The sequence below is a fragment of the Streptacidiphilus sp. EB129 genome (assembly GCF_041262645.1).
In the GTDB taxonomy this organism is placed as follows: Bacteria; Actinomycetota; Actinomycetes; order Streptomycetales; family Streptomycetaceae; genus Streptacidiphilus.
Genome location: NZ_JBGCCS010000028.1, coordinates 1 through 57,127 on the forward strand (window position 1 = coordinate 1; position 57,127 = coordinate 57,127).

48 protein-coding genes, 1 pseudogene and 2 riboswitches (1 of these 51 cut by a window edge) are annotated in these 57,127 nt (G+C 71.3%); of the genes and pseudogenes, 26 read left to right on the top strand and 23 right to left on the bottom strand.

All coding sequences use genetic code 11. The features are described 5' to 3' along the window. Nucleotides 1–130: 130 nt before the first annotated feature. The gene (locus ABH925_RS27580) at nt 131–1,810 is read right to left on the bottom strand and encodes a glycoside hydrolase family 13 protein (protein ID WP_370151930.1); all 1,680 of its coding nucleotides are present in this window, start codon (nt 1,808–1,810) and stop codon (nt 131–133) included. Between the two features lie 182 nt (nt 1,811–1,992). Then, a complete protein-coding gene (locus ABH925_RS27585; protein ID WP_370151932.1) occupies nt 1,993–3,306 on the bottom strand; it encodes an ABC transporter substrate-binding protein in 1,314 nt (437 codons plus the stop codon). 130 nt (nt 3,307–3,436) lie between these two features. Between ABH925_RS27585 and ABH925_RS27590 the strand changes: the two genes are divergently transcribed. Genes ABH925_RS27590 through ABH925_RS27600 form a run of 3 tightly spaced genes read left to right on the top strand, consistent with a single transcriptional unit; the run spans nt 3,437 to nt 7,076 of the window. Next, complete coding sequence (locus ABH925_RS27590; RefSeq protein ID WP_370151934.1) at nt 3,437–3,940, top strand: PadR family transcriptional regulator; 504 nt, start codon at nt 3,437–3,439, stop codon at nt 3,938–3,940. Continuing rightward, entirely contained in the window at nt 3,937–4,695 is a 759-nt protein-coding gene (locus ABH925_RS27595; protein WP_370151935.1) for an ABC transporter ATP-binding protein, read from the top strand. Before ABH925_RS27590 ends, ABH925_RS27595 begins: the two co-directional genes overlap by 4 nt. Before the next feature lie 5 nt (nt 4,696–4,700). Continuing rightward, nucleotides 4,701–7,076 (top strand): FtsX-like permease family protein, encoded by a 2,376-nt coding sequence (locus tag ABH925_RS27600; protein WP_370151937.1) that lies wholly within the window; start codon nt 4,701–4,703, stop codon nt 7,074–7,076. Nucleotides 7,077–7,140: 64 nt separating this feature from the next. Here the strand turns inward: ABH925_RS27600 and ABH925_RS27605 are convergent, their stop codons facing one another. The 4 genes from ABH925_RS27605 to ABH925_RS27620 form a co-directional block, all read right to left on the bottom strand. After that, entirely contained in the window at nt 7,141–7,908 is a 768-nt protein-coding gene (locus ABH925_RS27605; protein WP_370151938.1) for a maleylpyruvate isomerase family mycothiol-dependent enzyme, read from the bottom strand. Between the two features lie 288 nt (nt 7,909–8,196). Then, nucleotides 8,197–8,997, bottom strand: a complete 801-nt coding sequence (locus tag ABH925_RS27610) for an FkbM family methyltransferase (RefSeq protein ID WP_370151939.1) — start codon at nt 8,995–8,997, stop codon at nt 8,197–8,199. Nucleotides 8,998–9,177: 180 nt separating this feature from the next. After that, a complete protein-coding gene (locus ABH925_RS27615; RefSeq protein ID WP_370151941.1) occupies nt 9,178–9,375 on the bottom strand; it encodes a helix-turn-helix domain-containing protein in 198 nt (65 codons plus the stop codon). Then, a complete protein-coding gene (locus ABH925_RS27620) occupies nt 9,372–9,950 on the bottom strand; it encodes a Uma2 family endonuclease (protein WP_370151943.1) in 579 nt (192 codons plus the stop codon). Before ABH925_RS27620 ends, ABH925_RS27615 begins: the two co-directional genes overlap by 4 nt. A gap of 610 nt (nt 9,951–10,560) precedes the next feature. On the opposite strand from ABH925_RS27620, the gene ABH925_RS27625 reads away from it, so the two are divergent. Continuing rightward, complete coding sequence (locus tag ABH925_RS27625; RefSeq protein WP_370151945.1) at nt 10,561–11,706, top strand: oxygenase MpaB family protein; 1,146 nt, start codon at nt 10,561–10,563, stop codon at nt 11,704–11,706. Nucleotides 11,707–12,438: 732 nt separating this feature from the next. On the opposite strand, the gene ABH925_RS27630 is transcribed toward ABH925_RS27625, so the two are convergent. The 3 genes from ABH925_RS27630 to ABH925_RS27640 are packed head-to-tail and all read right to left on the bottom strand — an operon-like array spanning nt 12,439 to nt 15,367. Then, the gene (locus ABH925_RS27630) at nt 12,439–13,467 is read right to left on the bottom strand and encodes an ABC transporter substrate-binding protein (protein ID WP_370151947.1); all 1,029 of its coding nucleotides are present in this window, start codon (nt 13,465–13,467) and stop codon (nt 12,439–12,441) included. A 56-nt stretch (nt 13,468–13,523) separates the two neighbouring features. Beyond that, nucleotides 13,524–14,342, bottom strand: coding sequence for an amino acid ABC transporter ATP-binding protein (locus ABH925_RS27635; RefSeq protein ID WP_370151949.1), 819 nt, complete (start codon nt 14,340–14,342; stop codon nt 13,524–13,526). Further along, a complete protein-coding gene (locus ABH925_RS27640) occupies nt 14,339–15,367 on the bottom strand; it encodes an amino acid ABC transporter permease (RefSeq protein WP_370151950.1) in 1,029 nt (342 codons plus the stop codon). The genes ABH925_RS27635 and ABH925_RS27640 overlap by 4 nt, the downstream gene beginning before the upstream one ends. Nucleotides 15,368–15,689: 322 nt before the next feature. Beyond that, nucleotides 15,690–15,798: riboswitch (SAM riboswitch) on the bottom strand. Nucleotides 15,799–15,971: 173 nt separating this feature from the next. Continuing rightward, nucleotides 15,972–16,084, top strand: a riboswitch (SAM riboswitch). Between the two features lie 39 nt (nt 16,085–16,123). Here ABH925_RS27640 and ABH925_RS27645 point away from each other — a divergent pair. From ABH925_RS27645 to ABH925_RS27670, 6 genes and pseudogenes are all read left to right on the top strand, one after another. Continuing rightward, nucleotides 16,124–16,246, top strand: coding sequence for a putative leader peptide (locus ABH925_RS27645; RefSeq protein WP_370151951.1), 123 nt, complete (start codon nt 16,124–16,126; stop codon nt 16,244–16,246). 170 nt (nt 16,247–16,416) lie between these two features. Continuing rightward, entirely contained in the window at nt 16,417–17,640 is a 1,224-nt protein-coding gene (locus tag ABH925_RS27650) for an LLM class flavin-dependent oxidoreductase (RefSeq protein WP_370151952.1), read from the top strand. Between the two features lie 21 nt (nt 17,641–17,661). After that, nucleotides 17,662–19,038, top strand: a complete 1,377-nt coding sequence (locus tag ABH925_RS27655) for an NtaA/DmoA family FMN-dependent monooxygenase (protein WP_370151953.1) — start codon at nt 17,662–17,664, stop codon at nt 19,036–19,038. Nucleotides 19,039–19,115: 77 nt separating this feature from the next. Further along, a pseudogene (locus ABH925_RS27660) lies at nt 19,116–19,316 on the top strand (LLM class flavin-dependent oxidoreductase); the annotation flags it as partial. 73 nt (nt 19,317–19,389) lie between these two features. Beyond that, entirely contained in the window at nt 19,390–20,520 is a 1,131-nt protein-coding gene (locus ABH925_RS27665; protein WP_370151955.1) for an LLM class flavin-dependent oxidoreductase, read from the top strand. Between the two features lie 124 nt (nt 20,521–20,644). Beyond that, nucleotides 20,645–20,923, top strand: a complete 279-nt coding sequence (locus tag ABH925_RS27670; protein ID WP_370151956.1) for a hypothetical protein — start codon at nt 20,645–20,647, stop codon at nt 20,921–20,923. 92 nt (nt 20,924–21,015) lie between these two features. Here ABH925_RS27670 and ABH925_RS27675 read toward each other — a convergent pair whose 3' ends face one another. The 4 genes from ABH925_RS27675 to ABH925_RS27690 form a co-directional block, all read right to left on the bottom strand. Further along, nucleotides 21,016–21,327, bottom strand: a complete 312-nt coding sequence (locus ABH925_RS27675; RefSeq protein WP_370151957.1) for a hypothetical protein — start codon at nt 21,325–21,327, stop codon at nt 21,016–21,018. Between the two features lie 30 nt (nt 21,328–21,357). Continuing rightward, nucleotides 21,358–21,789: a CBS domain-containing protein gene (locus tag ABH925_RS27680; RefSeq protein ID WP_370151959.1), complete on the bottom strand. Its 432-nt coding sequence runs from the start codon at nt 21,787–21,789 to the stop codon at nt 21,358–21,360. A 53-nt stretch (nt 21,790–21,842) separates the two neighbouring features. Continuing rightward, complete coding sequence (locus tag ABH925_RS27685) at nt 21,843–23,102, bottom strand: SPFH domain-containing protein (RefSeq protein WP_370151961.1); 1,260 nt, start codon at nt 23,100–23,102, stop codon at nt 21,843–21,845. Nucleotides 23,103–23,169: 67 nt separating this feature from the next. Next, entirely contained in the window at nt 23,170–23,574 is a 405-nt protein-coding gene (locus ABH925_RS27690; RefSeq protein WP_370151962.1) for a hypothetical protein, read from the bottom strand. 372 nt (nt 23,575–23,946) lie between these two features. Here ABH925_RS27690 and ABH925_RS27695 point away from each other — a divergent pair, with 372 nt between their 5' ends. Further along, nucleotides 23,947–25,710, top strand: a complete 1,764-nt coding sequence (locus ABH925_RS27695; protein WP_370151964.1) for a GAF domain-containing protein — start codon at nt 23,947–23,949, stop codon at nt 25,708–25,710. A 34-nt stretch (nt 25,711–25,744) separates the two neighbouring features. On the opposite strand, the gene ABH925_RS27700 is transcribed toward ABH925_RS27695, so the two are convergent. Both ABH925_RS27700 and ABH925_RS27705 read right to left on the bottom strand, forming a co-directional pair. Further along, entirely contained in the window at nt 25,745–26,512 is a 768-nt protein-coding gene (locus ABH925_RS27700) for a response regulator (protein ID WP_370151966.1), read from the bottom strand. A 166-nt stretch (nt 26,513–26,678) separates the two neighbouring features. Continuing rightward, the gene (locus tag ABH925_RS27705) at nt 26,679–27,416 is read right to left on the bottom strand and encodes a beta-phosphoglucomutase family hydrolase (protein ID WP_370151967.1); all 738 of its coding nucleotides are present in this window, start codon (nt 27,414–27,416) and stop codon (nt 26,679–26,681) included. Nucleotides 27,417–27,503: 87 nt separating this feature from the next. Between ABH925_RS27705 and ABH925_RS27710 the strand changes: the two genes are divergently transcribed. Continuing rightward, entirely contained in the window at nt 27,504–27,902 is a 399-nt protein-coding gene (locus ABH925_RS27710) for a hypothetical protein (protein ID WP_370151969.1), read from the top strand. A gap of 32 nt (nt 27,903–27,934) precedes the next feature. On the opposite strand, the gene ABH925_RS27715 is transcribed toward ABH925_RS27710, so the two are convergent. Both ABH925_RS27715 and ABH925_RS27720 read right to left on the bottom strand, forming a co-directional pair. Beyond that, entirely contained in the window at nt 27,935–30,301 is a 2,367-nt protein-coding gene (locus ABH925_RS27715; protein ID WP_370151971.1) for a glycoside hydrolase family 65 protein, read from the bottom strand. Between the two features lie 129 nt (nt 30,302–30,430). After that, complete coding sequence (locus ABH925_RS27720; RefSeq protein WP_370151973.1) at nt 30,431–31,471, bottom strand: nitroreductase family protein; 1,041 nt, start codon at nt 31,469–31,471, stop codon at nt 30,431–30,433. Between the two features lie 585 nt (nt 31,472–32,056). On the opposite strand from ABH925_RS27720, the gene ABH925_RS27725 reads away from it, so the two are divergent. The 3 genes from ABH925_RS27725 (at nt 32,057) to ABH925_RS27735 (ending at nt 34,105) form a co-directional block, all read left to right on the top strand. Beyond that, nucleotides 32,057–33,493 (top strand): ATP-binding protein, encoded by a 1,437-nt coding sequence (locus tag ABH925_RS27725; RefSeq protein ID WP_370151975.1) that lies wholly within the window; start codon nt 32,057–32,059, stop codon nt 33,491–33,493. Between the two features lie 121 nt (nt 33,494–33,614). Beyond that, the gene (locus ABH925_RS27730) at nt 33,615–33,767 is read left to right on the top strand and encodes a hypothetical protein (protein WP_370151977.1); all 153 of its coding nucleotides are present in this window, start codon (nt 33,615–33,617) and stop codon (nt 33,765–33,767) included. 2 nt (nt 33,768–33,769) lie between these two features. Further along, the gene (locus tag ABH925_RS27735; RefSeq protein ID WP_370151978.1) at nt 33,770–34,105 is read left to right on the top strand and encodes a helix-turn-helix domain-containing protein; all 336 of its coding nucleotides are present in this window, start codon (nt 33,770–33,772) and stop codon (nt 34,103–34,105) included. Between the two features lie 281 nt (nt 34,106–34,386). Here the strand turns inward: ABH925_RS27735 and ABH925_RS27740 are convergent, their stop codons facing one another. After that, complete coding sequence (locus tag ABH925_RS27740; protein WP_370151980.1) at nt 34,387–35,286, bottom strand: LysR family transcriptional regulator; 900 nt, start codon at nt 35,284–35,286, stop codon at nt 34,387–34,389. Between the two features lie 100 nt (nt 35,287–35,386). Here ABH925_RS27740 and ABH925_RS27745 point away from each other — a divergent pair, with 100 nt between their 5' ends. Continuing rightward, nucleotides 35,387–36,427, top strand: coding sequence for an NADP-dependent oxidoreductase (locus tag ABH925_RS27745; RefSeq protein ID WP_370151982.1), 1,041 nt, complete (start codon nt 35,387–35,389; stop codon nt 36,425–36,427). Here ABH925_RS27745 and ABH925_RS27750 read toward each other — a convergent pair. Both ABH925_RS27750 and ABH925_RS27755 read right to left on the bottom strand, forming a co-directional pair. Continuing rightward, on the bottom strand, nt 36,369–37,928 hold the full coding sequence (locus ABH925_RS27750; protein ID WP_370151983.1) for an FMN-binding glutamate synthase family protein: 1,560 nt from the start codon (nt 37,926–37,928) through the stop codon (nt 36,369–36,371). The genes ABH925_RS27745 and ABH925_RS27750 overlap by 59 nt on opposite strands. Before the next feature lie 166 nt (nt 37,929–38,094). Then, complete coding sequence (locus ABH925_RS27755; RefSeq protein WP_370151984.1) at nt 38,095–39,399, bottom strand: hypothetical protein; 1,305 nt, start codon at nt 39,397–39,399, stop codon at nt 38,095–38,097. Nucleotides 39,400–39,620: 221 nt separating this feature from the next. Between ABH925_RS27755 and ABH925_RS27760 the strand changes: the two genes are divergently transcribed. The 4 genes from ABH925_RS27760 (at nt 39,621) to ABH925_RS27775 (ending at nt 44,883) form a co-directional block, all read left to right on the top strand. Beyond that, nucleotides 39,621–41,897: a hypothetical protein gene (locus tag ABH925_RS27760; protein ID WP_370151986.1), complete on the top strand. Its 2,277-nt coding sequence runs from the start codon at nt 39,621–39,623 to the stop codon at nt 41,895–41,897. A gap of 2 nt (nt 41,898–41,899) precedes the next feature. Beyond that, on the top strand, nt 41,900–43,150 hold the full coding sequence (locus ABH925_RS27765) for a S8 family serine peptidase (protein WP_370151987.1): 1,251 nt from the start codon (nt 41,900–41,902) through the stop codon (nt 43,148–43,150). A gap of 164 nt (nt 43,151–43,314) precedes the next feature. Further along, nucleotides 43,315–43,869, top strand: coding sequence for a SigE family RNA polymerase sigma factor (locus tag ABH925_RS27770; protein WP_370151988.1), 555 nt, complete (start codon nt 43,315–43,317; stop codon nt 43,867–43,869). A 51-nt stretch (nt 43,870–43,920) separates the two neighbouring features. Continuing rightward, on the top strand, nt 43,921–44,883 hold the full coding sequence (locus tag ABH925_RS27775) for a hypothetical protein (protein WP_370151990.1): 963 nt from the start codon (nt 43,921–43,923) through the stop codon (nt 44,881–44,883). Nucleotides 44,884–44,996: 113 nt separating this feature from the next. Here ABH925_RS27775 and ABH925_RS27780 read toward each other — a convergent pair whose 3' ends face one another. Continuing rightward, nucleotides 44,997–46,286, bottom strand: a complete 1,290-nt coding sequence (locus tag ABH925_RS27780; protein ID WP_370151991.1) for an MFS transporter — start codon at nt 46,284–46,286, stop codon at nt 44,997–44,999. Nucleotides 46,287–46,398: 112 nt separating this feature from the next. Here ABH925_RS27780 and ABH925_RS27785 point away from each other — a divergent pair, with 112 nt between their 5' ends. The 3 genes from ABH925_RS27785 to ABH925_RS27795 all read left to right on the top strand — a co-directional run bounded on the left by ABH925_RS27785 (nt 46,399) and on the right by ABH925_RS27795 (nt 50,917). Further along, nucleotides 46,399–47,316, top strand: a complete 918-nt coding sequence (locus tag ABH925_RS27785; protein WP_370151993.1) for a LysR family transcriptional regulator — start codon at nt 46,399–46,401, stop codon at nt 47,314–47,316. Between the two features lie 90 nt (nt 47,317–47,406). Next, the gene (locus tag ABH925_RS27790) at nt 47,407–49,389 is read left to right on the top strand and encodes a potassium transporter Kup (RefSeq protein ID WP_370151996.1); all 1,983 of its coding nucleotides are present in this window, start codon (nt 47,407–47,409) and stop codon (nt 49,387–49,389) included. A 238-nt stretch (nt 49,390–49,627) separates the two neighbouring features. Then, on the top strand, nt 49,628–50,917 hold the full coding sequence (locus tag ABH925_RS27795) for a YhgE/Pip domain-containing protein (RefSeq protein ID WP_370151997.1): 1,290 nt from the start codon (nt 49,628–49,630) through the stop codon (nt 50,915–50,917). A 17-nt stretch (nt 50,918–50,934) separates the two neighbouring features. On the opposite strand, the gene ABH925_RS27800 is transcribed toward ABH925_RS27795, so the two are convergent. Together ABH925_RS27800 and ABH925_RS27805 are read right to left on the bottom strand one after the other, a co-directional pair. Beyond that, the gene (locus ABH925_RS27800) at nt 50,935–52,344 is read right to left on the bottom strand and encodes a ricin-type beta-trefoil lectin domain protein (protein WP_370152000.1); all 1,410 of its coding nucleotides are present in this window, start codon (nt 52,342–52,344) and stop codon (nt 50,935–50,937) included. A gap of 167 nt (nt 52,345–52,511) precedes the next feature. After that, a complete protein-coding gene (locus ABH925_RS27805) occupies nt 52,512–52,634 on the bottom strand; it encodes a hypothetical protein (RefSeq protein WP_370152002.1) in 123 nt (40 codons plus the stop codon). Between the two features lie 289 nt (nt 52,635–52,923). On the opposite strand from ABH925_RS27805, the gene ABH925_RS27810 reads away from it, so the two are divergent. The 3 genes from ABH925_RS27810 to ABH925_RS27820 form a co-directional block, all read left to right on the top strand. Further along, nucleotides 52,924–53,790: an ABC transporter ATP-binding protein gene (locus tag ABH925_RS27810; protein ID WP_370152004.1), complete on the top strand. Its 867-nt coding sequence runs from the start codon at nt 52,924–52,926 to the stop codon at nt 53,788–53,790. Continuing rightward, nucleotides 53,787–56,435, top strand: coding sequence for an FtsX-like permease family protein (locus ABH925_RS27815; RefSeq protein ID WP_370152006.1), 2,649 nt, complete (start codon nt 53,787–53,789; stop codon nt 56,433–56,435). Before ABH925_RS27810 ends, ABH925_RS27815 begins: the two co-directional genes overlap by 4 nt. A gap of 166 nt (nt 56,436–56,601) precedes the next feature. Then, on the top strand, nt 56,602–57,127 hold the 5' portion of the coding sequence (locus ABH925_RS27820; protein WP_370152009.1) for a trans-aconitate 2-methyltransferase. Its footprint extends 275 nt past the window's final position; only the first 526 of its 801 coding nucleotides appear in the window; its start codon is at nt 56,602–56,604; the stop codon falls past the right edge of the window.

The following is a 57,127-nucleotide window of genomic DNA, read 5'->3' on the forward strand; positions in this document are numbered from 1 at the left end:
GTTCGGTGGGCGGTGAAGTCGTTCGGTGGGCGGTGAAGTCGTTCGGTGGGCGGTGAAGTCGTTCGGTGGGCGGTGAAGTCGTTCGGTGGGCGGTGAAGTCGTTCGGTGGGCGGTGGTGCCGCCCGGTGGGTCACCCGGGGTCAGGGCCGGTGACCCACCAGGCGGCGGTCTCGGCGGGCAGGGTGCCGGGCGGGCAGGGCCCACTGGCCAGCAGCGGGGTGCCGGCGACCGGCGCGGGGACCGGTCCGTCGGCGAAGTTCACCGCGCAGACGAAGCGCTCTCCGCGCTCGAAGGCGAGCACCCCGTCCGGCGCCTCCAGCCAGCGCAGCGTCCCCTCGCCCAACTGCGGCAGGCCGCGCCGCAGTTGGAGGGCCTCCCGGTAGAGGTGCCAGACCGATCCGGGGTCCGCGAGGGCCCGTTCCGCGGTGTGCGCGGCGAAGTAGGCCGGCTGCGGCAGCCAGGGCGCACCCGCGGCGTCCGTCGGGCTGAAGCCGAACGGGCTCTCGCCGCCGGACCAGGGCAGTGGGATCCGGCAGCCGTCGCGCACCCGGGCCCGGCTGCCGGTTCGCCGGAAGATCGGGTCGGTGATCTGCTCGTCGGTCAGGTCGAGCACCTCGGGCAGCCCCAACTCCTCCCCCTGGTACAGGTACGCGGCACCGGGCAGGGCCAGCATCAGCAGCGCGGCGGCCCCGGCCCTGGCCGCGCCGGCCAGCGGGTCCGGCCCGGCGAACCGGGTCGGGGTGCGCACCTGGTCGTGGTTGTTGAGCACCCAGGTGACGGTCGATCCGGAGCCGGCCAGGTCGCGCAGCGCCTCCTGGACCACCTGCCGGATCCGCCCCGGTTCCCAGGGTGCGGTCAGCAGGTGGAAGAAGAACGCCTGGTGCAGTTCGTCCGGGCGCAGATAGGCGGCCTGCTCCGCCGCGGTGGGCACCGAGACCTCACCAACCAGCAGCCGCTCCCGGCCGTCCCGCGCGGCATAGGAGTCGCACAGCGCCCGCCAGGAACGCCACACCCCGTGTACCTCGGGCTGGTTCCAGGCCAGCGGGTTGACCGAGTCGCGGCTGCGCTCGTCCGCCTCCGGGTCGGTGGAGTCCGGCAGTTCGGGATGCTTGAACAGTCCGGCGGCGACATCGACCCGGAAGCCGTCCACGCCCCGGTCCAGCCAGAACCGGAGCACCCGCTGGAACTCCTCGGCCACGGCCGGCTCGCGCCAGTTGAAGTCGGGCTGCTCCGGGGTGAACAGGTGCAGGTACCACTGGCCCGGGGTGCCGTCCGGGTCGACGGTCCGGGTCCAGGCCGGGCCGCCGAACATGGCCCGCCAGTTGTTGGGCGGCATCGCCCCGCCGGGGCCGCGGCCGTCGGCGAAGTGGAACCTGGCCCGCTCCGGACCGCCGGGGCCGGCCGCCAGCGCCTGCCGGAACCACGGGTGGCTGCTGGAGCAGTGGTTGGGCACCATGTCCAGCACCAGCTTCAGCCCCAGCAGCCGGCAGTCGGTGACCAGCCGGTCGAACTGCGCCAGGTCCCCGTAGAGCGGGTCGACGTCGCAGTAGTCGCTGATGTCGTAGCCGTGGTCGTGGTGCGGCGACGGATAGAAGGGGTTGAGCCACAGCCCGTCCACGCCGAGCCGTTTGAGGTAGGGCAGCCGCGCGCGGACCCCGGCCAGGTCGCCGACACCGTCGCCGTCCGCGTCCTGGAAGCTGCGGACGTACACCTGGTAGATCACGGCGTCGCGCCACCAACTGTGCGCGGGGCCCGGGGCGTTACTCGGGAGGGGGAGCTCGCCGAGGGTGCCGCCGGGGTCCGTGGACATCCGCATCATGCCTCGCTTCCGCGCGGAACGAAACATCCGCGCCTGCCTGACCGTCATACATTCGTGTTATGTATAGCAGTGGCCGCAAGGCTTGATAAGGCATGGATCACAGGGATCTTCAGGCAGCATCAGGACATGGCCGATGAGCTGCATAGATACATGTTAGGTACTGAGAATGGCTCTCAGCCGACGATCGCGCGCAGATCCCCGGCCAGCCGGTCCAGCCCGGCGGCCGTGGTCCGCCGCCCCCGCAGCACCTCGTACACGGCCTCGCTGAAGGCCAGGCTCACCTGCTGGTACTGCGGGATCGCCGGACGCGCGCCCGCCGCCAGCACCGCCTGGCGCAGCACCGGCAGATACGGGAACCGCGCCACCAGGTCCGGCTGCTGGTAGAGGTCCGCCCACACCGGCGGCAGCCCACCCTCGGCGAGCACCCTCGTCTGGGCCTGACGGCTGGTCAGGAAGGCGATCAGGGCACGTGCGCTGCGCTGCCGTCGCGAGTACGCGCTGACCGCCAGGCAGGAGCCGCCCAGCACCTCGCTGCCGGGCCCGTTCGGTCCGGGCAGCGGGACCACGCCGAACCGCCCGGCCACCGGCGAGTCCGCCGCCTCCGCCTCCGGGAACACATACGGCCAGTTCCGCAGGAACAGCAGCTTCCCGCTCTGGAACGCCTCCCGGGACTCCTCCTCCTGGTACCCGAGCGCGGCCTGCGGGATCCAGCCCGCGCGCAGTCCGCCCGCCAGGAAGTCCAGGCCGGACCGGGCCTGCGGACTGTCCACCACTACCCGGCCGCCGGCGTCCAGGATGTCGCCCCCGGCCGAGCGGATCGCCTCCAGCGCGTTCACGGTCAGGCCCTCGTACGGCCAGAACTGGCCCGCGTAGCCGCTCAGTCCGTGCGCCGGGGCGAGCGTCGAGGCCTGCCGCTCCAGTGCCGCCCAGGTCGTCGGCGGCTGGACCCCGACGGCGCCCAGCACGTCGCTGCGGTAGTAGAGGATGGCGGCGTTGGTGACATAGGGCACGGAGTACAGCCGCCCGGCGTAGCGGGCCGCGGCGAGCACCGGCGGCAGGAAGGAGCCGAGCGCGAACTCCTGCTCGCGCAGCGCCGCGATCCAGCCCCGGGCCGCGAACTCCGCCGTCCACACCACGTCCAGGTTGAGCACGTCGAAGCCGCTGCCCCGGCCCGACAGCTCGTCCACCATCTCGGCGTGCACCTCGTCCGCCGCCTCCGGCAGCTCCACCAGGGTGGCCGGCTCGCCGGGATGCGCGGCGCTCCAGTCGGCCAGCAGGCCGTGCAGATACGAGGTGGTGTCCTTGCCGGTGGCCAGGGTCAGCGGACCGGTCCCGTCCGGGTCGCCGCCCCCGCCCGCGCCACCCCGCTCGTCGGCGAAGGCGCGCCAGGACAGCAGCCCGCCGGCCGCGATCAGCGAACCGCCGAGCGCGGCCCGGCCGAACTGCCGCCGGCTGGGCCCGGGCACGCCGGCTTCCCGGTTCTCCATCGAACCTCCCGCGCTCCCCCGGAGACGCCGGGATTCCTGTGACAGCTGTACACCCAGGAAACCTGTCAGGAACCACTTGGCCGTACTGTGTGACCGAGGTGTGACCCGTGAACCGTGAGGAGGCGTCCAGGTGCGCCATCAGCTGCTGGCGCTGCTGGCCAAGCAGCCCGCCTACGGCTACGAGCTGAAGCAGGCCCTTGAACAGACTTTCGGTGCAGCGTACCCTCAGCCGAACATCGGGCAGATCTACGTCACCCTGGGTCGGCTGGAGAAGGGCGGGCAGATCCGGGGCGAGGAGGTCAGCCAGGACGGGAAGCCGGACAAGAAGGTCTACGAGATCACCGAGTCCGGCCGCGCCGAGGTGGTCACCTGGATCAACGCGCCGACCGACGGTCCGCACGTGCGCGACGAGTTCTTCATGAAACTGGTGCTGGCACCCGGCACCGAACTCGCCGACCGGCTGACGCTGATCAACAACCAGCGGCGGCACTGCCTGACGGTGATGCGCGGACTGAACCGGCTCGCCGCGCAGGAGCGGGACAACCGGGTGTCCCAACTGCTCATCGAGGGCGCCGTACTGCATCTGCAGGCGGATCTGGACTGGCTGGAACGCTGTCAGGAGGAACTTGCGTGAGCGCTGCGGAGCCGCCGCCCCTGCTCCGGGCCGAGGGCCTGGTCAAGTCGCACCGCAACGGCGCCGTCAGCATCCCCGCGGTACGCGGCGTCGACCTGGAGGTCGCCCGGGGCGAGTTCACAGCCGTCACCGGTCCCTCGGGGGCCGGGAAGTCGACCCTGCTGCACCTGCTCGGCGGACTGCAGCGCCCGGACCAGGGCACCCTGGCCCTCGACGGAGCGCGGGTCGACGGCTGCAGCGAGTCGCAGTGGGCCGTGCTGCGCCGCCGCCGCTACGGCATCGTGTTCCAGAGCGGCAATCTGCTCTCCGACCTGACCGTGGCCGACAACGTGGAACTCCCGGCCCTGCTCTGCGGCATGACCGCCCGCACCGCCCGGTCCCGTCGCACCGAACTGCTGGAGCAGCTCGGACTCGAGGGCACGTCCGACCGCGGCCCCAGCGAACTCTCCGGCGGCGAACGCCAACGCGTGGCCCTGGCCCGGGCCCTGGTCAACGAACCGGACCTGCTGCTCGCCGACGAGCCCACCGGCAACCTCGACAGCCGCAGCGCCCGCGAGGTACTCGCCCTGCTCACCCGCTTCCACGGCCAGGGCCGCACCATCGTGCTGGTCACCCATGACGCCCGGGTCGCCGGCAGCGCCGACCGGGTGATCAGCCTCTTCGACGGCCGGATCGCCGACGACGCCCGGCTCAGCGACCCGCCCGCCGGGCCGCACCCGTACGGCGTCCGCCCGGTCCTCGAGCTCGGGGACTGACCGGCATGCGCGCGCTGCTCCGCTGGACCCGCGCCGACCTGCGCTCGCACCGGGTGCCCTCGCTGCTGGTGGTGCTCGCCACGGCCGGCACGGTCGCGGCGCTGCTGCTGGCCGGAACCCTGCTCGGCGCCGCCTTCGACCCCTGGCAGCGGGACTTCGCCGCCTCCGGGGCGCCCCAGGTACGGATCGACGCCGGGCCGGCCGCCCCCGGTCCCGGCGACCCGGCGGCCACCGGGCCGGACCTCGGCTCGCTGGCCCGACTGCCCGGTGTCACCGCGGTCACCGTGCAGCAGCGCACCGCCGACACCACCCTGATCGGCCGACTCGGCCCGGCTGCGGGAACCACCGGCAGCGGCGACCGCATCCCCCTGGTGCTGCGCGCCGACGCCCCCGACGCGGCACGGCCCAGGCTGCTGTCCGGAACCTGGCTGAGCCCGGCGAACGGCTCCGCCCCCGGCCCCGCCGCCGGCGCGCTGCCCGGACTCGTGCTGGAACGCTCCGCCGCCGAGGCCGCCTGGGCCCGACCCGGCGACCGGCTCACCCTGCAGATCACCCAGGGCAGGCTGCTCGACGTGGTGGTCACCGGCGTCGCCGACAGTCCGGACCAGGTCAGCTACCCCGCTGCCGGGTACGCCCTCGGCTGGGTGCTGCCGGCCACCCTGGACCGGGTGCAACCGGACCCGGTCGGCCAGGGCCGCACCATCGGGCTGAAGCTGGCCGACCCGGGCAACGCCGACTACGTGGCCCAGAGCGCCGTCAACGCCATCGGCAGCGACCAGGTGGTACGGATCTCCACCTGGCTGGAGGCCCGCGCCTCACAGGAACAGGACAGCCGCCTCACCGGCCTGCTGCTCGGCCTCAGCGGCCTCGCCGCCCTGCTCGCCGCCGCGCTGGCTGTCGCCGGGGCGGCGGCCGGGCGAATCCGTGCCAGGACCGGCGACATCGCCCTGCTGAAGGCACTCGGCTTCACCCCGCGCCAGGTGGTGCGGATGTTCGTGATCGAGCACCTGCTGCTGGCCGGCACCGGAACCCTGCTGGGCGCGGGCCTGGCAGTGCTGCTGGCTCCCGGCATCGGCGGCGAGTCGGGGCCGCTGCCGCTGGGGCCGACCGTGCTGGGCGTCGTCACCGGCATCGCCCTCGGTGTGATCGGGGTGTCCGTCGCGCTGCCCGCCTACCGGGCAGCCCGGGTACTGCCGATCCCGCCCGGCGACGGCATCCCCGGCGCCCGGTCACCCCGCCCGGCCCGGCTCGGCGCGCTCCGCCGCTTTCCGCCCGCCGTGGTCCTGGGCCTCAGCACGGTGCTGCGGCACCGTGGCAGCAGCAGCGTCACCGTGCTGCGACTGGCCGTCCCGGTATTCGCCTGCACCCTGGCGCTGAGCACCTGGGCCACCCTCGACGCCGTCGGCCGCGGTGGCCAGGGCAGCGCCACCCACAGTGTCCTGACGGTCCGGCTGGACGCCGGCGCCGCCCCGCAGCAGAGCGCCGAACTCCCCGAGCGGCTCGGCACCGTCCCCGGAGTCGCCGGGGTCTACCCCAGCGCCGAGCTCCAGGCGCTGGCCCCCGGCCAGTCGGCCACCCTCACCCTGCGGGCGCTGGGCACCACCGCGCACCCGTTCCCCTTCACCATCGCCGAGGGGCGCGGCATCGAGGCCACCGACGAGGCGGTGGCCGGGCAGGCCGCGCTCGACCTGCTGAACGTCAGGGTCGGCCAGTGGGTGCGGATCACCACCGGCAGCACCCCGCGCATCCTGCACATCGTCGGCCGCAACCTGGAACCCGACCTCGACGGCCGGATCATCTCCACCAGCTGGGACACCCTGGACCGTCCCGACGACGGGACCGCGCCGGCCTTCTACAGCCTGGTGCTGCGCCCGGGCAGCGACCCGGACCGGATCCGGGCCGCGCTCCCCGCCGTCACCGGCCTCGGCAGCGCCCTCGACGTCCGCCCCAGCCCCGACGCCGCCGCCGGGCTGACCGGCCTGCGCGGCTCGGTGATCGGCCTGGTCGCACTGCTCGCGCTGATCGCGACCGCAGAACTGCTCACCACGGCGGCCAGCGGCATCCGCGACCACCGGCACGACCTGGGCCTGCTCCGCGCCATCGGGCTGACCCCCCGACAGGCGGGCGCCACCATGGGCGTCCGCGGAGCCGCGCTCGCGCTCTGCGGTGTGCTGCTGGGCGTCGTCCTCGGCATCCCGCTGGCCCAGCACCTGATCAACCTCCAGGGCCGCGACGACGGCATCGGCTCCGGCATCGCCCACGCACCCAGCCTGACCGCGGTCCTGATCCTCGCCGCCGTCACCACGCTCGCGGCCGGTACCACCTCAGCCGTCCCCGCCCTGCGCACCGCCCGGACGGCCACCGCCACGGAGCCCAGGTGATCCGACGCCGGACACCCCCGCAGGCGGGAGTCCTGAACGCCGCCGCCGTGGGAGGGCGGCAGGGTCAGAGGCCCGGGAACACCTGCAGCAGTTCGGGGACCACCTCGTGGCCGGGCAGTTCTGCCGAGGTCTGGTCCGGGTCCAGCCGCCCGTAGACGAGTCGCAGCAGCTCCTCGGCAGGCAGGACCAGGTCCACCGACCCGGTGCCCGAGGCGGAGGCGAGCTCGACGTCGGGCCCGGTGGTCAGGGTGAACCGGCGCTCCGGGTCGGCCGTCTCTACCGCGAGGACACGGGGTTGAGCGGCGGCCCGGCCGGCCCGCGCCGCGGTGCCGGGCAGCACGTCGATCAGCAGGTGGACCGCGTCACGGGACACCACGGCCGAGGAGTCCAGGGCCACGGCGATGTCCCAGGTGTGCAGTGCGTGCTCGCCCAGGCGCATGGCCAGGAGGCCGGCCAGGTCGATGTCCCGCCCGAACAGGGACACCCGGAACCGGGCCCGGTCGGCACCGGACAGGCCCTCGATCCGGGAGACGAGGGCCTCGTTGACCTTCACGCTGTCGACCGCCTGGGCCTGCGGGGACCTGCCGTTCCAGGCGTCCCACAGGGGCTGGAACTGCTCCATGCCCGGAGTCGGGGATCCGTTCAGGCCCGCGTCCAGGGCCAGGCCGAAGATCTCGGACTGGCTGCCCAGGTGCGAGGCGACCTGGGCGATGGACCAGTCGTCCGCGTAGGACGGGTGCTGCACCTGCTCGGCGTCGAGCGGCGCCAGCAGGGCGGCGAAGCGGTTCTGCGAGCTGCGTACTGCCGAGATCCAGGCGTCAAGGTCAGGCATGGGGGTTCCGATCAGTCGCCGGCTCGATCCGAGCCGGAGGAGGTGCGTACCGGCCTACCGCGTCCACTGTAATGAAGGACACGCTGTCGCATCGTCAGTCCTGGCCGGGCGCCGGCCTCGACCATCCGCTTGGCCCCGGTCAGGTTCACATCCTGTCGTCCCGACAGAAGCGAGAGGGCCGCCGGCCGGAGGAAACTGCCAACTTCGGTGAACGACTTCCGCGGACACAACGGTTCGCGGCAGTACCAGCGCCTTTGCGCCGCACCAGCTCCAGACCGCTGCGCGTGATCAGGGCCTGACTGCGAACACCATGCCGATGTCGCCGGCCTGCTGCACCGGGTCCTGCTCGGCGCTGACCGTGAAGCCGTGCGCGAGGAAGACCTCGCGGACTGTGTCGCGGTTCTGCTGCCAGCGCTCCACCTCGACGACGGCCTGGCGGACCAGCGGCCAATGCCGTTCCTCGATGCCCGTGAGCACATCAAGTTCGGCGCCTTCCACATCGACCTTGAGCAGGTCGATACGGTCGATGCCCTGCTCGTCGAGCACTGATGACAGGGGCCTGACCTTCACCCGGTGCGTCTCAAGCCGCCGCATCACCCGCAGCTTGCGGCCGACAAGAAGAGTGAGGAGGGGAGCAGGTACGCGGCGCAGGACCGGTCCCAAACCACCCTGGCGGACCATCTCGACAACGCTGGCGGTTACCCGCCGCCGCTCGGCCTCGATGTTCCCCTGATCCCGCAAGGCGGACGAGAAGATCGTGGCGGCCGGAACGTAGCTGAAATCGAGCTCGTCTTCACGCGCGGCCAGGCCGTAAGGGAGCACGGTCAGACGTCCGTTGAAGAACTCGCGAGCATTGCGTTCGAGCGTCGTATGGAGTGGCGGCACCGGCTCGAAGGCGTAGATCCGCACATCCCCGTCCAGCCGCTCATAGACGGCTGCCGAGAACACACCGATGTTGGCGCCCACATCGAGTACCGTCGCGCCCGGTGGGCACTCGACGCCATGGGTGAAGTAGCCACCCACCTCCCCGCGCAGGAAGGCCGCCTCCCAACGATTGATGCTGTGCAGTTCAATCGCATCCATGGCCATGACAAGGAGATATACCAAGGTTGGAGCCAACAATCCAGCCCTGAGGCGTTCCCATACACCGACACGGTTGCGGGCACACCATCACCGGCTGCCGCCAAGGACGTTGTCGATATGTCGCTGCTGGTCGCCTGGGCGGTGTCGTGGCCACTCTCAGGCTGCCTTGGCCGCGAGGGCGTTCGTTCAGCGCGGGGACAGGGAGAGGTTCAGCTGTGCGTGCATCGCGTCGGCGAGCCGGGTCAGCATCTCCACGGTCGGGTTGACCCTGCCTTGCTCGATGCGGGAGATCAGTGATTGGCCGGTGCCCGAGGCCTGGGCGAGTCGGGACTGTGACCAGCCCAGTTCTTCCCGACGGCGGCGGACCAGTTCGCCTGGGGTCATGCGCCTTCGCCTCCGTAGCGGGGAAGCCCTGCCGTGTCGACGGTCCAGCTGCCGACGGGGATCTTGTCCCCGAAAGCGTAGGCGACGTGGTTGTCGTAGGCGGGGCGTCCGTCCTTGGTGACGATACGCCAGTGGTGATGCGCGGTCCCGTTGCGTGGATCGATGATCAGGTAGTGGGGGATGCCCATGGCCGGGTAGTCGCGGATCTTGTCCTGGTAGTCGTTCTCGGGATTCGACGGGGAGACGATCTCCACCGCGAGCTCGACGGCGTCGGCCGGAAAGGCGTCGTCGGTGTCCGTGGCGGCGAAAGGCAGGACGACGAGATCGGGGCGACGCAGGATGCCGAGGGAGGCGTCTTCCACGTCCCCGCCGGTGTGGGCGATGACCCCGTCCGGGAGCTGGGGCTGGAGCTGGTGGGCCAGCATCCAGGCGGCGCGTTCGTGTCGGCCCGCCGGGCTCATCATCATGACGATGGTGTTGCCGCTGATCTCGAACCGGTGGGAGAAGGGCGGCGGAGGCGTGAGGTGAGCCGCGTACTCACGCAGATGGCGATAGATCTCTTCCCTTGTCGTCACACCCCCACCATACATGTCATATCTGTCATATGCGGGCAGTTCGCGGCCTGTGGAGACCCCTGCAGGCGGGGGGCTGACTGCCGGCGGTGGCACCGGCCCGCGGTCAGACGCCGAGGGCGAGGCCGAAGCCGGAGACCGCGCCATGCTGGATCTGCCGGCCGGCAAGTGGTCCGCTTCAGGTCGAAGGGCATCTCCTTCCTCACCTCCGGGCCTGTCCTGCGTAAAAACCCGCGTGCGGTTTGTTGACCAGCTCGAAGGATGCCGGTATCCAGGCCGTCTTCACCTCCGAACTGCTCCGCGCTCAGCAGACAGCCGACATCCTTGGCACCCGTCACGCCGTTCCACATCAGAGGACCTGCGCACTGTCGCGGTCCGACCACAGCGTTGGTCACTCGCTCCGCGTGGGTCTCGCGGTACCGGCCGATCGGCGGACGATGACTCGCCGGCGTCGGCGAACACTTCGAGTGGATCGCAGGCGATTCCCCGCCTTTCACACCATCGGATGGTCCGGGCGATGCGGTGCTCTGCCCGACCGCCGCGCTGGACAGGCTGCCTGTGCACGCGGTGGCCGACACCCGGCCGCCCCCCAGACAGAGCGGAGCGCACCACCGTGGAAGACCCCACCTCGCCGACGGACACCCTGCGCGGCGAAGGCGACCCGTTGGCCGACCGTGTCGTGGCCGAACTGCTGGACACCGGCGAGATCGCCCACGCCAACCAGGTGCTGCACGGCCTGCGCCGCAACGACCAGTCCGTCGCAGAGGACCTGCCGCAGGTACTGCGCGACTACCTGACCGCCACCAACCCGGTCCCCGCCTGGGTGGACCCGGAACGGATCACGCGCGTCCACCAGTTCTTCCGCCACGACGGCGTGCACGTGGCCTCCGCCCTGTCACTGGGAGGCATGGTCGCCAGCTACGCCTCCCCGCTGGGCGCAAAGCTGCTCCACACCACGCACCGCCTCGACCATCCGCACCGCAGGCTCTCCGAGACCACCCAGTTCCTCCTGCACATGATGGCCAAGGACCCCCTGGGCCCGCACGGGCAGCTGATCCCGGCGATCCAGAAGGTCCGGCTCATCCACGCGGCGGTCCGCCAACTCCTCCTGCGCGGGGGCCACTGGGACGTGGCCCGGCACGGGGTCCCCATCTGCCAGGAGGACCTGCTCGGGGCCACCCTGATCTTCTCCGTCACCGTCCTCGACGGCATGGAGCGACTCGGAGTGCGCTGCACCGCACAGGAGGCCGAGGACTACTACTACACCTGGCGCGTGGTCGGCGTGATGCTCGGCCTGCGCCCGGAGGCCATCCCCGAAACCCTGGACCAGGCCAGGCAGACGTGGGCGCGGATGGCACCGCAACACCTCGGCCCCTCGCCCGAAGGCATCGCCCTGACCGGCTCCCTGCTGGACTTCTACCACCAGATCACCCCACCGGGAGCCCACGGCGCGATCCCGGCGCTGGCACGCGCCATGGTCGGCCCCCGCACCGCCGACTGGATGCAGGTACCACCCAGCCGCTGGGACAAGACCCTGGCCAAGGCCGCCCGGTGGGAGGAACGCGCCAACCGGGCCGAGGACCACCACGCCCTCGCCCGCACCGTCCTCGACCACGTCGGACAGATCATGCTGAACCGCGAGGTCCGCCGCGTCACCCACGGCCAGAGCACCGAGTTCGACATCCCCCAGGACCTCGACACCACCACCGACATTCCCACCCCTCGCGACAACACCAGCAGGACCGCACCAACACCCTGACCACCCCCGAAACCGCCAGAAACCCGCCAGCAGGCACCAGCCGATCGGGTCACCGCCGTGAAGCCGCTGCACCACCACGGGCTGCCACTCCGCCATGCGCAGGTCCAGGTCCACCGCGCCGATGCGCAGCGGCCGGCACCGGCCCGCCCGATGACACTCCTCGAAGATGCGGTTGCGCTTGCGGTCGTCGATCGACCAGCCCATCAGGCGCGTGGAGTGCAAGTCCAACACCGTTGCCAGACAATCGTGTTTCCGAGCAGGACAGGAGTAGTCTCGAATGTGCCGGGAGAACTTACCGGAATGCCGATCACGAGGAGGTACATATGCAGCTCAGTAGAAGCAGGAGCCCTGATTCTGCGACTCGTGATCACGCAATTCAGCCCAGCCTTACGGTTGGGAGCTAGCGGGGCCACGTAGGGGCCGGGCGCAGAGTGCAAATCCTGTTGCTCAGACGAGAGTTTATGCAGGGCGCAGGCCGTTTCCGCAGAGATGCGGGGGCGGCCTTTTTGTCGATCCATCAAGTAGGCAGCCGTAGTGAGTGCGCCTGCCGGCAATGTCGTCCGGGACAGGTCAGGCAACTTGACGGTACTCGCGGATCCACTCCACCCGGCCGAGCCCCGGTGGTCACCCCGCGTGCCCCTTGCCGCCCGGGACGCGCACCAGCTGCCACCCGTCCGGCGGAACGGGGACTCCGCTGACGGCGGTGACGACTCTCCAGGATCCTACGCACCGTCAGGAGTTGGTGAGTGGCAGACCGGGCGGGTTGACCTGCGAGGTGCTGACCGCCTCGTTGGACAGGTTCCAGGAGGCCAGCCACTTCGCGTACTGCCCGTTCTCGATCAGGTAGTTGACCGCGTCCGCGATCGGCTTGACCAGCCCGCTGTCCTTCTTCGTGGTCGCGGCGATCAGCCCCTGAAGCGTTGCGCCCGCCCCGGAGTAGGTGCCCGCGTTGCGGGTCGGGTTGGGGGTCCTGGCGTCCTGGGTGATCTGGTAGGCGATGCCGGGGTTGGGGCCGAAGTAGGCGTCGATCTTCCCGCCGGTCAGCGCCAGGTGGGTGCTGTTGTTGTCGGGGAAGTACTTGATGGTGAGCTGTTTGCCCGCCGCCTTCAGCTTGGTCTGCCACTCCAGGAGGATCTTCTCCTGGTTGGTCCCGGAGCTGACCGCGACGGTCCTGCCTGCCAGGTTCGTGTAGTCGCCGTCGAAGTTCCAGGTGCTGCTCTTCAGCACCTCGAAGGCCAGGTTGTCCTGGCGGTAGGAGGCGAAGTCGTACTTCTTCTTGCGCTCCTCGGTGTCGGTGATGTTGGCGAAGCCGACATCGGTCCTGCCGCTGTCGATGCCGACGAAGAGGTTCTCCCACGTCGAGTTCTGCACGACGGGCTTGAGCCCGAGGACGGCCGCGACCAGACGGCCGAAGTCGGGCTCGGATCCGGTGAGGGTCTGCTGGTCGCTGCCCACGTAGGCCAGCGGCGGGAAGCCGGCAGGCAGCGCCCCCACCCCGATGACCAGTTGTCCGCTCTTCGCGACCGACGCGGGCAGCTCGGCGTGCAGCGCGGCGACCTCGGAGACCTTGATGTCGGTCTGCGTGCCGGCACCGTTGGACAGCGCGGCCACGGTGACGGCACCGGATGCGGCGTTGTCGGCGGAAGTGGCGGCGGTGCTGGTAGAGGTGGCGCCTCCGCAGGCGGCGAGGCCCACGGTCAGCGTGGCGGCGGCGGTGCCTGCGGACAGGCTGAGGAGGACTCTGTTGCGGATGCTGGGCATGGCTTTTCCTTGCTCGTTCGACGGTTCGACGGTGCCCGGGTGTCGGGCCCTGCGGGTCAGAGCACCTTGCTCAGGAACTCTCTGGTGCGCGGGTGTTGCGGGTGGTCCAGCACCTGGTCGGGCGGGCCCTGTTCGAGGATCCGGCCGCCGTCCATGAAGACGACCTGGTCCGCGACCTCGCGGGCGAAGCCGATCTCGTGGGTGACGACGACGAGGGTGGTGCCGCTGGTCGCGAGGTCCTTGATGACGGCCAGCACCTCCCCGACGAGTTCCGGGTCGAGCGCGGAGGTCGGCTCGTCGAAGAGGATGACACCCGGGCCCAGTGCCAGGGCGCGGGCGATCGCCACCCGCTGCTGCTGTCCGCCGGACAACTGTCGCGGATAGGCGCCGGTCTTCTCGGCCAGCCCCACCCGGCCGAGCAGGGTGCGCGCCACCTGCTGCGCCTCCGGCTTGCGCAGCAGGCCGGTGGCCACGGGAGCGGCGGCCACGTTGTCCAGCACGGTCAGGTGCGGGAAGAGGTTGAAGTTCTGGAAGACGAAACCGATCCGGCTGCGCTGAACCAGGATCTGGCGTTCGCTCAGTTCCTTCAGCCGCCCACGGTGTCGGCGGACACCGATCAGTTCGCCGTTGAGACTGACCTGGCCGATCTCGGGCTTCTCCAGGTGGTTGATCACGCGGAGCAGCGTGGACTTGCCGGAGCCGGACGGACCGACGACGACCGTGACTTCACCCGCGGGCACCGTCAGGTCGATCCCGTCGAGGACCCGGTGGGCTCCGTACCACTTGTGCACGTCGCGGACCTCGACCGCGGCCGGCCGGACGTCTGTCCGCGTGGGAGTCGCCGGCTCCGACAGGGCCGTCTTCACAGTGCTCATAGCGCCGTCTCCCTCTGGACACGCGCCCGCAGGGCGGACAGGCCGCTGCGCAACCGCTGCAGCGGGGTCGGTGGAAGGGTCCGCAGCGCGCCGCGTGAGTAGTGGCGCTCCACGTAGAACTGGACGACGGAGATCACGCTGGTGAGGATCACGTACCAGACGGTGGCGACCAGCAGCAGCGGCACGATGTCGCCGGGATAGGTGCTGCCCATGCTCTGGACGGATCCGAACAGGTCCAGCAGTGAGACGTAGAAGACCAGTGAGGTGCTCTTCACCAGGCCGATCAGCTGGTTGACGTAGGAGGGAACGATGGCCCGCAGCGCCTGCGGGAAGACGATCCGGGCGAACTGGTAGTGCCTGGGCAGTCCGAGGGCGGCGGACGCCTCGTGCTGGCCCTGGTCGACGGAGAGGATGCCGGCCCGGACCACCTCGGCGGCGTAGGCGGCCTCGTTGAGACTCAGTCCCACGACCGCGACCACGATGTCGGTGGCCAGCTTCGACTCGTCGACGTGCAGGAACGCGGGCCCGAACGGCACACCGACACTCACCGTGCGGTACAGCGCGCTGAAGTTGTAGAGGAAGAGCAGGACCACGATCAGTGGCACCGACCGGAACAGCCAGATGTAGATCCAACTGGTCACGCGTAGCACGGGGCTGCGGGAGAGCCGGGCGAGCGCCAGCAGCACGCCGCCCACCAGCCCGAGCACGGCGCTGTAGGCCGTCACTTCCAGGGTGACGACCAGGCCGTGGGTGATCACCGGGCGCACGAACCAGTACTGGAAGCGGTCCCACTGGTAGAAGGGATTGGTGGCCAGTCCGTGCGTGATCTGGGCGACCAGGACCAGGGCGAGTGCGCTGGTGATCCAGCGCCCCGGGCGTCGGAGCGGGATCACCCGCTGTGCCGACAGCGGACGGTCGGCCCGCCCGGGGTCAACCGGCACAGCGGTGAGGGGCTGCGGGGACGGCTCCGCCCTGGGCGGATCCGTGGTACCTGACGGCACGGCAGGAACGAGAGACTCATTCATACATGGACTCCGGCGAAGGTGCACTGCGTTCGCGCCAAGGGGGTTGTCGCACAGTGCGGTGAACACACCCGGGGCGTGTCGGAGCACGCCGCGTCGCGGGTGGAAGGGGGAGGTGGCACGCCGCAGGAGGCGTGCGTACTGCAGGAAGCTGTCAGCCCTGACAGCGACAGCGGGCGCTGCCGGAGGCCCTACACAGGGCGCTGCTGACACGGAGAAGGTCGATGTGGCGGCTCAGGTACGCGGCCGCACGACCGTGGCGCCGCCATGCGGCCATCCCCGGACCTGCGTACATCGCCGTCACCATCGCCATTCCGCCCACCGGGCCTCGCGCTTACCGATCGTCATTCGGTCCGGTCGTCACCTGGAGCACCCCACCGCGTCGGAGGGTTGCCGGTCAGCAAGCCAGGGCTTCGTCGCTGACGCTCATGACCGTTCTGATCCACGAACGTAGGTGCGCTCCGCAAGGAGTGTCAACACCCGACCAGGAGTTGAGACCAGGTGGCAGGCGCGCCGCAGGCCTTCAGGCTGGGAACGCCTTCGGCATGACCGGCGTTCGACCGTACAGGATTGTGGTCGACACCGGTGCCGGGTTACGGTGCAGCCAGGTCATGAGTGTCAGCGACAAGCCCTGGCTTGCTGACCGGCAACCCTCCCACGCGGTGGGGTGCTCCAGGTGACGACCCGGCGGAGCCGAAAACGGTGCCGCAAGCGCGAGTTCGAACCGATGCGAGCCGATCGGGACAGGAGGTGACGACAGTGCGGGGAGCCCCTCAGCGGTCCGCGGTCGTCACTGTCAAGGCCCAGTGCCGGGTCGCCACCAGGTCGTCGCGGCGCCACATCGATCTGCAGCGCGTCACCACCGCGCTGTGTCCGGCGTAACGACGCACGCCCTCGCGCGGCGCGCCTCCACGCCGCTCGCAGCCGTCTGACCCGCGCAGCCGCACCCGCTCGTCCTGCCCAGCCCGCCTTCGGCGTCGGCTGCCGCGTTCGAGGCGCCGCGTCCCGCGCCCTTTCAGCAGTGAAGCACTCCGCACAGGAAGCGGTCCCCCATGCCTGAACCTCACTCAGCCCTGCACCTGTCCGTCGCCCTCGACGGATCCGGCTGGCATCCAGCGGCCTGGCGCGAGCACGACGCCCGGCCCGAGGCCCTGTTCACCGCCCGGTACTGGGCCGACCTGGTCGCCGAGGCCGAGCGCGGCCTGTTGGACCTGGTCACCGTCGAGGACTCGCTGAGCCTGCAGTCCGCCCATCCCACCGAACCAGACGAGCGGACCGACCAGGTGCGGGGCCGACTGGACGCGGTGCTGATCGCCGCCCGCATCGCGCCGCTGACCCGGAACATCGGGCTGATCCCGACCGCGGTCGTCACGCACACCGAGCCGTTCCACCTCTCCAAGGCGATCGCCACCCTCGACTTCGTGAGCAACGGCCGCGCCGGGATCCGCGTGAAGGTGTCCGGACGCGCTGACGAGACCGCACACTTCGGGCGGCGCCCGCTGCCGCAACTGCGGCTCGGGGAGCTCGACTCACCGGCAGGACGGGAACTGCTTCGGGATCTCCTCGCCGAGGCCGAGGACTACGTCGAGGTCCTGCGCCGGCTGTGGGACAGCTGGGAGGACGACGCCGAGATCCGCGACATCGCCACCGGCCGGTTCATCGACCGCGGCAAGCTGCACTACATCGACTTCGAGGGCAGCAGGTTCAGCGTGCGTGGGCCGTCCATCACGCCGCGACCGCCGCAGGGCCGGCCCGTCGTCGCCGCGCTGGCACACCGGGGCGAGCCCTACCGCCTGGTCGGCCGCTCGGCCGACCTCGGCTTCGTCACCCCGCGCGACACCGGGGAAGCCCGCTCGATCGTCGCCGAGATCCGCGACGCACAGGCGGCAGCAGGCCGCACCGAGGAGACCGTGCACATCTTCGGCGACCTGGTGGTCTTCCTCGACGGCGACCCCGGCGCCGCCGCCGACCGCAGGGCCCGCCTGGACCAGCGCGCCGGCGGCCCGTACACCAGCGACGCCCACGTCTTCACCGGGACGCCCGCGGAACTCGCCGACCTGCTCCAGGAGTGGCAGCAGGCCGGGCTCGCCGGCTTCCGGCTGCGGCCCGGCACCATCCCCCACGACCTGGAGCAGATCACCCGCCGCCTGGTGCCCGAACTCCAGCGCCGCAGCGTCTTCCGCACCGCCTATGAGGCGACCACCCTGCGCGGACTGCTCGGCCTGCCGCGTCCCGCCAACCGCTACGCCACCAGCGCCGCCGGCGCCCTCGCCTGAGCCGGAAGGACCGCACCAGCCGTGAGCAAACCCGTCAAGCAGATCCACCTCGCCGCGCACTTCCCCGGCGTCAACAACACCACCGTCTGGAGCGACCCGGCCGCCGGCAGCCAGATCGATTTCAGCTCCTTCGTCCACCTCGCCCGGACGGCGGAACGCGCCAAGTTCGACTTCCTGTTCCTCGCCGAGGGGCTCCGGCTGCGCGAGCAGAACGGGGAGATCTACGACCTGGATGTCGTGGGCCGGCCCGACACCTTCACCGTCCTGGCCGCGCTCGCCGCCGTCACCGACAGGCTCGGCCTGGCCGGCACCATCAACTCCACGTTCAACGAACCCTACGAAGTAGCCCGGCAGTTCGCCTCCCTGGACCACCTGTCGGCCGGACGTGCGGCCTGGAACGTGGTCACCTCCTGGGACGAGTTCACCGGCGAGAACTTCCGACGCGGCGGGTTCCTGGCACAGGAGGACCGCTACGAGCGCGCCAGGCAGTTCCTGACGGCGACCTGGGAGCTGTTCGACTCCTGGCGGGGCGACGAGATCGTGGCGGACAAGGAGTCCGGGGTTTTCCTCAGTACGCCGACGCCCGGCCGGTTCGACCACCACGTCAGCCAGTTCGACATCGCCGGACAGTTCAACGTGCCGCGCAGCCCGCAGGGCCGCCCGGTGATCTTCCAGGCGGGCGACTCCGAGGAGGGCCGCGAGTTCGCCGCCTCGGCCGCCGACGCCATCTTCACCCGGCACGGCACCCTGGAGGCGGGCCGGGCCTTCTACGCCGACGTCAAGCGACGGCTGTCCCGCTACGGCCGCTCCCAGGACGAGCTGAAGATCCTGCCCGGGGTCACCTTCGTCCTGGCCGACACCGCCGCCGAGGCCCAGGAGAAGGCGGACCTGATCCGCCACCAGCAGGTCAGCGGCCAGACCGCGATCAAGCTCCTGGAACAGCTGTGGAACCGCGACCTCAGCCGCTACGACCCCGACGGGCCGCTCCCGGACCTGGACCCGCTCGTCGGCGAGAACACCGTCGCCCGGGGCCGGGCCTCCGTACGGATGCACCGCGACCCACTGGCGATCGCCGCGCAGTGGCGCGCGCTGGCCGAAGCCAAGAACCTCTCGATCCGCGAGCTGATCATCGAGGTGACCGGGCGTCAGTCGTTCATCGGCACGCCGGCCCAGGTCGCCGACGCGCTCAACGAGTTCGTGCAGACCGACGCGAGCGACGGGTTCATCCTCGCGCCGCATCTGACCCCGGGCGGCCTGGACGAGTTCGCCGACAGCGTCGTCCCGCTGCTCCAGGAGCGCGGGGTGTTCCGCACCGAGTACGAGGGCGAGACGCTCCGCGACCACCTCGGGCTCGGCGAACCCCGCGCGGCACGCGGCGACACGGCGGTGGCGTCGTGAAGTTCCTGGCCATCACCCTGATCGTGCACGCCCCGGATCCGGTGACGGGCGTGCAGAAGTCGACCCAGGACCGTTTCCGGGAGGTGATCGAGAAGGTGCACCGCTGCCACGAGCAGTTCGGCCACAGCGTGCTGCACCTGCACGCCGACGCCGGCGGCCTCACCGACGCCCAGCACCGGAACAGCCTGGAGCTGTTCCAGTCCGACATCGCCCCCACGCTGCGCCGGGAGATCCCCGACCCGCCGTGGCCGTGGGGCCCGGTCACCCCGGTCCACCCCGGTCAGCGAAGCACCCGCCCCGGCCCCGTCCGCGGCGCACTGACGCACCGCCGCCCCGACGAAGGACACCCTGATGGCCAACACCCCGCTCACCGTCCTCGACCTCGTCCCGATCTCCTCCGGCTCCGACGCGACCCAGGCCCTGCGCAACAGCATCGACCTGGCCCAGCAGGCCGAGAACCTCGGCTACGCGCGCTACTGGTTCGCCGAGCACCACCTCAACCCCGGCGTGGCTGGCACCTCCCCCGCGGTCGTGCTCGCCCTCACCGCGGCCGCGACCTCGACCATCCGGCTCGGGGCCGGCGCGGTCCAGCTCGGACACCGCACCGCCCTGTCCACGGTCGAGGAGTTCGGTCTGCTCGACGCGCTGCACCCCGGCCGGTTCGACCTGGGCCTGGGCCGCTCCGGCGGCCGGTCCGCGCCGACCGCCCGTCAGCCCGCCCTGATCGGTGCGACGACCGTCGTCGACGGCCGTACCCCGGGGGGCCTGCGGATCCCGGCCCGGTTCTCCTACGAGGAGCTGCTGCGTCACCCGCGTTTCGCCCTGCACCGGAAGCTGCTCCAACTGCCGGGCGCCGAATCCCAGCCCTACGACGAGCAGACAGCCGACATCCTCGCCCTGCTCGCCGGCACCTACACCACGGTGGACGGGGTCGAGGCACATGTCGTGCCGGGCGAGGGCGCCGACCTCCAGGTCTGGATCCTGGGCAGCAGCGCCGGGATCAGTGCCGAGATCGCCGGCGCACGCGGCCTGCGTTTCGCCGCGAACTACCACGTCAGCCCGGCCACCGTGCTGGAGGCCGCCGAGAGCTACCGCGCGGCCTTCCAGCCCTCCGCCGAACTGGACCGCCCCTACGTCGGCGTCTCCGCCGACGTCGTGGTCGCCGAGGACGAGGCCACCGCCCGGGAGCTGGCAACCGGCTACGGCCCGTGGGTGCGCAGCATCCGCAGCGGTGACGGTGCCATCCCGTTCCCCACCCCCGACGAGGCCCGCGCACACGTCTGGACCGAGCAGGACCAGGCGCTGGTGGCGGACCGCACCGAGACCCAGTTCGTCGGCTCACCACCGCAGGTCGCCGACCAGCTGGAGACGCTCCGGGAGGCCACCGGCGCGGACGAACTGATCATCACCACCATCACCCACCAGCACAAGGACCGGGTCCGGTCCTACGCGCTGCTGGCCGAGGAATGGGAGGGACGCTGACCACGGCCCACGCGGTCACGGCCCTCGCCGCGCCGGCCGACGTCCCACGCGTCAGCGGTGCCGGAGCCAGGGCTGAACGCTGACACTCATGTTTTCCGCTGACCGTTGGGGGCAGGCGCGAAGCATGGGTGCTCTCGTACGCGTCATCGGATTGGCCGCCTATCTTGCGGCGCTCCTGCTGGTTGTCTGGATCCTGCTCTTCCTCTTCGACGCCGACACCGGGAACTCGATCGTCCACTTGATCCAGCAGGCCGCTGACTGGCTCGCCGGCTGGACTCGCGGCATCTTCGGCTCCGTCATGAACACCAAGCTGCACGCGGTCCTGGTCTTCGGCCTGCCGGCTGTCGTGTACGCCGCGGTCGGCAGCGCGATGAGCAGGTTCGGGGGCGCATCCGCCCGGTAGCGGATGCGGGCAGGTCGGCGACCAGCACGGTGGGCCGGGCCGGCCCTGACCGCGATGGTGCACAGGGACCCTGCGCAGAGCCTGCCGTACCGTCATTCCGCCTGCCGCTTCTCGGCGGATGCCCTTGCCCGGATCCATGCCGCGAGTTCGCGGGCGGTCTGCACGGTGCAGTCGATGCCCACGGACGCACCGAGCAGGCTGTGCATCGACGGCGCGGCCTTGAACCCGGCGGTCTTCAATGCGTCGATGAGCGCCTGTTGCGCCGCGCTGGCCTCGCCCTCGTGCCGGCGCCGGTCGTCCGACTCCTGCCTGAACATCTCCGGCGACTGCGTCATGGCGTGGGTGCTCGCAGCATTCGACGGCGTCGGGCGGCGCCCGTCAGCCTGTTCATCCATCGCGATCACGGCCTCGGAGACTCGGAGTCGACATTCGCGTCAGCAGTCGGTGGCGGGCCGAGCGGAGGGTTGTGCCGTGAACAGGCGCAGCCGCTCCTCGGTGATGATGCCGAGTGCGAAGCCGTCGTCGTCGACGACCGGCCAGGCGTTCAGGGCGCGCGCCCGCATCGCGGCGGCGGCGGAGTGTGCGGACATGTCGGGCCGGGCGAACGGGCCGCTGTCGTGGTCGACGTCGCGCAGCCGGGAATGCTGGCCGTACCAGGGCTGGGACCGGTACCTGTCGAGCTGGGCGCCGGTGACCAGGCCGACGCATCGGCCGTCGTCGCCCCGGATCAGCAGATGCTCGACGTGGGCGCTGTGCAGGATCGCCATTGCCTTGTCGACGGCAGTGTGATCACTGACCTGCAGGTCCGCCGGGGTCATGACTTCGGCGGCGCTGGGATCGTGGGTGGGAGTTCGAAGCGAGGTCATGGAACTTTCCCTTCGGGTCAGTGACTGTTCCCCGCCCTGGAGATGGTGCGGCGCTAGTTGTCCACCGGGCTCGGCAGAGGACGTGATCCGTTGGTGGTGAAGGCCGCCGTGGGTGACTTCCTGAGCGCGTCGAGGATGGCCAGTCCCTGGCCGACGATGCCGGCGGCGACCTGGTTGACGCCCTCGGTTCCGTTCAGGATGGTCAGATTCGAACCGGCCAGGCTTCGGGCGGCGGCGTCGACCAGGGCGGGAAGGTTCTCCACGATCCGGTTGGCGGCGATGAGTTCCTGGTTTCCGCCCTCCAGCGACCGGGCTCGGACGCTGTTCGCCGCAGCCTGTGCCTCCGCGATGGCCCGCTCCGCGTAAGCGGTGCCGTCTGCTTGGACCCGCACCGACTGGGCCTCGGCGGTCGCCAGTGTGGTGCGCCGGTAGGCGTCACCCTCCGCGACGAACTTCGCCTGGTCGCGGGCGGCTTCGGCCAGGGTGCGCTGACGGTAGGCCTCGGCGTCGGCGGGACGGCGCACCTCGGCTTCCAGCCGCTGCGCGGCCAGGTCGGCCTGGCGTTGAGCGAGAGCTGTCTGCTCCTCGATGACCTCCTGGGACGCCCGGGCCTCGGCGAGCGGACCTGCCTGCGCCGCCCTGGCGTTGGCCTGCTGGGTCTCGGCCTCGAAGCCGGCCCGCTTGATGGCCGTGTCGCGGTCGTACTGCGCCTTGAGCGCGCTGGCCTGCTGCTCGCGTTCGGCGGCCTGCTGGTCGGACAGGGCCTGGGCGATTCGGGCCTGGCTTGCCACGGCGGCGGCGTGCGGGGCGGCGAGATTGGTGATGTAGCCGGTTGTGTCCCCGATCTCCTGGATCTGCAGGGCGTCGACCACGATGCCCAGCTTCTCCATCTCGCTGTGGCTGCCCTCCTTCACCTCCTGGGCGACCCGGTCCCGCTCCCGGATGATCTGCTCCACCGTCAGGCCGCCGATGATGGACCGCAGATGGCCCGCGAAGATCCGTCCGACCAGTTCCTCCATCCGGTCCTGCTCGGCCAGGAAGCGCCGGGCGGCGTTGGCGATGGACACCGAGTCGTCGCCGACCTTGAAGACGGTGACGGCCCTGACATTGAGGCGGATGCCCTGCTGGGTGACGCAGTCCTCGGTGATCTCCGCCTCGCGCAGGGCCAGTGACAGCATCCGGGCCTTCTGCTTGATGGGGAGCACGAAGGACCCGTGGCCGGTGACGATACGGAACTGGGTGTCCTGAGCCTGGCGCTTGGAACCGGAGATCAGGAGCGCCTCGTTCGGCGCCGGAACATGCCAGAACAACATGGTGACTCCTGGTGAGACTGGAGACCGACTGCAGAAGTAGATGAAGTTTGAACTAATCGACTTTGAACTAATCGACGGGGAGCGGAACGACGATCACCGAACGTGCCGAAGGGCATTCCACAACCAGGACACGGGTGCGCCGCGCGATCGGCTGGTCGGCCCAGGCGGCGAAGGCCTCCGTGCCCCCGCGCAGCGGCAGTAGCACCTCACCCAGCCCGCCGGAGGGGATAGAGACCGTCACCTGCCCGATCATCCCGATCGGACTCTGATCCGCGTCGCCCGGCACATCCATGCGCATCACCGACCTTTCCCGACGTGCGGGACTCCGGCTTCGGGACGCTCGCCCCGCTTCGTGCCGGTGCCCGTTCATGGCCCCGACCCGGACGGTCAGCAGCATGGCCGCGATCCACACGATCGGTAAGGAGGAACCAGCCGCCACGATCAGGGCGAGACAGAGAATCCAGAGGATCATCACCGGGCCTCCAGGAGAACACACGGGATTTGGGGGTTCGCAGGGGCCGGGCGAACACGGGGGCGAACATGCGGGTGAGCATCGGGCGGACATGCTCCGGAACGCTCTGATCGTGCGTTTTCCCTCGCCACCAGCGTACGACGGCCCCGCCCCGCGCGATGGGGCCGATGGGCCCCGCCGGGAGGGCCGAGCGGCCCCGATGCCGTCAACACGTCCGGGTGGACCGGGGAAGGATGGGTAGGACTCCGGTGGACCCCCGGTGGATGACCGAAGCGGCCGGACCGCCGCCGGAGCGGCCCGGGGTGCCCCTGCCATGGGACTGATCTCGATGTCAGTGGCGATCGGGTGTGCAGCAGTGCCAGGGAGGCCCGCGTGACCGGAATCGGCAAGGCAGACGACATTCCCACCGACCTGAAGCTGGACGACCTGCTGGAGGAGCTGCAGGGCCGTCTGGAGCTGGCCAGGGATGCCCGTGACAGGGTGCACGGCCTGCTGGAGGCGGTGCTGGCGGTCGGCCGGGAGCTGGAGCTGGACCAGGTGCTGCGGCACATCGTGGAGGCGGCGGTGGTACTGGTCGATGCGCGCTACGGGGCTCTGGGGGTGATCGGCCAGCACGCCCGGCTGTCCCAGTTCATCACCGTGGGCCTGGACGACGAGCGGGTGGCGGCGATCGGGCCGCTGCCGCAAGGTCACGGCCTGCTGGGCGAGCTGATCCGCCATCCCACCCCGCTGCGACTGCCGGAACTGGCGGCGCACCCCGCCTCGTACGGCTTCCCGCCCCACCATCCGCCGATGCACTCCTTCCTGGGGGTACCCATCCGCGTGCGTGGCGAGGTGTTCGGCAACATCTATCTCACCGAGAAGCGGGCCGGTGGTCAGTTCGGAGGCCAGGACGAGTCGGTGCTGTCCGCGCTCGCGGTGGCAGCCGGCGTCGCGATCGACAACGCCCGCCTCTACCGGGCGTCCCGTACGCGGGAGCGCTGGCTGACCGCGAGCGCGGAGGTCACCAACGGCCTGCTGTCCGGGGTCCCGCATGCTGATGTGCTGCGCCTGCTGGCCGACCGTGCCCGGGAGATCGCCGAGGCCGATCTGGCCGTGATCGCCCTCCCGGTGGGCGAGGCCGGGGAACTGGTGGTGGAACTGGCCCTCGGTGAGACGGCAGAGGCGCACCGGGGGCTGGTGCTGCCTGGCGAGGGGTCCTTCGTGGGGGCCGCGCTGCGCTCCGGGCAGCCGCTGATCAGCGCTGACGTCAACGAGGACGCGCGGATCTCGGCAGGGCCGCTGCGCTGGGAAGGCATCGGACCCGCCGTGGCGGTGCGGATGGGCACCGACGAGGGAGGGGTGCGCGGGGTGCTGATGCTCGCCCGTGCGATGGGATGTCCCGAGTTCACCCCGCAGGACGCGGGGCCGTTGCTGGGCTTCGCCGGACAGGCCGCACTGGCGCTGGAGCTGGCCGAGCGGCGCCGCGACACCGAGCAGATCCTGCTGCTCGAGGACCGTGACCGGATCGCCCGCGACCTGCACGACCTGGCCATCCAGCGCCTCTTCGCCACCGGCATGACCCTGCAGAGCGCGGAGCGCTTCATCGACCACCCCGAGGCCGTCGAACGCGTTCAGCGCGCCGTGGACGATCTCGACGCCACCGTGAAGATCATCCGCTCGACCATCTTCGGGCTGCGGGTCCGGGACGGTGGGCCCAGCGGCCACGGTCTGCGCACGCGCGTGGTCGACACGGTCGAACAGGCGGTCGCCGGCCTCGGTTGCACGCCTGGTCTGCGGATGGAGGGCCTCCTGGACACCGAGGTGTCGGGCGAGGTGGCGGAGCACCTCCTCGCGGTGCTCGCCGAGGCGCTGAGCAACGTCGCCCGCCACGCCCGGGCACATGCCGTCGAGGTGATCGTGTCGGCGTCCCGGACGGATCTCACGCTGACCGTCACCGACGACGGGGCGGGAATGCCGGCGGCGGGGATGTCCGACGGGGGCATGTCCGATGGGGGCACGTCGGACCGGGTCACCCGCAGCGGCCTGGCCAATCTGGCGGAACGCGCGGAGCGGTGCGGCGGGACCTTCGCCGTGGCGCCCGCGGTCCCGCGCGGTACCCGACTGCTCTGGCAGGTTCCACTGAAGCAGAACTGACAGTCCGTCAACTTTGGTCCGCGGGCGAGGCGGATCAGCGTCCGGACGCGTCCGAGGGCACGGTGCGGGTCGCGCGGGTCGTCGGGGCGGAGGGGGTCGGCCGTGGCCGTTCGAGGTCCCTGTCATGACTGTTGCCCACGAGCACCGCGGCCTGGATGCGGCGCTCGACGCCGAGCTTGGCCAGGATCCGGGAGATGTGGTTCTTGACGGTCTTCTCGGACAGGAAGAGCCGACGGCCGATCTCCCGGTTGGTCATTCCCTCGCCGATCAGGTCCAGGATGCCCACCTCCCGCTCGGAGAGCTGGGCCAGGACCGGATTGTCCGCAGCCGGCGGTTCCTGTCCACCCCGCAGCGAGGCCAGCAGATGCGAGGTGGTCTCGGGATCGAGCATGGAGCGGCCGGAGGCGACCGTGCGTACGGCAGTGACCAGGTCGGATCCCTTGATCTGCTTCAGTACGTAGCCGGCGGCCCCAGCCATGATCGAATCCAGCAGCGCGTCGTCGTCGTCGAACGAGGTCAGGATGAGGCAGGCCAGTTCCGGCATCCGCGAGCGCAGCTCCCGGCACACACCGACGCCGTCGCCGTCCGGCAGACGCATGTCCAGCACGGCGACCTGCGGACGCAGCGCGGGGATGCGGACCAGCGCCTCGGCACAGGTCTCGGCCTCGCCCACGACCACGATCCCGTCCTCGGCCTCCAGCAGGTCGCGTACTCCTCGCCGGACCACCTCGTGGTCGTCCAGCAGGAACACCCGGATCGGCTGCGACGGGTCGAGTGCTGCGGCGGAGCCGGCTTCGTTCATGGGCTTCCTCGCAGGGTTCTGCCGCAGCGGGCACCGGGTGGGACGCACAGCCCGATGGCTTCAGCATGGCCCTGCGGCCCATGGTCCGGACAGGGCCGATCGGCCCTTTCGGCCTCTTCGGCCCCTTCGGGCCTTTCGGCCGGTGGTGCGTGCTCCGGGTCCGACGTCATAGGGCCATGAGTTCTTCGAGGTCCTGGACCACGGCGTCGGCCCCGTGCCCTCGCAGGTCCTCGGCCTGTCCGACCCGATCCACCCCGACGACGAACCCGAAGCCGCCGGCCCGCCCGGCGTCCACACCCGCGAGAGCGTCCTCGAAGACGGCCGCCCCTCGGGGTACCACCCCCAGGGCGTGGGCCGCGGCAAGGTAGGTGTCCGGTGCGGGTTTGCCCGGCAGTTTCTGTTCGGCGGCGACCACCCCGTCGATCCGGACCTCGAAGAGGTCCGCGATACCTGCGGCGACCAGCACGTCGCGGCAGTTGGCGCTGGAGGAGACCACGGCACGCCGCAGTCCGGCCGCTCTGGCGGCCTCGACGTAGCGGACCGAGCCCGCGTACGCCTGGACCCCCTGCTCCTTGATCATCCTCAGTACCAGTGCGTTCTTCCGCGCGCCGAGGCCCTGGACCGTCTCCCGCTCCGGTTCGTCGTGCGGGTCGCCCTCGGGCAGGCGGATCTCCCGGGAGGCGAGGAACGCCCGCACTCCGTCAGCCCTGGGCAGCCCGTCGACGTATGCGTCGTAGTCGGCGACGGGGTCGAAGGGCCGGAAGCCCTCGCCCTGCCGTCGGCGCAGGAAGTCGTCGAACATCGACTTCCAGGCTGCCGCGTGGACGGTCGCCGTGCGCGTGAGCACGCCGTCGAGGTCGAACAGGCAGGCGCGGATACCGTCGGGAAGTCCAAGATTCGTCATGCTGTCCACCTTGCCCGCGATCGAGGTGTTCGGCGCGGGGTCGGCAGCCTCGCGGTGCAGGGCCGATCGGCCACTTCCCGGTCCCGCATGGCCCACGACACGGCCGGCGCCCGCAGGAAGAGTGGACTGCGAGGGCCGCCCACAACTCGGCGCACCGGCGTGGTCACCGTCGCCGGCAGCACCGCCGCACTGCTGGCCGGCAGCGACGGGTCGCAGCTGTACCTGCGGTCCGTCGGCCCACGCGCGCCCCACGTCGTGGGCGGTATCGGCGTCCAGTGCGTGATCTGGACCGCTACGAGCTTGCCCGAACTGCGGCGCTGCGAAGAGAGCCTGAAGCGCCGGGACGCCCACACCGCCACGCGGTCGGCCGAAGACTTCGAGTGGGTCGAGGGCCGCGATCCCAACGGCGTGCCGGTCATGGTCAGCTATCCGGGGCCGGAGCAGGCCATCCGCCATCAGATCATCTCGCGGGTCTACGCCTGGTAGCCGGGCTCCGCGCCCGGCGCCCGGGCGCGGTCTCAGTCCCGCTGGTCGGCGGCCCAGCCACGGCGGGCCGGGCTTCGGCCGCAGGGCTGGGACGGCTCCGCTCCCGGGAGTGCCTCCGGCACCGGTGCTCGGCAGGGGGCGTCCTTGGTCACCCTCAGGGGCGTGCCGTGGTGCTGAATCTCCAGCTCGGTGCCCTCCAGGAGCGTGTACTCGGCCTCCCGATGGGTGATGTCCACCCGTACGCAGCGCTGCTGGAACTGCACGGCGAAGGCCAGCCTGCTCAACTGTTCGGGCAGCCGTGGGGAGAAGGCCAGCGCGTCCCCGTGGTGCCGCATGCCGCCGAAGCCGGCCACCAGTGCGAACCAGGTGCCGGCCAGTGAGGCGATGTGGATGCCGTCCTGGGTGTTGTGCTCCAGGTCGGCGAGGTCCATCAGCGCCGCCTCGCCCAGATAGTCGTAGGCCAGCCGCAGTTGGCCGGTCTCGGCCGCGAGCACCGCCTGACTGCCTGCGGAGAGCGAGGAGTCGCGCACGGTGAGCGCCTCGTAGTAGGCGAAGTTGCGCGACTTCTGCTCCGCGGTGAACGCGTCACCGCGCCGCTCCATGGCCAGGACCAGGTCGGCCTGCTTGACCACCTGCTTGCGGTAGAGCTGCACATACGGGAAGTGCAGCAGCAACGGGTAGCGGTCCTGCCCGGTTCCGGCGAAGTCCCAGACCTGGTGGGTGGTGAAACCGGCCGACTGCTCGTGCACCCCGAGGTCCTCGTTGAAAGGCAGCGCGATCCGGTCGGCGGCCTCCCGCCAGGTGGTGGTCTCCTCGTCGTCCACGCCGAGCCGTGCCGCCAGATCCGGATGACGCACCGTCACTTCAGCTGCTGCGCGCAGATTCTGCTGGGCCATCAGATTGGTGTAGATGTTGTCATCAGCGATCGCACTGTACTCGTCGGGCCCGGTGACGCCGTCCAGGTGGAACACCCCGTGCTTGTCGTGGTGGCCGAGCGAGCGCCACAGCCGGGCGGTGTGCACCAGCAACTCCACCCCCACCTCCCGCTCGAAGACCAGGTCGCCGGTCGCCGAGGTGTAGTGCCGCACCGCATCCGCGATGTCCGCGTTGATGTGGAAGGCCGCGGTACTGGCCGGCCAGTACGCCGAGCACTCCTCACCGTTGATGGTCCGCCAGGGGAACGCCGCCCCCGCAAGACCCAGTTGCCCGGCCCGCTCCAGCGCGGCGGGCAGGGTGGAGTGCCGCCAGCGCAGCGCGTGCCCCACCGCATGGGGTGCGGTGTAGGTGAGCATCGGCAGCACGTACGTCTCGGTGTCCCAGAAGCAGTGACCGTCGTAGCCCGAACCGGTCAGCCCCTTGGCCGGGATCGCCCGCTCCTCGGCGCGGGCGCCCGCCTGCAACACGTGGAACAGCGCGAACCGGACAGCCTGCTGGATCTCCGCGTCGCCCTCCACCTCGACGTCCGCCCGCGCCCAGAAGTCCTCCAGGTACCGGCGCTGCTGAGCGAGCAGGCCCTCCCAGCCGATCTCGGCCGCGTCGGCCAGCGCGGCCTCCACCTGATCGTGGACGGCGGGCAGTGATCTGACCGCGGACCACCCGTAGGCGACCGTCTTCCGCACGACCAGGCGCTCTCCGGGCCGGAGCAGCGAGGTGACGGTCAGACGGCTCACGTCGGGGCTGCTCTCCGCGGAAGCAGCGGTACCGTCCGGTCCCTCGACCAGATGGTCCGCGGCCGCCGCGACCCGCAGTCCGCTGCGGGCCGTGCAGTGCACCAGCCGCAGCCGGTTGCCCACCGCGTGGTGCTCCTCGGGCTGCAGCACCGAGTCCAGGGCGGCGGCCACCCGGGGGTCGCCCTCCCGTACCGGCAGTTGCTCGTTGGCGACCAGTTCGGACTGCAGCACCACCCGGATCTCCGCGTCGACCGCCTCGACCTCGTAGGTGATCGCGGCGATCGCCCGCTGGGTGAGTGACACCAGCCGGGTCGAGCGAATCCTGACGGTACGGCCCGAGGGGGCGGTCCACTCGACGGTACGCAGGAGGACCCCGGCCCGGAAGTCCAGGACCCGCTCGTGACCGAGGAGCCGGCCGTAGCGCAAGTCCAGCGGCTCACCGTCGACCAGCAGCCGGATCACCTTGCCATTGGTCACATTGATGATCGTCTGGCCGGACTCCGGATTGCCGTAGCCAGCCTCCGCGTACGGCAGCGGCCGGAACTCGAAGACCCCGTTGAGATAGCTGCCCGGCAGCCCGTGCGGCTCACCCTCCTCCAGGTTGCCGCGCCAGCCGACATGCCCGTTCGAGAGGGTGAACACCGACTCGCTCTGCGCCAGCACCTCCAGGTCCAGCTCGCGCTCCCGCAGGCACCAGGGTTCGACGGTGTACGCCGGATGGCTGATCATCACAGGCCTCCGATGAGGTGGTCGCCATGGGTGCCCAGGTGCGGCCTGCGTGGTCCGCACAGGGCTGCGGGTTCTTTTCGTCCGCAACCCGGTTGGCTTCGGACGGTCCTGTGCCGGCCCCGGAGGCGGTCACCGCTCAAGGGCGGCGGCCCGATCGGGGCTGCGCCCCGCCGGGGCCACGACGTCCGGTGCCGCCAGGGCGTCTTCCACCGGCCTACGGGGTGTTGCCGCGCCTTCCGGGCCGTAGCCGATGCGCAGGAGCATCTGGGGTTCGCAGCATCCGGAGGACGAGGGGTCGCGCAGCAGCCAGCGCAGATCGGACCACTCCAGCGCCTGGTACATCATCGAGGCCCGCAGGCCGTGGAGGGTCAGCACCAGCAGCACATGCTGCAGGGCCTGTCCGGCGCTCAGCCAGTCCGCCGGACGGTCGTCACGCGTCGACAGCAGTAGCAGCCTGGGGTGCTCCTCGAACTGTGCCGACGGCTGCCAGTGGCGGAGATCCAGACCGGTGAAGTCCCGCATCGGTACCCGGGCCTCGGCGTCGCGCGGGCCAAGTGCCGTGTAGGGGAGGCCGAAGGGTCCCTCGTCCGAGTCCCTGAGCCAGGACCGGGTCTCGGCGAGCCGCGCACTGTCCCCGGTGGCGCGCAGTTCGGCGTCCGCCGTCAGCGACAGCAGCCGCGAGGACTCCACCTTGCCGGGCAGCCGCAGCTCGGCTCCGTCCGCGCGGGCAGCCGCGACCAGCTTCTCCAGCACGGCTTCGGAAACCGGTTCGCCGGTGAACGGCAGACGGCTGCTGTGCCGTTGCCAGATGGCCTTGTACAGATCAGGCCGGGGCGGCGGAGCGGTGTACGCCGGGCCGACCAGTCGCACCGTGGCCAGCAGGCCCGGCTCGCCGGGCCGGGGCAGCAGTCGCACCATCGGCTCCCAGCCCAAGTGGGCGGCGGCGACCCGCAGGTTGAAGACCGCAGCGCCCACGGACAGGTGCAGAGCCCGCCCGTCGGGGTCGGCCAGCGGCAGCGCACGTTCGGGGGCGGCACGGACCTCGATGGTGCGGATGTGCGGCGCCAGACGGAACCGCCACGGCTGGGTGTTGTGGATCGACGGTGCCATGATCGCGGCGGAGACCAGGGTCTCCAGCGCGGCTGCGTTCAGGACCGGCTGCCGTTGCACAGGGATCCCCTCCTCACATGGGGCATCGACGTGTACCTCGAGCCTCAGCGGCGCGGGGCTCCACCGGCAGAGGCCGAAGGTCCCGGACCGGCGGCCGATGGTCGCGCGTTCGCGCCCCATGCGGCCCGGCCACGAAGGTCACCCCGCCGGCAGCACGGCGACCGGGCAGTGCGTGTGCTGCACTGGCACGACCCAGTGTCCACACGTAGCCGGCCAGGGCGCCGCGAGAGTACTGGGTCTGTGCCTGATGGGCGGCCACCACTACGCCGGAGACCACCATGACCGATCCCGACGCGACACGTTCAGAGCTTCATGCGTTGCTGCATGCGCCTCTCATCGATGAGCGCCTGCTGCTCGGCAAATGGTGCCCGTCAAGGGACGTGACCCATGCGGGCCCGCGTCGCAGGGACAGCACGGGACGCTGGTGCGATCGAAGAATCTGCAGGTCAGGATGGCAATCGTGGATCCGAGCGGGGGAGGCATGCCCCCACCCGGAGCGTGCCGTTGACCGAGCTCAATGGAGAGCGCTATCTTGAATGTAAGATTCAATCTAAGTTAGATCTAGTCTATGTAAATAGGACGCTCATGCAATTCAAGGGCAGGGTCTCCGACCTTGAGCTGCTCGACGGGCAACTGCTGCAGATCACCCAGGGTCGCGGCAGCACCCGCGGTCGCGCGGTGATCGTGACCGGGCGGCGACGGGTAGGCAAGTCCCGGTTGGTCCAGGAGTTCTGCGACCGCTCGGGAGCACCGTATGTGGTCTTCCAGGCCACACGGGGGCGCAACCCGGTGGCGGAGCGCGCCGAGTTCGCTGCGACCCTGGCACAGTCAGGCCTGAGCGGGGCCGATACAGTGGCCGGCCTGCACAGTTCGGACTGGAACCAGGCGCTACGCACTCTGGCCTTGGCGGTTCCCGACGACACGCCCAGTATCGCGGTCATCGACGAGGTGCCCTGGCTGGTCGAGCAGGACCGCGAGTTCGAGGGCGCGCTGCAGACCGTGTGGGACCGGCACCTGTCCGCCAAGCCGGTCCTGCTGATCCTGGTGGGCAGCGACATGTCGGTCATGGAGGCCCTGCAGTCGCACGGCCGACCCTTCTTCGGACGGGCCGCGAAGATGACGGTCCAGCCACTGCACCTGGCTGACGTGGCGCAGATGACCGGCCTGGACGCCGCCGACGCGGTGGACGCGCTGCTGATCACCGGCGGCTTTCCCGAGGTCGTCCAGGCATGGCAGCCCGGAATGAACCGCACCGACTACCTCAAGGCGTCCGTCGCCAACCCGCTCTCACCGCTGCTGATCGCCGGCGAACTGTCACTGCTCGGAGAGTTCCCCGAGGCCTCCCACTCCCGCGCCGTCCTGGAAGCGGTCGGCAGCGGGGAGCGCACCTTCACCGCGATCGCCACCCAGGCGGGCGGGGCTTCCCCGCTCGCCTCGGGCACACTGTCGCCGATCCTCAACACCCTGCTCGACAAAAGGGTCCTGGCCGCCGACAGTCCGCTGTCCACCAAGCCCGACACCAAGAACAAGCGCTACCGTGTGGCCGACCCCTACCTGCGCTTCTGGCTCGCCTTCCTCCAACGCGGCATCCCCCTGATCGAACGAGGCCGCGGCGACATCGCCCTGCGCCGGATCGAGGCATCGTGGACAAGTTGGCGCGGACGCGCGGTCGAGCCCGTCGTCCGCGACGCCCTGCTGCGCCTGCTGCCCGATGACCGGTGGCCGCAGACCGAGGCCATCGGCGGCTGGTGGAACCGCCAGAACAACCCCGAGATCGACCTTGTCGGAGCCGACCGCGACCCGGTCGCCCAGCAGATCCACTTCCTCGGATCGGTCAAGTGGCTTGAGACCCAGCCTTTCGGACGGCGCGAGTACGACGCACTGGTCCGCGACCTTTCCGCCGTCCCCGGCGCCGACCCGGACACACCCCTGGTCGCGGTCTCCCGCTGCGGAGTCACCGACAACGTCCCACTTGCCGCCCACTGGGGGCCACAGGATCTCCTCGCCGCCTGGCAGACCTGACCAGTCCACAGACAGCAGACTGGCACTCACGCGGGCTGGTCCAAGCTGGAGTGGATGAACGTCTGCAGCGGGAGCACCTGATGCTGAACTGCGCTCGTTAGCCTCGAACGGAACCGAACGATTGGGAGCGCGCCCCGGCGAGCGTCGCACGGTCTTCCGCAAGACCCGGTCGCACGAGGAGGCGCAGATCAACCGGGCGGTGCTGGCGAAGAAGGAGCGCGAGGCCTCGCACCGGCCGGCGCACACGGTGTTCAGCCGTAGGGAAGGGGAGTAGTGATGGAGCACAGCCGCTGGAAACTGGCACGCGAGCGCAAGCTCACCGAGGGCTGCACCGAGTCCCCCGAGGTCGACCTGGAACGCCAGGAGCACCGCCTGTCGATGGCCCTGGCCAAGGTGGTTTACGACCGCCGAGTGGAGCTGGGACTCTCGCAGTCCGAGCTGGCCATGCGGGCCGGCCTGACCCAGGGCAAGATTTCCCGGATCGAAGGCTCCGACGCCGTCCCCACCCTGCCGCTGCTGGCGAAGCTCGCCAAGGGCCTGGATGCCTCCTTGAACATCGCCATCGACGTCCACGACGCCCAGGTCACGCTCTCCGCCCACAAGGCCGCGTGACCACACGGGGGGGGTTCTCCGACTCCTGCTGAGCGGTGCTGCTGACTGGGGGCAGCGACAGCGGCGGCCGGAATCGCGCCGATCGTGCCAGACCGGAGCGGCTCAACGTCGGAGTTGGGAGCAACTCGCGCCGAACTGCACCCGAGGTGCCCCGAGCGGCAGCGAACGAGCAGCCGCCAGCGGTTTGACAAGGTCAAAGGGCAGACTGTGGTGGTTCAACGCCTCGCTGACCGCGTTCAGATCTCACAGCAGGGCCTCGAGCACTGGCTGCCCGCTGCCCGTCAGCTGGCGGAGTCGGCGGCTCGCAGCTCCCGCACCAGGGCGCGCACGACGGCGGAGCCGGCGAGCTCCGGGGTGGTCACGTAGCCGACACGGCGCGTCGGGCGCTCTGGACCGAGATCGGTGATCTCGATCGAGTCCGGCGCTCCAAGCAGGGAGAGTGCGGGCATGATCGCCATTCCGTGCCCCCCGCCCACAAGCGAGAGCACTGCTCCGTCGTCCTCGGCCTCGATCGTGGCCCTCGGGATCCAGTCCTGCGCGCCCCACCAGGCGCGGGTGTACGAGCCGCAGTTCTCGGCCCAGTCGACGAGCGGCAGCGAGCGCGGAGCCGGGTGTCCGGCCGGATGTACCAGGGAGTAGCTCTCCTGGAAGAGTCCGCTCGCGACCAGCCCCGCCGGCAGCTGCGCGCCGTCCAGGGTGGCGATGGCGAGATCCGCCCTCCCGTCGGCCACCTCGCCCGCCGTGCCGCGTCCGAGCTCGCGGACGATCCGCACCTGCGGTTGGATCCCGGGATACCGCGCGCGCAGCCGCTGCAGGACCGGTGGCAGCAGGTGCAGCGCGGTGCTGCGGAAGGCCGCGATCCGCAGCGGCCCCTCGGGCCCCTGCGACGCCTCGGACCGGTGGGCTCCCCGCGCCTCGGCGACGAGCACGTCCAGCAGCCGCAGGATGCGGCGCGCATGCGCCACAGCCTGCTCCCCCGCCGCAGTGGGTCTCGCACCGCTGCGACCGCGTTCGAACAGAACGGCGCCGATCTTGCGCTCGCTGCCGCGCACCGAGTGGGAGACCGCAGACTGTGTCAGGCCGAGCACCTCGGCCCCGGCCGAGAAGCCGCCGGCCTCCGCGACCGCCACCAGAATGCGCAGTTCGTGCGGAGCGAGATCGGCGTCGGTCGTGCGGGCCACAGCGCGCTCACCTCAGGATATGAGAACTGCTCATGGAACGGGGCGTCATATGAGCCGAACAGTCTGCCCGAGGGCTCCATTCCCGTCCTACGGTCCCGTCATGACCGAGAAGGCGATCACCGTCCAGCAGACATCCCGCCCCCATGGCTTCCCCACCGCCGAGAATTTCACCTTCATCGAGTCCACGATTCCCGATCCTGCGGTCGGCACCGCGCTCGTGGAGAACCTCTACTGGTCCGTCGACCCCTACCACCGCGAGATGATGGACGACGTGCCCGGCGGCTTCGCGCTCCACACACCGCTCGAGGGCCGGACCCTCGGGCGCGTCGTCGCCTCGCGGACGCCGGAGCTGACCAAGGGCGAGATCGTGTTCCACCGGCGGGGCTGGCGCACGCACTCCGTGGTCCGGCCCGAGGAGGTCCGCACACTCCCCCGCTTCGACGGGGTCCCCCTGACGGCCTACCTGAGCGTCCTCGGCGGCACCGGACTGACCGCCTACGTGGGCCTCACCCGCATCGCCCGGCTCCACGAGGGCGACGACCTCTTCATCTCCGCCGCAGCCGGCGGCGTCGGCACGGCCACCGCCCGGTTCGCCCGGCTGCTGGGCGCCGGTCGGCTTGTGGGCAGCGCGGGCTCGGCGGCAAAGGTCGACCACCTGACCCGGGAGGTGGGCTACGACGCGGCGTTCGACTACCACGACGGCCTCGCCGCTGAACTGCTCGCCAAGGCTGCACCGGACGGCATCGACGTCTTCGTCGACAACGTCGGCGGCGAGCAACTGGCCGCCGCGGTGGGCGCACTGCGCGAGTTCGGGCGCATCGTCCGGATCGGCACCATCAGCCGATACAACACCCCGGACGCGCCCCCGCCGCACTTCAACTACTCGGACATCGTGGAGAAGAGCCTCCGCATGGAGGGCTTCCTGGTCAGCAACTACCGCGACCTGCAGGACGAGCTGTACGAGTTCGCGGTCCCCCATCTGCAGAGCGGCCGACTCGCGCTGGACCAGACCGTGGTGGACGGGTTCGAGCACATCGTGGACGCGTTCCTGGGCATGCTGCGCGGCGAGAACACCGGAAAGATCATCGTGCGGGACCACGCTTCTGCAGGGAGGTCGGCCGGGTGGCGAGCAGTGCGGTGATCTCGTCGGCGAGGTGCGGGCCGAGCTCGCCCCAGCCGTCCTTGTATCCGTAGACGCCGGCCAGGGTGCGGGCCTCGTAGTCTCCGTTCATGATCTCGATGTCGTTGGCGGTGATGAGTGCCGGGTGGGCGACGCCGACGGCGGCCGAGACCTTCATCAGTTCCTTGCGCAGGGTGCGCAGGTAGACGGCGGCCCGGGTGGACTTCGAGGCCGGGTCGAGGCCGCGGGCCAGCCACGGGTTCTGGGTGGCGATGCCGGTGGGGCACTTGTCGGTGTGGCACTTCTGCGACTGGATGCAGCCGATCGACAGCATCGCCTCGCGGGCCACGTTGATCATGTCGGCACCCAGGGCGAAGGCGACCGCGGCGTTCTCGGGCAGGCCGAGCTTGCCGGAGGCGATGAAGGTCAGGTCGTCGGTCAGCCCCAGCTCGGCGAAGGTGCCGTAGACCCGGGAGAAGCCCATCCGGAACGGCAGCGCCACCGAGTCGGCGAACATCCGCGGCGCCGCCCCGGTGCCGCCCTCGCCACCGTCGATCGTCACGAAGTCGACACCACGGTCGCCACGCGCCATCAGCGTGGCCAGCTCCTGCCAGAAGCTCATCTCTCCCACCGCGCTCTTGATCCCGACCGGCAGACCGTTCTCGGCGGCGAGCAGCTCGACGAAGTCGAGCATCGAGTCGACGTCGCTGAACGCGGTGTGCCGGGACGGGGAGGCGCAGTCCTCGCCGACCGGGATGCCGCGGATCCCGGCGATCTCCGCGGTCACCTTCGCCCCCGGCAGCATCCCGCCCAGCCCCGGCTTGGCGCCCTGGGAGAGCTTGATCTCTATCGCCCTGACCGGAGCGCCGGCGACCACCTCCTTGAGCTTGTCGAGGTTGAAGCTGCCGTCCTCGTTGCGGCAGCCGAAGTACGACGTGCCGATCTGGAGGACGAGGTCGCCGCCGTTGCGGTGGTAGGGCGAGAGGCCGCCCTCGCCCGTGTTGTGCAGCGTGCCCGCCAGCGCCGCCCCCTTGTTGAGCGCCGTGATGGCCGCACCGGAGAGCGATCCGAAGCTCATCGCCGAGATGTTCACCACGCTCGCCGGCCGGAACGCCTTGGCGCGACCGCGCGGCCCGCCCAGCACCTTGGCCGAGGGCAGTGGCGCCTGCGGGTCGTGCAGGTCGTGCGCGTCGGGCAGGGCGCCGGCGAACGTGCGCTGCTTCAGGTAGGCGTGCCCCTGCACATGCTCGACGTCGACTTCGGTTCCGAACCCGAAGTAGTTGTTCTCCTCCTTCGCCGACGCGTAGATCCAGGTGCGCTGGTCACGACTGAACGGGCGCTCCTCCTCGTTGGAGGTGACGATGTACTGCCGCAGCTCAGGGCCGATCGTCTCCAACAGGTACCGGGCGTGCCCGATCACCGGGAAGTTCCGAAGCAGTGCGTGCCTCTTCTGGACAAGGTCGCGGGCAGCCACCAGCGCCACTGCTGTTGCGGCGACCGCGGCGATCCTCCGAGCCTGCATGAACGTGCCTCCTGGATGCACGACTCCATCGCTGTGCGGTGGACATCGTTGTGTCGGTCGGTCTGGCGTTGGGCGACGGGCACGGCCAAGGGGGCTTCAGCGTCCGTCGGGGAATGCCAGATGATATTAGGAGGCCGCGCAGACAGGCGTGTGGCCAGGGTGGAACTCAGCTCGGCGTCGGTGAGGGCAGAAGGGCAGGACCGCGCAGGGCGGGAGCGGCGACGAGTGAGGGCCAGACATCCACCCCGGCGGTGGCGGACCACACCACGTCGCCGTGCCCGTAGCCGGGGACGACGGTGAAGCGCACCGGGGATCCGCTCCGCTCCCGGATCAGCCGGGCACCGCGGTCGTGGTCACCGCGGCCGAGCCCGGCGTTGACCCAGATCACCTCCGCCCGGACCGCGGACCAGTCGATACGGTGCACGTCCTCGCGGCCGGCCCAGACCGCGGCCAGATCGCGGAGCAGTGCGGTGGGCTGCACCCCGCTGCCGAGTTGGTCCACGGCCGCCGACCACACACCGATCGGCGTGTGGTCGAGCGCGAAGCGGTCCTCCTCGGCGCGGGCCCTGAAGCGGTAGCTCCCGCTGCTGAACCCCTGGTGGTAGATCCAGTTGGCAGGTCCCGGCAGTCGACGGGTGTGCGTGAGCGCGTAGTGCAGAAGCCCGGCGTTGGTGAAGCAGGACGCAGGGCCCTCGACCGGCCGGGGCACGGGACTGCTGCCCAGAGGGTCGGCCGCGGCACGGGCGAAGAGGGCCTTCAGGCCCGGATCGACGACGAGGGTTCCCTGCGCGAGCAGTTCCCGGGTGGCCGCGAGCAGCGCCTCGGCGCGCGCCACCAGTTCGGGCTCGGTCCGCGGGTCGTAGGGCCCGGTCGTGTCCATCACCAGGACCCGTACCGGGCCCGGAACCGGCACGTCCCCGGCGGGGGCAGACCCGGCGGGGGCAGCCCCGGCGGCGGCAGCTCCGGCACCGGCAGACCCGGCTTCGGCTGCGGCGGCCGCAGCGGCCACGTCCAGGGCCAGGACGGCTCCGGCGGAGTGCCCGAGCAGGTCGTAGGGCATCGGCAGGACCGAGTGCACCGCGCCCACCACCCGCAGGACGTCCTGCCGGTGCCGGACCAGCCCCCAGTCCCGGACGTCCGGCCGCACCGAGGTCAGACCGTCCTCGCGGGGCGAGACCCCGATCACCAGGAAGCCGTTGGCGCAGAGGAAGTGGGCCAGACCGCGACCGCGCGGGGTGAGGAAGTCCGCTGCGGTGTTGAGGCCGCCGCCGGGCAGCAGGTACACGGTTCGGGTCGCGGCGCGGTCCGTGGCGGCCAGGATGTCGACGTTCAGCGGAACCGGTCCGTCCTGGAGCCGGATCCGGTGGTGGTTCCAGTCGTCATGACTGTCGATCAGCACCGGTGCCGGAGGCGGGATCGGATCCCGGGTCCGGCCCAGTGCGTTCGCCAGCCGCTGCACCAGATCAGCCATGTGCTCCCCCATACCGACACGCCGCCCTTCCGTCCGCCGCCGGGCGGCCCGCGCTCCCGTGGCGCTTCGCCATTATCGCCGCCACCGCCGATCCGGCCTCCGGCCCGCCGCCACTCCGGCAGGCGGCGCGCCCCGCTGACGTGGGCCAGCCTGAGCGACAGAACGGCCCGCCCAACGCGTCTATTGATCTGACAGTCGATCAAGATGCTTGGGAGAAAGCCTTGAAGCAGACCACAGGGGGAAGCCGCGCCCGTCGAGGGCACCTGCGCCGACTGCGGCCCCTTGCGACCGTCCTGGTAGCTGCGGCGGGGATGATCGGGGCCGCCGCGGCCCCGGCAGCGACAGCCCCGACCGCCGGCACGACGTCAGCCGCACCGGCGACCGGTGCGAGCAGCAGCACCGGCACGAACACCCGGACCGTCACCCTCGCGACCGGCGACCGGGTGATCGTCACCACCGTGGCGGGGCGGACCCGCTACACCATCGACCCGGCCGTCCCCGGCGACGCCGCCTTCCAGAGCTACCGGGACGCCCAGGGCGACTACCACGTCGTCCCCGCCCTGGCCGAGCCCTTCCTCGGCGGCGCGCTCGACCCCTCGCTCTTCGATGTCACGGCGCAACTGCGCAGCCACGCCGGGACCGGCGCCACGGCCGACGCAGAGACCGGCACCGTCGCCGAGGTCAGCCCCGGAACGGCCACCCAACTGGTGGCAGCGCTGCGCCAGGCCGTCGGCGCCGACGTCCGGGCCGGCCGGCGCCCCGGCACGACCGTGCCGCACCTCACCGGTGTCCCGGCCGCGCCCGGGAACGCCGGCCCGGCTCCGGTGCGCGCGGCGGCGGGATACCCGCAGCGCATCCTGCAGGTGGACGTGACGGACCGGTCCGGCCGTCCCGCCGACGGCCAGGCGATGCTGATGAACACCGACTCCAGCCTCAGGTTCATGAACATGATCCCGATCAACGGCGGAGTGGACCGGGTCGCGGTTCCCGCGGGCAACTACAGCATCGACTTCGGCGTCGAGACGTACGACGCCCAGGGCAACGTCACCTCCGCCTACGCGGTCACCAGGACGGACTTCACCGTTCCGGCGACCGGGACCGTACCGGACCTGGTCCTCAACGGCCGTTCGGCGGCCCCGGTCCGCGTCGCCACCCCGCTGCCCACCGTCCCTCAACTGGTCAATGTGGGCTGGTTCCGCACTGACGCGTCCTCACCGGATCCCGCGTCCAACCAGGACTCGGCCATGGGCTTCGACTACACGGTGCTGGGGAGCATCCCCTTCGCCATGAACGCCCAGCCGGCCGCCAGGGTCGGCACGGTCAGCTCCGAGGTGCAGTGGATCGGCGGCAACACCAAGGGCGGCTACCGCTACGACACGGTCTTCTCCGCCGCGGACGTGCCCGACGTCACGGCCTACCGGGTGACCTCGGCGCAGCTCGCGACGGAGCACAACCACTACTACACGGACCCGGCCGCCCCCGGCCGGGGCGCCGTGTACGACATGCCGTACGACTACGCGAATCCGGGGCCCATGGGCCCGTCCGCGCTGATCCCGCAGTCCATGCCGGCGGACGTCACCGAGTACCTCAGCGTCGTCCCGCACACCGACTGGATCCAGCAGGCCTTCGAGGGCTCCGGCATCGTGCTCACCGACGATCCGGCCGCGTTCGGGGCCGGCACCACGACCTCGGTCGACTGGGGCCGGGGACCGCTGGCACCCGGCGTCGGCCGGCACACGATCCTCCCGGGCACCGGCGCTACCTGCCAGGCGTGCCTCGCCGGAACAGACCTTCGGCTGAACCTCGACGACTTCGACGACAGCACCCCCGGCCAGCAGGGCTGGCCCGGCTATCAGGCCAACGGGACCCCGATGCAGGTGACCTCCTCGCTGAGCGCCTACCAGAACGGTCAGCTGCTCGGGACCACCCCGGGCGGTTCCAGCCTCTCGATCGGCAACGCGCCCGCCACGGGGGCGACGTACACGGTGGTGTACGGCACGAACACCACCACGCCACTGGTCAGTCAGTCCACGTCCACCGACACCACGCTGGTCTTCTCCACCACTCCCGCCGCGGAGTCCGGGGCGGCACTCACCCCGCTGGGCAACTGCGCCGGCCAGAGCACGGCCACCCCGTGCCTGGTGCTGCCGCTGCTGAACATCGGCACCCGCCTCGCCACCAGCGAGGAGGGCACGGCCACTCCGGGCACCGAGACCATGGGTCTGAGCATCGGTCACGTGTCCTACAACGACACCGGGTCACACGCGGCCATCACTTCGGCCACCGTGCAGGTCTCCTTCGACGGCGGCAGGACCTGGCAGGCCGCGCACCTGACCGGCACCGGAGCGGCGTCGGCCGGGGACTACACCGCCAGCTGGACCAACCCGGTCACGGACACCGGGACCTACCCGTCGATCCGGATCACCGCCACCGACGCCGTGGGCGGATCCATCAGCCAGACCGTCAACCACGCCTACGAGATCGTCAAGGGGGCCTGACCATGCGACCGTCACCTGCCAACAGGGCTTTCGGGATCACCGCCGGATTCGGCGCGCTGGTCGTCGCACTGATGCTGCCCCTCGGCGGCAGCGCTCAGGCACAGGCACAGGCGATGCCCGCCGCAGCCGCGGCGACCGCACACGACGCCTGCGGCCCCGTGCCCCTGGGCGAGGCGCGCTGCCTCGTCTCGGTCCGCAACGACGTGCACGGCGGCCTGGGCGTCCGCGGACCCGCCGCCGTCGGGCGGAACGCGGCGGCGACCGGCCTGCCGACCGGCTACGGACCGGCGGATCTGCGTGCGGCGTACCGGCTGCCGGCCACCGGCGGCAAGGGCCAGACCATCGCGCTGATCGACGCGTTCGGCGACCCGACGGCCGAGGCCGACCTCGCCGTCTACCGCGCCAGCTACGGGCTGCCGGCCTGCACCACGGCCAACGGCTGCTTCCGCGAGGTCAATCAGAAGGGCAAGCCCTCGCCGCTGCCGCCCGCGCCGGCGACGAAAATCGCCGCCGGCTGGCAGAGCGAGACCTCGTTGGACCTGGACATGGCCTCGGCGATCTGCTCGACCTGCCACCTCCTGCTGGTCGAGGCCGATGACCAGACCGAGGCCGACCTCGGCGCGGCGGCCGCCGTCGCGCCCTCGCTCGGTGCGACCGAGGTGTCCAACAGCTACGGCGGCGAGGAGGGCAACGGGATCTCCGGCTATGCGAAGGACTACCGGCACCCCGGCGTCGCCTATGTGGCCTCCTCGGGTGACTACGGCTACACGGTGCCCTCGGCGCCCGCCGTCTACGCCGGTGTGATCGCCGTCGGCGGCACCTCGCTGACCAGGTCGACGACCGCGCGCGGCTGGACCGAGACCGCCTGGTCCCGGTCCGGCAGCGGCTGCTCGGCCTGGATAGCCAAGCCGGCCTGGCAGCACGACTCCGACTGCCCCGGACGCGGGGTCGCCGATGTCTCCGCCGACGCCGACCCGGCCACCGGCGTGGCCGTCTACGCGACCGTCGACGGGGGTTGGGTGGAGGTCGGCGGCACCAGCGCGTCAGCACCCGTCATCGCGGGCGTCATAGCGCTGGCCGGCAACCCCGGCAAGCTGACCGACGCCGCCTACCTCTACGCCCGCAGCAAGGACCTGTACGACGTCACCTCCGGCAGCAACGGCTACTGCGGCGGCGGATACCTCTGCACCGCGGGCACGGGCTACGACGCACCGACCGGAAACGGCACCCCCGACGGACTCGGCGCCTTCTGAACCCCGGCCTGCACCGCTAGCCTGCACCGCTGCCTGCACCAATGCCTGCACCACCCGTCCGGTGGCGACCGCCGCCGGACGGGTCCGGAGGCACGGCTCGACCCTCACCGGAGTTCAGCGGCTCCAGCTGCAACAGAACCGTACGGTCGTGGCGTCTGTTGGGCATGGAGCACATTTCAGCCACCGGTACAGCGGCAGGATTCCGAGGCCGGGCGCAGGAGCCTGTCGACTTCCAGGCGTTCGCTGTGGGGCGGGGCGGGCAGTTGTTCCGGACGGCGTTCCTGCTGACGGCGGGCGACTCGCACCTGGCCGAGGATCTGGTACAGGAGACCCTGGGCCGGATGTTCGCCCGCTGGGGACGGGTGCGGCTCGACAATCCCTCCGGCTACGCGCACACCGTGCTGGTCAACGTCTTCATATCGCAGCGCCGCAAGCGAAGCAGCGGCGAGCTGCCGACCGGGGTCCTGTCGGAGCGGGCCGTGGGCGCGGCGGAGGACGAGGATCCGGCGCTGCGGGTGACCCTGCTGGCCGCGCTGCGGCAGCTCGCGCCGCAGGACCGGGCGGTGCTGGTGCTGCGCTACTGGGAGGACCGGAGCGTGGAGGAGACCGCGGCAGCCCTGCGGCTGACGTCCACGGCGGTCCGCTCGCGCAGCAGTCGGGCGCTGCAGCGGTTGCGCGGGGTGCTGGGCAACAGCCTTGCCGAGATCGCCGAGTTTTGATCATCCCTGAACGCAGAACCTTCACCAACCAAGAAAACAGAGGTATGTGGCATGTCATCGGACATTGAGGTCGATTTCGCGCAGGAGCTCAGAGCAGTGGCCGAGTCGGCGGTGCAGCCGAATCCGGCGGATCTGTACGCGGGTGCGGTGCAGCGGGGTGGCCGGATCCGGCGCAGGACCAGGGTCAGGCGGTCGCTGGTGGGTGCGGCCACGCTCGGGGTGGTCGCCGCCGTGGGGATTCCGCTGCTGGGCGGTACCGCCAGCACGGCCTCGGTCGGGGCCGCGGCCTCGTCCACGGTGATGGGCGGTACGACGCCCGGCGCCAAGGGCACGGAGCAGACCGCGGGGACGCCGGGCAGTACGGCCTGGATGCCGGCCTACATGGTGCAGACCCTGCGGTCCCTGCTCCCGGCCGGGTCCAGCACGGCGGTCGAGGACGACGTCAAGGACACCACCGTCAAGGCCTACGGACCCTGGCTGGGGATGGCGGGGAACAACTGGGGAGGGATGGTGCAGTCAGGACTCGCGACCTCCAACGGCACTTCCTCGATCGAGTTGTCGACGTTCGGCTTCGCCGGGAAGCACCCGTGCCCCACCCGTGCGCAGGCACCCCACGAGGACTGCACCTCCACCTCCCTCGACGGTGGCACCCTCGTCGTGGACAAGGGCTTCAAGAACCCCGTGAACGGGGAGGGCGCCACGCTCTGGGACGTGTACTGGTACGGGCCCGAGGGTGGGACGGTCCACGTGGGCCAGGTGACGGATGCCTCGCATCCGGCGACACAGGCCGCGCCTCAGGCCCTGACGGCGGAGCAGATGGTGACGATGGCCATGGCACCGGCCTGGGACCGGGTGTGGAAGTCGCTCCCGGAGCCCTGCCGGTTCGGTTTGATGGTCGGCACGCCCAGCACGCCGACCCCGCCCTGGCACGGGCTGGGGCTTGTCTGCGCCACGAGTCAGGCCGCCGCCCTGCCCATGCACGGTTCCGACGGTGGAATCGCCGTCGCGGGATAGGACCCCCGCTGGGACGTAAGGGGGATGGCCCCGTTCACCCCCAATCCGGCGGACAGCAGCCGCCACTGAGCCGCCCGCGGGTGCCTTTCGGGCCGGGGCCGGGCCGTGCCTCGTCAGCGGCGGAACAGACGGCTGCTGATCGCGGCGACCATGAGCAGGATCGCCGCCGCGAAGCCGAGCAGGGCCACCTTGGCGGAGATGAACTGGGTGGCGATGCCGACGCCCAGGACCGGGACGGTCAGCCCGGCGTAGCCGATCAGGAACAGTCCGGCCAGGGCCTCGCCCCGCGCCCCGGGAGCGGCCAGCGCGGCGACGGTGGAGATGGCGCCCTTGAGCAGGACGCCCGCACCGGCTCCGGCGACCGCCCCGCCGGCCAGGAACAGGGCCAGGTCGGGCTGCCAGACCGCGACCGTGAGCGGGACCAGACCGGCCGTCATCAGGCTGACGCCCGCCGCGAGCTGACGCCGGACGGTGGTCCGGGCCAGCACCGACTGGGCGGTCGCGGCGGCGCCGAAGACCAGGAAGGCGACCAGACCGGCCAGCGCCCGGGACGGGTGGTGCAGGGTTCCGGCGACCAGTCCCGGGGCGAGCGAGGTGAACAGCCCCAGGATCGAGAAGGAGGCGAAGGCGGCACCCGCGGCGGCGAAGTAGCGGGCCCGGGCGGCGGCCGGGACCGCTATCCGCTGCGGGCGGTAGGCCGGGCGCTCCTCGGCGGGCTGCACCGTCTCCGGGACCAGGGCCACGGCCATCGCGCCGACCAGCAGCAGTGCCATGAAGACCAGGTACGGGGTGCGCAGCGGCCCGGAGACGTACTGCGCCAGCGCGCCGGAGACCAGCGGGCCGACGCCCAGCCCGCCGAGGTTGGCGGCGGTGGACATCAGCTCGGGCCGGGTGCGGTCGGCTCCGGGGCGGTCGACGGCGTGCAGCTCGGACAGGTGGGCTGTGGCGGTCGCGGTGATCAGGCCGATCCCGAGCCCGCTGAGCAGCCGGGCCAGCAGCAGACCGGGCAGTGCCGGCCAGACGAGGAACACCAGCGCGGAGACCGCCTCGACCAGCAGCGCGGGAACCAGCACCCGACGCCGGCCGAGCCAGTCGGAGGCGTGTCCGGCGAGGAAGAGGCTGATGATCACACCCACCGCGTAGGCGGCGAAGACGACCGTGGTCATAAAGGAGGAGAAGCCGTCGCGGTGCTGGTAGAGGACATAGAGAGGGGTGGGGACGGCGGAGAAGGCCATCGCGGTCAGGAAGGCGAACGCGATCACCCAGAATCCGGCGCCGTGGCCGAGGACGCTGCGGCCGGCGGCCGGGCGGCCGGCGATCGTTCCGCTGTGGACCGGGGTGCCCGTCGGCGGTGCGGTGTCGTTGCGGACGGGTGAAGGCGGGAACTGGGTCGACATGCTCATGCTGGCTGGCTCCTGATCCTCTGGTGGGTCGGCACCCAGAATCCGCCCCGAGAAGCATCACGTCCAACGACAGTTGATGCTGACCTCGATCACCATATGCGATAGTTCTGCGATGGAGCTCAGACATCTGGAGTACTTCGTCGCGGTCGCCGAGGAACTCAGCTTCACCCGGGCCGCGCTGCGGCTGCACGTGGTGCAGTCCGGAGTCTCCGCCGCGATCAAGGCGCTGGAGCACGAGCTCGGCGCGCCACTGCTGGAACGAAGCTCGCAGCGGGTGGCCCTGACCGACGCGGGGGCGGCCCTCCTGCCGGAGGCTCGGGCGACCCTGGACGCCGCGCTGGCCGCGCGCGACGCGGTCGACCAGGTACGCGGCGGCCTGCGCGGCACGGTGCGGGTGGGAACGCTGATCTCGGTCGGCATCCTGGACCTGCCCGCCCTGCTGGGCCGGTTCCACGCCACGCATCCGGCGGTGAACATCAGGCTGCGTACCAATCCGACCGGCTCGGCCGGGCTCTGCCAGGCGCTGCTCGACGGCGAGCTCGACGTGGCCTTCCTCTCGCTCGCCGGCCGGCCGCCGGCGGGGCTCCGGGTCCGCGATCTGACCACGATCCCGCTCGTGCTGATCGTCCCGCAGGACCATCGACTGGCCGGGCAGCAGAGTGTGACGCTGAATCAGCTGGCGGGCGAGCGCTTCATCGACTTCCCGGCCGGCTACGGCAACCGCAATGTCGTCGACCGGGCGTTCGCGGCCGGCGGGCTGGAACGGGAGGTGGCGATCGAGGTCGTGGACATCCAGACGGCGGCCGAGTTCGTCCGGCACGGGTTCGGCATCGCGTTCGTGCCCTCGTTCAGTGCGCCGAAGGCCGCCGACGTACGGGTGCTGCCGGTCTCCGATCCGGACCTGCGCTGGGCGCTGTCCGTGGGCACCGCGTCCGCCCGTCGCGCCAACGCGGCCGTCCGCGCCCTGCTGGAGCTGACCGGCCAGTACGTCCACGTGCCCGATGACGCCGCCCCCGACGACGCCGGCTGACACGACGGTCCTACCGGTCGCCTCCGCCGCGTTCTTCGGGCACCGGGGCCCGCTCGCCCGGTGGCGCCATGCGTATGATCTTCGTCCATCATGAGTATAGAAACCGCTAAGAGCGCGCCCGACGGCCCGACCGCCCCTGAACCCGGCGGCGCGCCCGACGGCAACAGACCCGACCGCCACCGCGCCGGAATCGCAGCCCTGACGCTCGGCGCGCTGGGCGTCGTCTTCGGCGACATCGGCACCAGTCCGCTGTACGCGATCCAGACCGTGTTCACTGCCGACAACAACGCGGTCGGCACGGCGCCGGACGAGGTGTACGGGGTCATCTCCCTGGTCTTCTGGGCGATCACGCTGATCGTGTCGGTCAAGTACGTGACGTTCATCCTGCGCGCCGACAACGGCGGCGAGGGCGGCATCATGGCGCTGACCGCCCTGGTCCAGAAGCTGTCCTTCACCTCCACGCGCACCAAGGTGATCCTGGTGGCGCTCGGGATATTCGGGGCGTCGCTGTTCTACGGCGACGGGATGATCACGCCGGCGATCTCGGTGCTGTCCGCCGTCGAAGGCCTGAAGGTCGCGGCTCCGAGCATGAGCGCGTTCGTGGTCCCGGTGACGATCGCGGTGCTGGTACTGCTCTTCGCGATCCAGCGCTACGGCACCAATCTCGTGGGTAACCTGTTCGGCCCGGTCATGGCGGTGTGGTTCCTCATCCTGGCCGCCTCCGGAGGGATCGAGGTCGCGAAGCACCCCGCGATCTTCCGGGCCCTCTCGCCGGTCTACGGTCTGCGCTTCATCACGGACCACGGGCTGATCGCCTTCGTGGCGCTGGCATCCGTCGTCCTGGCCGTGACCGGCGCGGAGGCGCTCTACGCGGACATGGGCCACTTCGGCAGGTCACCGATCCACCGGGCCTGGTTCTACCTGGTCTTCCCGTCACTGACGCTCAACTACCTCGGCCAGGGCTCTCTCATCCTGCGCTCGCCGGCCTCGGTGACGAATCCGTTCTTCCTGATGCTGCCCGGCTGGGCGCAGATCCCGATGGTGGTGCTGGCGACCGTCGCCACCGTCATCGCCTCGCAGGCGGTCATCTCCGGCGCGTTCAGCGTCACCCGCCAGGCGGTACAGCTCGGCTTCCTGCCCCATCTGACGATTCGCCACACCTCGAAGCACGAGGTCGGCCAGGTGTACGCACCCGCGATCAACTGGGGTCTGTTCGGCGCGGTCGTGGCCCTGGTGGTGGGCTTCGGCTCCTCCGCGGCGCTCGCCTCCGCGTACGGCGTCGCGGTCACCGCCACCTTCGTGCTCAACACCGTCCTTTTCCTGGCCGTGGCACGCAACCTGATGGGCAAGCCGATCTGGATGGTCGCGCTCGGCGCGGTCGTGTTCCTGACGACCGAGATCGCGTTCTTCGCGGCGAACCTGACCAAGGTGGTCCACGGCGGCTGGCTGCCGCTGCTGGTCGCGTTCACGATCTTCACGATCCTGATCACCTGGCAGCGGGGCCGACAGATCGTCACCCCGAACCGGACGGCGCTGGAAGGCCCGTTGCGCGCGTTCGTCGACAAGGTCGACGCGATGGAACCGCCGGTGCACCGGGTCGACGGCACCGCGGTGTTCCTCAACGCCAACATCGAGACCACCCCGCTGGCGCTGCGAGCCAACGTCGAGCACAACCACACGCTGCACAAGAGCGTGGTCATCCTGTCGGTCGTCGTGGAACGGGTACCCACCATCCCCGAGGCGGAGCGGTGCGTCTTCGACGACCTCGGCCACAGCGACGACGGCATCACGCACCTCACCGCGCGCTTCGGCTTCCAGGACCAGCCGAACATCCCGGAGGTGCTGCGGCTCGCCGCACAGCATCCTGACGCGGGTGAGATCCACGGGCTGCGGGTGGACGAGGTGTCCTACTTCCTGTCGCGGATGACGATCATCAGGACCGACGCGCCGGGGATGCGGCAGTGGCGCAAGAAACTCTTCCTGGCGATCTCCAACAACGCGAGCAGCCCCGTCGTCTACTTCGGGCTTCCCAGCGACCGGTGCGTCATCATGGGCGCCCAGGTCTCGGTCTGAGGCGGTAGAGCCGCCGGCCCGGGCCCGCGGGGCGGCGCCGGCTGAGCCGACGGTGTGGTTCTCCGCTTCGGAACCGTCGCCGGCAGCCGGTCCGCCGGCTCCGGCGGCGGTGTCTCCGGCAAGCTGCTGGGCAGCGGACCGACCGCCGTACCCACTCACACGACGCCGAGGACGCCCTCCCGTGACGTGCGCGCGCCACCGCACAGCGCGCTGGGCGGTATCGCCACGATGGAGAACCATGGCTTCCGCCAGCTCTCAACGCTCCTCACGCATCACCGCCCACGCGTCCGCGCTGCTGCGGCGTCCGAAGCTGTGGCTCCTCCCCACCGTGATCAGCGGGCTGCTCGCGCTGCTGCTGTCCCTGCTCTACATGGGCGGCATCCTCAATCCGAGCAGCGACCTGCACCGGCTGCCGATCGCCGTCGTCGACGCGGACCGGGGCCGGCCGCTGCCCGGGCAGCAGCAGAACCTCGGCGCGCAGGTCACCCAGGGCATCACCTCCGCGCGGACGGCGGGCAACCCGGTCGAGTGGCGGGTACTGACCGCCGGTCAGGCAAGTGACGAGCTCGACTCCGGCAAGGTCTACGGAGCGCTGGAGATCCCCGCCGACTTCACCGCTTCCGTCGCGGCCCTCACCACGGCGAACGCCGCGGCCCGGCCCGTGATCACGGTGCTGACCAACCCCGGCGTGGGCAGCCTCGGCTCCTCGCTGGCGAGTCAGATCACCCAGAACACCGCCCACCAGGCCTCGCTGACCATCGGCGGGCAGTTGACCGCCTCCCCCGCCACCGCGCAGGCCACCGGCACCACGCACCTGCTGCTGGCGGACCCGGTCGCCGTCACCGTCCAGGTCGGACACCCCCTGGGCAACCACAGCGGTCTGGGCCTGAGCGCGTTCTACTACACCCTGCTGCTGGTGCTGGCCGGCTTCCTCGGCGGCAACATCATCAGCAACGGCGTCGACACCGCCCTCGGCTACGCCGACAACGAGATCGGCCCCTGGCACACCCGCCGCCCCACGGTGCCGATCAGCCGCACCCAGACGCTGCTGCTGAAGATGGCCATGAGCGCCGGCATCACCGTCCTCACCACCACCCTGGTCATGCTCGCCACCATCGCCGTTCTCGGGATGGACGCGTCGCACCTGCCGCTGCTCTGGTTCTACTCGTACTGCGCCAGCCTCGCGGTCGGCCTGGGCGTCCAGGCGATCAACGCCGCCTTCGGCGGGATCGGCCAGCTGGTGTCGATGTTCGTGTTCATCGTCCTGGGTCTGCCCTCGTCCGGTGCGACCATCCCGTTGCAGGCCATTCCCTCCTTCTACCGGTTCCTGGCCGTGTTCGAGCCGATGCGCCAGCTCAGCGGAGGGGTCCGCGCCATCCTCTACTTCGACGCCCGCGCCGACGCGGGGCTCGGCCGCGCCTGGATCATGATCTCGATCGGCTCCGCCGCCGCCCTGCTCTTCGGCTTCGCGATGACCCGCTACTACGACCGCAGGGGACTGCACCGGCTGACCCCGCAACCCGCCTGACCCGAAGCGCCCCGGGTTCAGGACAGCGCCTGGGTGCGCCACTTCTGGTTGCCGCCGCCGTTGCAGTCCCACAGCTGCAGCCTGGTCCCGTTGCCGGTTCCGGTGTTCGTCGCGTCCACGCACTTGTTGGCCAGGATGCTCACCAGATCGCCCGTCTGCGTGTTCAGCGTCCACACCTGGGCCTGGTCGCCGCTGCAGTTCGCCAGCTGGACGGTGGTTCCGTCGGCCGTCGAGGCCCCTGCCACGTCCATGCACAGGCCCAGCGAATGGATGGTCCCCCGGTAGTCCGGCGCCCCGTCCAGCACAAAGGTCCACTGCTGCCAGACGGCCTTGCCGCAGTCCCACAACTCCAGCGGTTCGCCGTCCTTGCCGCCCGGCGCCACGCCGTTGGTCACCGTGATGCACCGGCCCGAGGCCAGACCCACGATCTCGACGGCCGGGTTGGGCGGTGCCGCAGGCGTCGTCGCCGGTGCGCCGCCGCCCCCGGGGTGCGGCGGGGGCGGAGCCGGCGCCCCGCCACCCCCGCCCCCGGATGTCCGGGGCGGGGCCGACGCGGCGGGGGCGGGCGGCGCGGCAGCCTGGGTCTGGCCCGCCGCGGGGCTCGGGGGCGAGCCGGGAAGCGAGACGGGTGCCGAGGGCGCGATCACGGACGGGGACGGCTGCGCGACGAGTGCGGTGGCCTCGCTGGCCACCGTCGGCCGGTGTCCGAACCAGAGCACGAGGAAGGCGGTCAGCAGCGCCAGGCCGATGCTGACCACGGTGGCGAGCCAGCGGGGCAGCACCCCGCGCTGGATGTACATGCCGTCCACCGCGAGCGGGGTGTGACCGGAGCGCCGCACCGCCACGCTGAACGGCCGGTTCTGCTTGCGGCCGAACCAGATGATCTGGCGGGGCTTCAGCCGCGCGTCGACGAAGGCCGCGCGACCGGGTTCGATCTGGACGTTGGCGGGATGGATCTCGTACCCGAGCTGGTCGCCGCTGTCGTTGCCGGCGAGGGAGGCGGTGAGCCCGGTGTTGCCGAGGTTGTCGATGGCCAGCTTGGGCTTGCCCCGGAAGCGGCCCTTGACGGTGTGCGGGACGAGTTCGGCCCGCACCTCGGTGAACGGCGTGATGGTGACATTGCCCTCAGGGACGGTGGTCGCCCCGGGGTGCTCGGTGGGGATGATCTGCACCGCGTAGGGGTTCGGCCCGGCGGTCGCGTCCGGGGTACGCGGCGGCGCGAAGGTCAGTTGGACGGACCCGGTGGTCCCCGGGTAGAGCCGGAGGGTCGGCGGCTCGACGGTGGTGTACGGGGCGAGCTCGCCGACCGGTACGAACCGGTACTCGTCGACGACGTCACCGGTGTTGCGCAGTCGTAACCGCACGGTGGCGGTGCTGCCCGCGTCAACGGTCACGGACGCTGGTTCCAGGGAAGTCCAAAGGCTCACATGTCAACGGTAGAGCACCTGGTGGCGAACGGGAGCCCCTCCGTCCGGTCCCGGCAGCGGCATCGCCCCTACTGGCTGGAACCGACCGGTCGCCTGCTGCCGCCCCTCTCACACCACCGCCCGGCTCTCCGGGACGTCCTCGACGAACACGATGCCGTCGGTTCCGGTCAGGGTCCGCCGCAGGAGGCGGCGGGGCAGCTGGACCCCTCGTGCTGCAGGTTGTCCACGACGACGAAGGCGATGAAGCCGAGGATGATGATCACGATGAGAACGCCGACGGCTACAGCCATGGCGTGACCCGACCTGCTTGGCGGAGCTTGCGGCATCACATCCCCCAGGTCCGTACGAGACTGACGGACTCTCAGGTTCCCGGACAACCCGCCCGTCCGAAAGGGCGCGAGCCGTCCTGTCCGTGCGAGGCGCGGATGATGCGGCAGCGCCGGAGCCACGCACGGTGGCCGGCACCGGCCGCAGCCGGGGGTAAACCCCACTCCCGGGAGGCCGGGTACCGGCATGGCCGCTCCGCCCCTTCTCTTTCTAGCGTGGACACCGTTGATGACCAGCGCTGGAGGGGAACACATGGGACCGCGTGCCAAACACCCGCAGGCCGAGCAGTGGCAGCAGCAAACCGAGCCGCCGGCGGTCGAGTTGCGGGGGGTGCGGCGCCTGTACGGGCGCGGCGAGGGCGCGGTGCAGGCGCTACGGGGTATCGACCTGGTGCTGCCCGGGGGCAGCTTCACCGCGGTGATGGGACCCTCCGGGTCCGGCAAGAGCACCTTCCTGCAGTGCGCGGCGGGCCTGGACCGGCCCACCTCGGGCGAGGTGCTGCTGGGCGGGGAGGCGATCACCCGCTTGAACGAGAACCGGCTGACCGAGCTGCGCCGCAGCCGGATCGGCTTCGTCTTCCAGTCCTTCAACCTGCTGCCCTCGCTGACCGTGCAGCAGAACGTGCTGCTGCCGCAGCGGCTCGCGGGCCGGCGCCAGGATCGTCGGCGGGCCAAGGAACTGCTCTGCCAGGTCGGGCTGGGTGAGCACGGCGGCCGGCGGCCCGGTCAGCTCTCCGGCGGTCAGCAGCAGCGGGTGGCCATCGCCCGGGCGCTGATCACCCGGCCCGAAGTGGTCTTCGCCGACGAGCCGACCGGCGCCCTGGACACCCGCACCGCGCAGGAGGTGCTGGGGCTGCTGCGCAGGGCGGTGGACACCCTGGGCGCCACCATCGTGATGGTCACCCACGACCCGGTGGCCGCCTCGCACGCCGACCGGGTGCTCTTCCTGGCCGACGGCGCCCTGGCCGGTGCCCTGGAGCGCCCCGACCCGCAGACCGTGGCCGACCGGATGGTCCGGCTCACCTCGGCTGCCACCGCGGCCGGACGCGGCCCGGGCTACGGTACGGGCCGCGGCACCGGCCACGGTACGGCGGGTCACGACGCGGCGGTGGCATCGTGACCAACGGACTCGCGCGCGCCTCGGTGCGCTTCCGCCCCGCCTCGTTCGCCGGCAGCTTCGTGGCGCTGCTCTTCGCGGCCTCGATCATCACCGCCTGCGGCACGCTGCTGCAGACCGGACTGACCGCCCACCTCGCGCCGGTCCGCTACGCGCAGACCCCGGTGGTGGTGGCCGCCGACCAGAGCGTCCGGATCTCCGTCAGGAACGGCAAGGACTCCGAGACGAATTCCGCCGCCCTGCCGGAGCAGGCCCGGGTGGATGACGCGCTGGCCCAGCGCATCGCCGCCGAACCGGGCGTCGCGCGCGCCGCGGCGGACTTCGGCTTCCCGCTGCTGCTCTCCTCGGCCGGCTCGTCAACCGCCGCGGCCCCCTCGGCCCCGGCCGGCGGCCCCGCCACCGCGCAGCCGGCCCTCACCGGCCGCCCCTTCCCGGCTGCCGCCGCGACGGTCCCGAGCGGCACCGCAGTCCTCACCGAGGGCCGAGCCCCCGGTGCCGGCGAGGTGGCACTGGACGCCCGCGCCGCACAAGCCCGGCACCTCGCGGTCGGCGACCGGATCACCGTGACCGCACCCGGCGGGGACGCCACCGCCTACCGCGTCTCAGGTCTGACGTCGGAGCAGGCCGCACAGGGCGCCGGCGGCACCGCCTGGTTCGCCGACGACGTCGCGGGCCGACTCTCCGGACACCCCGGCCGGGCCGATGCGATCGCCGTCCAGCCGCGGGCCGGCGTCAGCACGGCGGAACTGGCCCGGCAGGTCCGCCAGGCCGTCGGGCCCGGCCCGCAGGTACTGACCGGGGACGCGCGAGCCGGCGTCGAGCAGCCCCTGCTCGGTGCGGCCGGGGTGATGCTCACCGCGCTGGGCGGCTCCTTCGGGGGCATCGCCACGATGACCGCGATCTTCGTCGTGATGGGCACCGTCGCGCTCGCCGCCGGCCAGCGCGGGCGCGAGTTCGCCCTGCTGCGCGCGATCGGCGCCACTCCGCGGCAGATCCGGCGCACCATCGCCACCGAGGCGATGCTGCTGGCGCCGGTCGCGGGGGCGGTCGGCGTGCTGCCCGGCCTGGCGCTGGCGCACTGGTGGCTCGGCCAGCTCCTGTCGCGCGGCGCGGTCCCACCGGGGCTGGCGCTGTCGGTGGGGCCGATTCCGATGCTGGCCGCGGTGGGCACGGGTCTGCTGGCCGCGCTGAGCGCCGGCTACCTGGCAGCGCGCCGCCCGGCCCGCATGCGTCCCAGCCAGGCGCTGGGCGAGGCCGCGGTGGAGCGGGTCCACCCCGGGGCGGTGCGGACCGTGCTCGGTGCGCTGGCCCTGGTCGGCGGCGTGGTGCTGAGCGCGGTTGCCGCGCACCTGTCGGGCGCCGACGCCGCGAACACCGCCCTCGGCGTGGTGATGTGCTTCCTGCTGGCGGTGGCGCTGCTCGGCCCGCTGCTGGCCCGCCTGGCCGCGACCCTGCTCGGCCTGCCGCTGCGCAGTGGCGGCGCGGGTCCGGCCGGCTCGCTGGCCGCCGACAACACCCGGGCCAACGCCCGCCGGCTGGCCTCCGCGATCACCCCGATCGTCATGGTCACCGCGTTCTGCGGCACACTGCTCTTTCTGCAGACCACCCTCAGCCACGTCTCCGCCCAGCAGGTGCGCGACGGCATCGTCGCCGACCAGGTGCTCGGTTCGGCCGGTCCGGGTCTGCCGGCCGGCACCGCCGAGCAGGCTGCTCACGTACCGGGCGTGGACGCGGCGGTCGGGGTACTGCGCAGCACGGCCCTCTACCGGGTCGGCAACACGCTGGGCTCCGCGAGCATGCTGGGTCTGTCGGGCACCCCGGCACAGCTGCCCCGGGTGCTCGACCTGGGGGTGAGCAGCGGCTCGCTCGCCGCTCTGGAGGGCGCGGCCGACGGCACTTCGGCAGCTGACGGTGGGTCGGCGGCGGTGCGCACGGTCGCGCTCGACACCCAACTGGCCGACACCCTGGAGGTGAAGGTCGGGGACCGGGTCCCGCTCTGGCTGGGCGACGGCACCCAGGTACGGCCCACCGTGGTCGCCCTCTACCGGCGCGGCCTCGGACTGGGCCAGGTACTGCTGCCCAGGGCGGCACTGGCCGGCCATGTCTCGGCCGGCTTCGACAGCCAGGTGCTGGTCAGCGATGCGCCGGGCGCCGACCGGAGCGCGGTGGCGGCCGCACTGGGCCGACTGGGCACCCCCGCGCCGACCGTCACCGACGCCGCCGGCTTCGGTGCGCAGACCGACCACGACCAGGAGATCAACAGCTGGTCCAACACCGTGATGGCGGCGGTGCTGGGCGGCTTCGCCGCCATCGCCTCGGCCAACACCCTGATGATGACCGTGCTGGATCGCCGCCGGGAGGTGGGCCTGCTGCGGCTGGCGGGCACCACGCGCCGCCAGGTGCGCGGGATGCTCCGCTGGGAGGCGCTGCTGGTGGCCACCACCGGCCTGCTGCTGGGCGGCGCGATCGCCTGGACCACCCTGGTCCCGGTCGCCCGCGGCATCGCCGGCGCCGCACCGTACATCCCGGTCGGCACTGCCGTGCCGCTGGCCGTCGCGGTGGTCGGGCTCGCCGTGGCCGCCACCGCGCTGCCGGGCCGCGTGCTGCTGCGCATCCGTCCCATAGAGGCCGGCGCGGGCAAGCAGTGACCGCCGGCGCGGCGGTGCGGACCTGCGGGAACAGGTCGCGAGCCGCCATCCGGGTCGGATCACACCGCCGAACGGTCAGAGATGACCGTTCGGCGGGCTGGTGACGGCTTCGTCGACGGCATGCCTTCAAGCGGCACACCGCCTTCGCCTTCAGTAAGGAGTTCCCGTGAACGAGCCGGACGAAGGGCGCTACGGTGCGGACCTCTTCTCCCCCGAGCACACCGGGGAGGGAGCGCGCATCGACTATGGCGCACTGGCCTATGACGCGGGGACCCGCGCTCGGCTGACGGCCCTGGGGGTCGGTCCGGGGTGGCGCTGCCTCGACGTGGGCGCGGGAACCGGGACGATCAGCCGCTGGCTGGTTGACGAAGCCGGAGTCGACGAGGTCGTGGCCCTCGACCGTGACCCGCGTTTCGTGACCGCCCGCACGGGCGGCCGGCTGCGCACGATGGCCGCCGACCTCACCGACCCGACGCTGACGCCGGGCCGGTTCGACCTGGTCCACTCCCGGTTCGTGCTCATGCACCTGCGCAGCCACGCCGACGTGCTGGCCCGCCTGGCCGACTGGGTGGCACCCGGAGGCTGGCTGGTGGTCGGAGACGCCGTCGACCTGACCACGCCGGGCTCATCGCAGGCCGCCTACCGGCGGACCATGGCGGCCATGTGGCAGGTGCTGCGCGACCGGATCGGAA

Coding starts and splice junctions, on each gene's coding strand:
- ABH925_RS27580 (WP_370151930.1), bottom strand. CDS start 1,810: ATGTCCACGGACCCCGGCGGCACCCTCGGCGAGCTCCCCCTCCCGAGT.
- ABH925_RS27585 (WP_370151932.1), bottom strand. CDS start 3,306: ATGGAGAACCGGGAAGCCGGCGTGCCCGGGCCCAGCCGGCGGCAGTTC.
- ABH925_RS27600 (WP_370151937.1), top strand. CDS start 4,701: ATGCGCGCGCTGCTCCGCTGGACCCGCGCCGACCTGCGCTCGCACCGG.
- ABH925_RS27605 (WP_370151938.1), bottom strand. CDS start 7,908: ATGCCTGACCTTGACGCCTGGATCTCGGCAGTACGCAGCTCGCAGAAC.
- ABH925_RS27610 (WP_370151939.1), bottom strand. CDS start 8,997: ATGGCCATGGATGCGATTGAACTGCACAGCATCAATCGTTGGGAGGCG.
- ABH925_RS27615 (WP_370151941.1), bottom strand. CDS start 9,375: ATGACCCCAGGCGAACTGGTCCGCCGCCGTCGGGAAGAACTGGGCTGG.
- ABH925_RS27630 (WP_370151947.1), bottom strand. CDS start 13,467: ATGCCCAGCATCCGCAACAGAGTCCTCCTCAGCCTGTCCGCAGGCACC.
- ABH925_RS27635 (WP_370151949.1), bottom strand. CDS start 14,342: ATGAGCACTGTGAAGACGGCCCTGTCGGAGCCGGCGACTCCCACGCGG.
- ABH925_RS27640 (WP_370151950.1), bottom strand. CDS start 15,367: ATGAATGAGTCTCTCGTTCCTGCCGTGCCGTCAGGTACCACGGATCCG.
- ABH925_RS27650 (WP_370151952.1), top strand. CDS start 16,417: ATGCCTGAACCTCACTCAGCCCTGCACCTGTCCGTCGCCCTCGACGGA.
- ABH925_RS27665 (WP_370151955.1), top strand. CDS start 19,390: ATGGCCAACACCCCGCTCACCGTCCTCGACCTCGTCCCGATCTCCTCC.
- ABH925_RS27670 (WP_370151956.1), top strand. CDS start 20,645: ATGGGTGCTCTCGTACGCGTCATCGGATTGGCCGCCTATCTTGCGGCG.
- ABH925_RS27680 (WP_370151959.1), bottom strand. CDS start 21,789: ATGACCTCGCTTCGAACTCCCACCCACGATCCCAGCGCCGCCGAAGTC.
- ABH925_RS27685 (WP_370151961.1), bottom strand. CDS start 23,102: ATGTTGTTCTGGCATGTTCCGGCGCCGAACGAGGCGCTCCTGATCTCC.
- ABH925_RS27690 (WP_370151962.1), bottom strand. CDS start 23,574: ATGATCCTCTGGATTCTCTGTCTCGCCCTGATCGTGGCGGCTGGTTCC.
- ABH925_RS27700 (WP_370151966.1), bottom strand. CDS start 26,512: ATGAACGAAGCCGGCTCCGCCGCAGCACTCGACCCGTCGCAGCCGATC.
- ABH925_RS27705 (WP_370151967.1), bottom strand. CDS start 27,416: ATGACGAATCTTGGACTTCCCGACGGTATCCGCGCCTGCCTGTTCGAC.
- ABH925_RS27710 (WP_370151969.1), top strand. CDS start 27,504: ATGGCCCACGACACGGCCGGCGCCCGCAGGAAGAGTGGACTGCGAGGG.
- ABH925_RS27715 (WP_370151971.1), bottom strand. CDS start 30,301: ATGATCAGCCATCCGGCGTACACCGTCGAACCCTGGTGCCTGCGGGAG.
- ABH925_RS27725 (WP_370151975.1), top strand. CDS start 32,057: ATGCAATTCAAGGGCAGGGTCTCCGACCTTGAGCTGCTCGACGGGCAA.
- ABH925_RS27735 (WP_370151978.1), top strand. CDS start 33,770: ATGGAGCACAGCCGCTGGAAACTGGCACGCGAGCGCAAGCTCACCGAG.
- ABH925_RS27745 (WP_370151982.1), top strand. CDS start 35,387: ATGACCGAGAAGGCGATCACCGTCCAGCAGACATCCCGCCCCCATGGC.
- ABH925_RS27750 (WP_370151983.1), bottom strand. CDS start 37,928: ATGCAGGCTCGGAGGATCGCCGCGGTCGCCGCAACAGCAGTGGCGCTG.
- ABH925_RS27755 (WP_370151984.1), bottom strand. CDS start 39,399: ATGGCTGATCTGGTGCAGCGGCTGGCGAACGCACTGGGCCGGACCCGG.
- ABH925_RS27765 (WP_370151987.1), top strand. CDS start 41,900: ATGCGACCGTCACCTGCCAACAGGGCTTTCGGGATCACCGCCGGATTC.
- ABH925_RS27770 (WP_370151988.1), top strand. CDS start 43,315: ATGGAGCACATTTCAGCCACCGGTACAGCGGCAGGATTCCGAGGCCGG.
- ABH925_RS27775 (WP_370151990.1), top strand. CDS start 43,921: ATGTCATCGGACATTGAGGTCGATTTCGCGCAGGAGCTCAGAGCAGTG.
- ABH925_RS27780 (WP_370151991.1), bottom strand. CDS start 46,286: ATGAGCATGTCGACCCAGTTCCCGCCTTCACCCGTCCGCAACGACACC.
- ABH925_RS27785 (WP_370151993.1), top strand. CDS start 46,399: ATGGAGCTCAGACATCTGGAGTACTTCGTCGCGGTCGCCGAGGAACTC.
- ABH925_RS27790 (WP_370151996.1), top strand. CDS start 47,407: ATGAGTATAGAAACCGCTAAGAGCGCGCCCGACGGCCCGACCGCCCCT.
- ABH925_RS27795 (WP_370151997.1), top strand. CDS start 49,628: ATGGCTTCCGCCAGCTCTCAACGCTCCTCACGCATCACCGCCCACGCG.
- ABH925_RS27805 (WP_370152002.1), bottom strand. CDS start 52,634: ATGGCTGTAGCCGTCGGCGTTCTCATCGTGATCATCATCCTCGGCTTC.
- ABH925_RS27810 (WP_370152004.1), top strand. CDS start 52,924: ATGGGACCGCGTGCCAAACACCCGCAGGCCGAGCAGTGGCAGCAGCAA.